General features: G+C 51.2%; 55 protein-coding genes (1 of these 55 running past the window's edge). 25 read left to right on the plus strand and 30 right to left on the minus strand.

Translation table 11 applies throughout. From position 1 onward, the window contains the following. Positions 1-150 precede the first annotated feature (150 nt). Both IT781_RS04380 and IT781_RS04385 read right to left on the minus strand, forming a co-directional pair. Positions 151-594, minus strand: coding sequence for an NfeD family protein (locus IT781_RS04380; protein WP_194968925.1), 444 nt, complete (start codon positions 592-594; stop codon positions 151-153). A gap of 10 nt (positions 595-604) precedes the next feature. Beyond that, positions 605-1,525 (minus strand): SPFH domain-containing protein, encoded by a 921-nt coding sequence (locus IT781_RS04385; RefSeq protein WP_194968926.1) that lies wholly within the window; start codon positions 1,523-1,525, stop codon positions 605-607. 249 nt (positions 1,526-1,774) lie between these two features. On the opposite strand from IT781_RS04385, the gene IT781_RS04390 reads away from it, so the two are divergent. Then, the gene (locus tag IT781_RS04390; RefSeq protein WP_228778923.1) at positions 1,775-2,047 is read left to right on the plus strand and encodes a hypothetical protein; all 273 of its coding nucleotides are present in this window, start codon (positions 1,775-1,777) and stop codon (positions 2,045-2,047) included. Between the two features lie 103 nt (positions 2,048-2,150). Here IT781_RS04390 and IT781_RS04395 read toward each other — a convergent pair whose 3' ends face one another. Together IT781_RS04395 and IT781_RS04400 are read right to left on the minus strand one after the other, a co-directional pair. Next, entirely contained in the window at positions 2,151-2,576 is a 426-nt protein-coding gene (locus IT781_RS04395) for a heme-binding protein (protein ID WP_228778924.1), read from the minus strand. A 191-nt stretch (positions 2,577-2,767) separates the two neighbouring features. Continuing rightward, positions 2,768-3,370, minus strand: coding sequence for an arylesterase (locus IT781_RS04400; protein ID WP_194968927.1), 603 nt, complete (start codon positions 3,368-3,370; stop codon positions 2,768-2,770). Position 3,371: 1 nt separating this feature from the next. Here IT781_RS04400 and IT781_RS04405 point away from each other — a divergent pair, with 1 nt between their 5' ends. The 3 genes from IT781_RS04405 (at position 3,372) to IT781_RS04415 (ending at position 7,061) form a co-directional block, all read left to right on the plus strand. Then, positions 3,372-4,061 (plus strand): ABC transporter ATP-binding protein, encoded by a 690-nt coding sequence (locus IT781_RS04405; protein ID WP_194968928.1) that lies wholly within the window; start codon positions 3,372-3,374, stop codon positions 4,059-4,061. Continuing rightward, complete coding sequence (locus IT781_RS04410) at positions 4,058-6,541, plus strand: ABC transporter permease (protein ID WP_194968929.1); 2,484 nt, start codon at positions 4,058-4,060, stop codon at positions 6,539-6,541. The genes IT781_RS04405 and IT781_RS04410 overlap by 4 nt, the downstream gene beginning before the upstream one ends. 97 nt (positions 6,542-6,638) lie before the next feature. Then, positions 6,639-7,061: a glycine zipper family protein gene (locus IT781_RS04415; protein WP_194968930.1), complete on the plus strand. Its 423-nt coding sequence runs from the start codon at positions 6,639-6,641 to the stop codon at positions 7,059-7,061. 17 nt (positions 7,062-7,078) lie between these two features. Here the strand turns inward: IT781_RS04415 and IT781_RS04420 are convergent, their stop codons facing one another. The 4 genes from IT781_RS04420 to IT781_RS04435 all read right to left on the minus strand — a co-directional run bounded on the left by IT781_RS04420 (position 7,079) and on the right by IT781_RS04435 (position 13,767). Next, positions 7,079-7,828 carry a tRNA1(Val) (adenine(37)-N6)-methyltransferase gene (locus tag IT781_RS04420; protein ID WP_194968931.1) on the minus strand — a complete coding sequence of 250 codons (750 nt, stop codon included), beginning with the start codon at positions 7,826-7,828 and terminating at the stop codon, positions 7,079-7,081. Between the two features lie 137 nt (positions 7,829-7,965). Next, on the minus strand, positions 7,966-11,973 hold the full coding sequence (locus IT781_RS04425; protein ID WP_194968932.1) for a hypothetical protein: 4,008 nt from the start codon (positions 11,971-11,973) through the stop codon (positions 7,966-7,968). Positions 11,974-12,177: 204 nt separating this feature from the next. Beyond that, on the minus strand, positions 12,178-13,530 hold the full coding sequence (gene mpl / locus IT781_RS04430) for a UDP-N-acetylmuramate:L-alanyl-gamma-D-glutamyl-meso-diaminopimelate ligase (protein ID WP_194968933.1): 1,353 nt from the start codon (positions 13,528-13,530) through the stop codon (positions 12,178-12,180). A 15-nt stretch (positions 13,531-13,545) separates the two neighbouring features. Further along, entirely contained in the window at positions 13,546-13,767 is a 222-nt protein-coding gene (locus IT781_RS04435; RefSeq protein ID WP_194968934.1) for a hypothetical protein, read from the minus strand. Positions 13,768-13,839: 72 nt separating this feature from the next. On the opposite strand from IT781_RS04435, the gene apaG reads away from it, so the two are divergent. Both apaG and IT781_RS04445 read left to right on the plus strand, forming a co-directional pair. Continuing rightward, a complete protein-coding gene (gene apaG, locus IT781_RS04440; RefSeq protein ID WP_194968935.1) occupies positions 13,840-14,217 on the plus strand; it encodes a Co2+/Mg2+ efflux protein ApaG in 378 nt (125 codons plus the stop codon). Positions 14,218-14,221: 4 nt separating this feature from the next. Then, positions 14,222-15,049 (plus strand): symmetrical bis(5'-nucleosyl)-tetraphosphatase, encoded by an 828-nt coding sequence (locus tag IT781_RS04445; protein WP_194968936.1) that lies wholly within the window; start codon positions 14,222-14,224, stop codon positions 15,047-15,049. 146 nt (positions 15,050-15,195) lie between these two features. Here IT781_RS04445 and IT781_RS04450 read toward each other — a convergent pair whose 3' ends face one another. Both IT781_RS04450 and IT781_RS04455 read right to left on the minus strand, forming a co-directional pair. Next, positions 15,196-16,920: a multicopper oxidase family protein gene (locus IT781_RS04450; RefSeq protein ID WP_194968937.1), complete on the minus strand. Its 1,725-nt coding sequence runs from the start codon at positions 16,918-16,920 to the stop codon at positions 15,196-15,198. 82 nt (positions 16,921-17,002) lie between these two features. Next, entirely contained in the window at positions 17,003-17,497 is a 495-nt protein-coding gene (locus IT781_RS04455; protein WP_194968938.1) for a dihydrofolate reductase, read from the minus strand. 62 nt (positions 17,498-17,559) lie between these two features. Between IT781_RS04455 and IT781_RS04460 the strand changes: the two genes are divergently transcribed. Next, positions 17,560-18,576, plus strand: coding sequence for an asparaginase (locus tag IT781_RS04460; RefSeq protein ID WP_194968939.1), 1,017 nt, complete (start codon positions 17,560-17,562; stop codon positions 18,574-18,576). A gap of 65 nt (positions 18,577-18,641) precedes the next feature. Here the strand turns inward: IT781_RS04460 and thyA are convergent, their stop codons facing one another. From thyA to dnaA, 9 genes are all read right to left on the minus strand, one after another. Beyond that, entirely contained in the window at positions 18,642-19,475 is an 834-nt protein-coding gene (gene thyA / locus IT781_RS04465; RefSeq protein ID WP_228778925.1) for a thymidylate synthase, read from the minus strand. Continuing rightward, complete coding sequence (lgt, locus tag IT781_RS04470; protein WP_194968940.1) at positions 19,459-20,253, minus strand: prolipoprotein diacylglyceryl transferase; 795 nt, start codon at positions 20,251-20,253, stop codon at positions 19,459-19,461. Before lgt ends, thyA begins: the two co-directional genes overlap by 17 nt. Positions 20,254-20,631: 378 nt before the next feature. Further along, the gene (locus IT781_RS04480; protein WP_194968941.1) at positions 20,632-21,687 is read right to left on the minus strand and encodes a YhcG family protein; all 1,056 of its coding nucleotides are present in this window, start codon (positions 21,685-21,687) and stop codon (positions 20,632-20,634) included. A gap of 112 nt (positions 21,688-21,799) precedes the next feature. After that, positions 21,800-24,247, minus strand: coding sequence for a P-loop NTPase fold protein (locus IT781_RS04485; protein ID WP_194968942.1), 2,448 nt, complete (start codon positions 24,245-24,247; stop codon positions 21,800-21,802). A gap of 234 nt (positions 24,248-24,481) precedes the next feature. Continuing rightward, complete coding sequence (locus tag IT781_RS04490; RefSeq protein ID WP_194968943.1) at positions 24,482-24,706, minus strand: addiction module protein; 225 nt, start codon at positions 24,704-24,706, stop codon at positions 24,482-24,484. 189 nt (positions 24,707-24,895) lie between these two features. Beyond that, a complete protein-coding gene (gene gyrB, locus IT781_RS04495) occupies positions 24,896-27,310 on the minus strand; it encodes a DNA topoisomerase (ATP-hydrolyzing) subunit B (RefSeq protein WP_194968944.1) in 2,415 nt (804 codons plus the stop codon). A 46-nt stretch (positions 27,311-27,356) separates the two neighbouring features. Then, positions 27,357-28,433 (minus strand): DNA replication/repair protein RecF, encoded by a 1,077-nt coding sequence (gene recF, locus IT781_RS04500; protein WP_194968945.1) that lies wholly within the window; start codon positions 28,431-28,433, stop codon positions 27,357-27,359. A gap of 8 nt (positions 28,434-28,441) precedes the next feature. After that, positions 28,442-29,542 carry a DNA polymerase III subunit beta gene (gene dnaN, locus IT781_RS04505; RefSeq protein WP_194968946.1) on the minus strand — a complete coding sequence of 367 codons (1,101 nt, stop codon included), beginning with the start codon at positions 29,540-29,542 and terminating at the stop codon, positions 28,442-28,444. Between the two features lie 182 nt (positions 29,543-29,724). Next, entirely contained in the window at positions 29,725-31,041 is a 1,317-nt protein-coding gene (gene dnaA, locus IT781_RS04510; RefSeq protein ID WP_194968947.1) for a chromosomal replication initiator protein DnaA, read from the minus strand. A 169-nt stretch (positions 31,042-31,210) separates the two neighbouring features. Between dnaA and rpmH the strand changes: the two genes are divergently transcribed. The 5 genes from rpmH to mnmE are packed head-to-tail and all read left to right on the plus strand — an operon-like array spanning position 31,211 to position 34,989. Further along, the gene (rpmH, locus tag IT781_RS04515; protein ID WP_194968948.1) at positions 31,211-31,345 is read left to right on the plus strand and encodes a 50S ribosomal protein L34; all 135 of its coding nucleotides are present in this window, start codon (positions 31,211-31,213) and stop codon (positions 31,343-31,345) included. Continuing rightward, on the plus strand, positions 31,345-31,725 hold the full coding sequence (gene rnpA, locus IT781_RS04520; protein WP_194969016.1) for a ribonuclease P protein component: 381 nt from the start codon (positions 31,345-31,347) through the stop codon (positions 31,723-31,725). The genes rpmH and rnpA overlap by 1 nt, the downstream gene beginning before the upstream one ends. Next, positions 31,707-31,943 (plus strand): membrane protein insertion efficiency factor YidD, encoded by a 237-nt coding sequence (yidD, locus tag IT781_RS04525; RefSeq protein WP_194968949.1) that lies wholly within the window; start codon positions 31,707-31,709, stop codon positions 31,941-31,943. The genes rnpA and yidD overlap by 19 nt, the downstream gene beginning before the upstream one ends. After that, positions 31,936-33,630 carry a membrane protein insertase YidC gene (yidC, locus tag IT781_RS04530; RefSeq protein ID WP_194968950.1) on the plus strand — a complete coding sequence of 565 codons (1,695 nt, stop codon included), beginning with the start codon at positions 31,936-31,938 and terminating at the stop codon, positions 33,628-33,630. Before yidD ends, yidC begins: the two co-directional genes overlap by 8 nt. Positions 33,631-33,639: 9 nt before the next feature. Beyond that, the gene (gene mnmE / locus IT781_RS04535) at positions 33,640-34,989 is read left to right on the plus strand and encodes a tRNA uridine-5-carboxymethylaminomethyl(34) synthesis GTPase MnmE (RefSeq protein WP_194968951.1); all 1,350 of its coding nucleotides are present in this window, start codon (positions 33,640-33,642) and stop codon (positions 34,987-34,989) included. Between the two features lie 94 nt (positions 34,990-35,083). Here mnmE and IT781_RS04540 read toward each other — a convergent pair whose 3' ends face one another. The 5 genes from IT781_RS04540 to IT781_RS04560 all read right to left on the minus strand — a co-directional run bounded on the left by IT781_RS04540 (position 35,084) and on the right by IT781_RS04560 (position 38,871). Then, positions 35,084-35,470: a hypothetical protein gene (locus IT781_RS04540; protein ID WP_194968952.1), complete on the minus strand. Its 387-nt coding sequence runs from the start codon at positions 35,468-35,470 to the stop codon at positions 35,084-35,086. A gap of 397 nt (positions 35,471-35,867) precedes the next feature. Then, complete coding sequence (locus IT781_RS04545) at positions 35,868-36,059, minus strand: CPXCG motif-containing cysteine-rich protein (protein WP_194968953.1); 192 nt, start codon at positions 36,057-36,059, stop codon at positions 35,868-35,870. Positions 36,060-36,061: 2 nt separating this feature from the next. Then, complete coding sequence (locus IT781_RS04550) at positions 36,062-36,892, minus strand: SDR family oxidoreductase (RefSeq protein ID WP_194968954.1); 831 nt, start codon at positions 36,890-36,892, stop codon at positions 36,062-36,064. Between the two features lie 7 nt (positions 36,893-36,899). Continuing rightward, complete coding sequence (locus tag IT781_RS04555) at positions 36,900-37,547, minus strand: DUF4124 domain-containing protein (RefSeq protein WP_228778926.1); 648 nt, start codon at positions 37,545-37,547, stop codon at positions 36,900-36,902. Continuing rightward, positions 37,531-38,871, minus strand: a complete 1,341-nt coding sequence (locus IT781_RS04560) for a POT family MFS transporter (protein WP_194968955.1) — start codon at positions 38,869-38,871, stop codon at positions 37,531-37,533. Before IT781_RS04560 ends, IT781_RS04555 begins: the two co-directional genes overlap by 17 nt. 397 nt (positions 38,872-39,268) lie before the next feature. Here IT781_RS04560 and IT781_RS04565 point away from each other — a divergent pair, with 397 nt between their 5' ends. Genes IT781_RS04565 through IT781_RS04590 form a run of 6 tightly spaced genes read left to right on the plus strand, consistent with a single transcriptional unit; the run spans position 39,269 to position 46,190 of the window. After that, positions 39,269-40,261 (plus strand): MoxR family ATPase, encoded by a 993-nt coding sequence (locus tag IT781_RS04565; RefSeq protein WP_194968956.1) that lies wholly within the window; start codon positions 39,269-39,271, stop codon positions 40,259-40,261. Beyond that, complete coding sequence (locus IT781_RS04570) at positions 40,261-41,187, plus strand: DUF58 domain-containing protein (RefSeq protein WP_194968957.1); 927 nt, start codon at positions 40,261-40,263, stop codon at positions 41,185-41,187. The genes IT781_RS04565 and IT781_RS04570 overlap by 1 nt, the downstream gene beginning before the upstream one ends. Further along, entirely contained in the window at positions 41,188-41,658 is a 471-nt protein-coding gene (locus IT781_RS04575) for a DUF4381 domain-containing protein (protein ID WP_194968958.1), read from the plus strand. Continuing rightward, positions 41,655-42,635: a VWA domain-containing protein gene (locus IT781_RS04580; RefSeq protein ID WP_194968959.1), complete on the plus strand. Its 981-nt coding sequence runs from the start codon at positions 41,655-41,657 to the stop codon at positions 42,633-42,635. The genes IT781_RS04575 and IT781_RS04580 overlap by 4 nt, the downstream gene beginning before the upstream one ends. Then, positions 42,632-44,437 (plus strand): VWA domain-containing protein, encoded by a 1,806-nt coding sequence (locus IT781_RS04585; RefSeq protein WP_194968960.1) that lies wholly within the window; start codon positions 42,632-42,634, stop codon positions 44,435-44,437. Before IT781_RS04580 ends, IT781_RS04585 begins: the two co-directional genes overlap by 4 nt. A gap of 55 nt (positions 44,438-44,492) precedes the next feature. Next, positions 44,493-46,190, plus strand: coding sequence for a BatD family protein (locus IT781_RS04590; protein ID WP_194968961.1), 1,698 nt, complete (start codon positions 44,493-44,495; stop codon positions 46,188-46,190). Here the strand turns inward: IT781_RS04590 and nudE are convergent, their stop codons facing one another. Beyond that, a complete protein-coding gene (nudE, locus tag IT781_RS04595) occupies positions 46,191-46,739 on the minus strand; it encodes an ADP compounds hydrolase NudE (protein WP_194968962.1) in 549 nt (182 codons plus the stop codon). 45 nt (positions 46,740-46,784) lie between these two features. Here nudE and yrfG point away from each other — a divergent pair, with 45 nt between their 5' ends. Continuing rightward, entirely contained in the window at positions 46,785-47,441 is a 657-nt protein-coding gene (gene yrfG, locus IT781_RS04600) for a GMP/IMP nucleotidase (RefSeq protein WP_194968963.1), read from the plus strand. On the opposite strand, the gene rhlB is transcribed toward yrfG, so the two are convergent. Further along, a complete protein-coding gene (gene rhlB, locus IT781_RS04605) occupies positions 47,404-48,687 on the minus strand; it encodes an ATP-dependent RNA helicase RhlB (protein ID WP_194968964.1) in 1,284 nt (427 codons plus the stop codon). The two genes, yrfG and rhlB, sit on opposite strands and share 38 nt — an antisense overlap. A gap of 100 nt (positions 48,688-48,787) precedes the next feature. Between rhlB and trxA the strand changes: the two genes are divergently transcribed. Next, entirely contained in the window at positions 48,788-49,114 is a 327-nt protein-coding gene (gene trxA / locus IT781_RS04610) for a thioredoxin TrxA (protein ID WP_194968965.1), read from the plus strand. 176 nt (positions 49,115-49,290) lie between these two features. Further along, on the plus strand, positions 49,291-50,547 hold the full coding sequence (gene rho / locus IT781_RS04615; RefSeq protein ID WP_194968966.1) for a transcription termination factor Rho: 1,257 nt from the start codon (positions 49,291-49,293) through the stop codon (positions 50,545-50,547). Between the two features lie 63 nt (positions 50,548-50,610). Here rho and IT781_RS04620 read toward each other — a convergent pair whose 3' ends face one another. Genes IT781_RS04620 through IT781_RS04630 form a run of 3 tightly spaced genes read right to left on the minus strand, consistent with a single transcriptional unit; the run spans position 50,611 to position 54,041 of the window. Continuing rightward, on the minus strand, positions 50,611-50,883 hold the full coding sequence (locus tag IT781_RS04620; protein ID WP_194968967.1) for an oxidative damage protection protein: 273 nt from the start codon (positions 50,881-50,883) through the stop codon (positions 50,611-50,613). Then, positions 50,876-51,931 (minus strand): A/G-specific adenine glycosylase, encoded by a 1,056-nt coding sequence (mutY, locus tag IT781_RS04625; RefSeq protein WP_194968968.1) that lies wholly within the window; start codon positions 51,929-51,931, stop codon positions 50,876-50,878. The genes IT781_RS04620 and mutY overlap by 8 nt, the downstream gene beginning before the upstream one ends. Before the next feature lies 1 nt (position 51,932). After that, on the minus strand, positions 51,933-54,041 hold the full coding sequence (locus IT781_RS04630) for an AsmA family protein (RefSeq protein WP_194968969.1): 2,109 nt from the start codon (positions 54,039-54,041) through the stop codon (positions 51,933-51,935). 138 nt (positions 54,042-54,179) lie between these two features. On the opposite strand from IT781_RS04630, the gene IT781_RS04635 reads away from it, so the two are divergent. After that, positions 54,180-54,470 carry a hypothetical protein gene (locus IT781_RS04635; RefSeq protein ID WP_194968970.1) on the plus strand — a complete coding sequence of 97 codons (291 nt, stop codon included), beginning with the start codon at positions 54,180-54,182 and terminating at the stop codon, positions 54,468-54,470. Between the two features lie 62 nt (positions 54,471-54,532). On the opposite strand, the gene IT781_RS04640 is transcribed toward IT781_RS04635, so the two are convergent. Further along, positions 54,533-55,135, minus strand: coding sequence for a peroxiredoxin (locus IT781_RS04640; RefSeq protein WP_194968971.1), 603 nt, complete (start codon positions 55,133-55,135; stop codon positions 54,533-54,535). A gap of 271 nt (positions 55,136-55,406) precedes the next feature. On the opposite strand from IT781_RS04640, the gene IT781_RS04645 reads away from it, so the two are divergent. The 3 genes from IT781_RS04645 to thiS form a co-directional block, all read left to right on the plus strand. Continuing rightward, positions 55,407-55,919, plus strand: coding sequence for a hypothetical protein (locus tag IT781_RS04645; RefSeq protein ID WP_194968972.1), 513 nt, complete (start codon positions 55,407-55,409; stop codon positions 55,917-55,919). A gap of 456 nt (positions 55,920-56,375) precedes the next feature. Next, positions 56,376-57,446, plus strand: a complete 1,071-nt coding sequence (gene aroG / locus IT781_RS04650; RefSeq protein ID WP_194968973.1) for a 3-deoxy-7-phosphoheptulonate synthase AroG — start codon at positions 56,376-56,378, stop codon at positions 57,444-57,446. A gap of 14 nt (positions 57,447-57,460) precedes the next feature. After that, a protein-coding gene (gene thiS, locus IT781_RS04655; RefSeq protein WP_194968974.1) for a sulfur carrier protein ThiS crosses the window boundary here: on the plus strand, positions 57,461-57,671 show its start. Its footprint extends 767 nt past the window's final position; the window shows 211 of its 978 coding nt (coding positions 1-211); it begins with the start codon at positions 57,461-57,463; its stop codon lies off the right edge, out of view.

Genomic DNA, 57,671 nt, shown 5'->3' on the forward strand with positions numbered 1-57,671 from the left:
GCTTTGTCGAAGGGTGAGCGGAACAAGTCGTTAAGCCATTCATGGTTCGACAAGCTCACCACGAACGGCTTAACTTAGCGACGTTGGGCTTTAAATTAAAGGCGACTACCCAAAATAGACGTAAGCAAAGTTGCCCTTATAACTCAACGGCTATTCGACTTTTTCAACATCGAAGACAATACCGCGAATAGCCGTGATTCTTACCTTGGTATTGATATCGCAGTCTTCGCCATGTACCTTCCAGATCGAATCATCGACTTTTATCTTGCCCTGCCCATTCACGATCGGCTCATACAGGCTGAATACCCTGCCGATATACTGGGCGCCTCGCCTGTTCAACAAGGGCTGATCCGATACGATAGGATGCTTTTTTGCATAATACTGACCGGCAACGATGGCCAATACCGACAATACCGAGAATACACCCAGCTGAATGTCCAGGCTGATGGACGGCATCAACAACAGCAGACAGCCCGTTATGAACCCGGCAGCCGCCATCCACAGAAAGAAAAAGCCGGGCGCCAGCACTTCGATGATTAGCAGTATCAGCGCCGCCACCCACCAATACCAAAAAACAATTTCCAGTTCCGCCATGCTGCAACCTCTAAGCCGGAGGATTGGCTTTCGCCATCGCTTCTTTCGCCAGTTCCGAAATGCCGCCGATAGCGCCGATCACATTCGATGACTCCAGCGGCATAAAAATCAGCTTGCTGTTGCCAGCCGCGGCGATATGTTGCAAAGATTCGATGTATTTTTGCGCGACGAAATAATTAACGGCCTGGATATCGCCCTGGCTGATCGCTTCCGACACCATCAAGGTCGCTTTGGCTTCTGCTTGAGCCAGACGCTCCCGGGCCTCGGCTTCGCGGAATGCAGCTTCCTTGCGGCCCTCGGCTTCCAGAATAGCGGCCTGCTTCTCGCCTTCGGCGCGCAGAATTTCAGACTGCCGCGCGCCTTCCGCCTCGAGAATGGATGCGCGTTTCAAGCGCTCGGCTTTCATCTGCCGGCCCATCGCCTCAACCAGATCCTTGGGTGGCGCGATATCCTTGATTTCAATGCGCGTGACCTTGATGCCCCAAGGCGTCGTGGCATCGTCGACCACGGTCAATAATCGCGCATTGATATCATCGCGGCGCGACAACAATTCATCCAGGTCCATTGATCCCATCACCGTACGGATATTGGTCATAACCAGATTCAAGATGGCCCAGTCCAGCTTACTAACTTCATAAGCGGCTTTCGCAGCATCCATGACCTGATAAAAAACCACGCCGTCGACCGTGACCATGGCGTTATCCTTGGTGATGACTTCCTGCGAAGGCACGTCCATGACCTGTTCCATCATAATCATTTTGTTACCGATGCGGTCTATGACCGGCATGATAATATTCAACCCCGGCGTCAGTGTATTGGTGTATCTGCCGAAGCGCTCGACCGTATATTCCATGCCCTGAGGCACGGATTTAACGCTCATGAACACCAGCACCACGGCAAAAACCAGTAACGCTAAGAAAAACCCACTCATACACCCCCCTTATTTTTTATTTGCGAAAAAACTTGCCCGGCGCTCTGTTTGACATCTCTGTGCCATTTCATGAACACTTGCCGGCAAAGCCGGATACCGGGTTTTGAAATGCGGCCGTTCTGAATGAAGCCACAGTAAATTTTCGGAATCAAATCGATGAAACCTTTAAAATAACCGGCTGTGGTGAAATAACCGCTTGATTAATAATAATGCAACTTCATCCAAATGTAAGTTAACGGGTAAACAGCAATGATGATATACGCCGCTTTTAATATCGGAATCCTGACGATACTCTTTTTCGTTATCGGCATGATTAAGCCGCAATGGCCTTTATTTTTTCTGAAGAAACCGGATCGTTTCTGGATTCTCGCAATCTCGACCGTTTTGTTCATGATAACCATGACGCTTTACGGGGAAGGCAACCGGCGGGCAAAACTGGAACAAGCCCCCAAACATTCCCTGTCTCAAGACGCCGCACCAGTTCCGGTGCCTGAATCGGCGCCAGCCAAACCGGCCGAATAAAACTAAAATAAATTGGCCAATCTTTAAGAAGAACACAGGGTCTGGCTCTGTGTTCTTCTTAGACAGACACATTCTTTATATGGCGCCGCAGTGCCTGAACAGCCTAAATGCCGGCGATAAATCCCGCCGCCTCTATCCCGGCAATTGCGCAACGCTCGTCCTGATCGGACACATCGCCGCTGATGCCGACCGCGCCTATCAAGTTATTGCTCTCATCGCGGATCAGAACGCCGCCCGGAACCGGCATGATTCTGCCGTCGGTCATGCCGACCAAGGCACTCATAAAATCCGGCCGCTGTTCCGCCACGGCTTCCAGGCTGCGTGATGAAATACCCATGTTGACCGCGCCCCAGGCTTTGGCTGTGGCAATCTGCTGCCTGATCACGGTGGCGCCGTCTTCTCTCTGCATGGCTTTTAAATGACCGGCCTCATCCAGAACGACTACGGTCAGCGGCGCCAGCTTTAATTGCCGGGCTTTACGGGTGGCTCCTTGTATGATTTGGTTGGCTTTTTCCAGTGTCAGTTTCATAGGCAAATCTCTCATTGAATACCTGTTGTTGTTATAGAAAAACACCTTGATGCCGGCTACGCTATCGGTAAACCGGATTAGCTGTAATATAACGCGATTATTCCGTCTCGGCCAATGATTGGAGTCAGTACCAAGGCAAGGTTGGTCATTATCAATATTATCAAAGACTTCAATTTGCGCGTTATCCTGGGCTACTTTAACAACGGCTGCAAATGCTCCCAGACTTTATCCGCAATCATCGGTTGCGCCTTGGCATTGGGATGCAGGCCGTCCGGCTGCATCAATTCCTTCACCAGCGCGACATCCTCGAGAATAAAAGGCATATACGGCACGCCCAGTTCCTTCGACAATTGCGGATAAACATCATAAAACATTTCGGTATAGCGCTTGCCGTAATTCGGCGGGATTCGCATGCTCAATAACAGGACTTTTGCGCCGGCTTTCCGGGCGCGCTGCGTGATTTCAGCCAGATTGTCTTTCATCAGCTTGGGCGGCAGGCCCCGCAAGCCGTCATTGGCGCCCAGCTCCACGAGCACAACATCGGGTTTATGCGCAGCCAGAATCTTGTCTATACGCGCCAGACCGCCGGCCGTCGTATCGCCGCTGATGCTGGCATTGACGACCTTGTAAGGGCTGTTCGCCTGAGCCAGCCTGTCCTGCAGCAAAGCCACCCAGCCTTGTTTGACTTCAATTCCGTAGCCGGCGCTGATACTATCTCCGAGTACGACAATCGATTCGGCCAAGGCCGTCATGGGCATTAGCGAAACTATCAAGGCAAATAAAAACCTAATCATTATGCATCCTCAAGCTGATAAAACATCCACGCATCTTATAGTAACGAAACAGCTCGGTAAATCGGTCCAGACTTCCGACGGCCCGTTACAGATCCTGTCCTCGATCGATTTAGCCATCAGCGCCGGCGAAAGCATCGCCATTATCGGCGAATCCGGCTCGGGCAAATCCACCTTGATCAGCCTGCTGGCCGGCCTGGACACGCCCAGCGAAGGCTCTATTACGCTGAACGGCAAAATCATCACGGTCATGAACGAAGACGGCAGGGCGGCCCTGCGCAACGAACTGATCGGCTTCGTCTTCCAGTCCTTTCAATTGCTGCCCGGCCTGACGGCGCTCGAAAACGTCATGCTGCCGCTGGAGCTCAGCGGCGACAAGCACGCCAAAACCTCGGCCACGGCCCTGCTCGACAGGGTCGGCCTGTCGCACCGGCTGTCGCACACCCCCAAGCAATTGTCAGGCGGCGAACAGCAGCGCGTGGCCCTGGCCCGGGCGTTCGTCACGGAGCCGGCCATTCTGTTCGCCGACGAACCGACCGGCAATCTGGACAGCAAAACCGGCGAGCACATCATTGATTTGCTGTTCGAGCTGAATCAGGAAAACCGGACCACGCTGATCCTGGTCACGCATGACACGGCGCTGGCAGCACGCTGCCAGCGCACCATCAGGCTGGAAGCAGGACGTATCCTATGAACCGTTTTACTTTGGCGTTGCGATTATTGTGGCGGGACAGCCGATCCGGCGAGCTGACCATACTGGTATTGGCCTTGATCATTGCGGTCACGAGTTCGACAGCCATCTCGCTGTTCGCCGACCGCCTGCAGCGCACGATGACCGTCCAGGCGGCCGATTTTCTGGCGGCCGATCTGATCATCTCAAGCACGGCCCCGATTCCCGAGCCCTGGCTCGCCAAAGCCAACCAGCTCAAGCTGACCCAGGCTCAGACAGTCGAATTTTCCAGCGTACTGATAGAAAACGACGAATTGCTGTTGGCCGGCGTCAAGTCCGTCAGCGCCTTATATCCATTGCGAGGCCATCTGAAAACCACGACTTCGGATTACTCGGCCGAAACGAGCGTCGATAAAGGCCCGGCCCCCGGCACGGCCTGGGTCGACAAACGCGTTCTGTCTGCGCTGAAGCTCAAGCTGGGCGATCCCTTGACCGTCGGCGAAAAAAAACTGACCGTCAGCCGCATCATTACCTATGAACCCGATAAGCGCGGCGATTTTTACAGCTTCTCTCCGCGCGTCATGATCAACCAGCAGGACCTCGAAGCCTCCGGCGTTATACAGCCCGGCAGTCATGTGCATTATTTCTTTCAGTTCAGCGGCGACAGCAAGTCCCTGGCCGCCTTCAACCGCTGGGTCAAACCGCAGCTGAATCCATCGCAACGGCTGATGGACATTCATGAAGACCGGCCGGAGCTGGGCTCGGCACTGGAGCGCGCCGAGCGTTATCTGGGCCTGTCGAGCATCGTCGTGATTCTGATCGCGGGCGTCGCCATCGCCATGGCGACGCGCCGCTATACGGAACGGCACTTCAATACCACGGCCATACTGCGCTGCCTGGGCTGCAGGCAGCGCGAAATTCTCTGGCTGTACAGTTGCCAGTTCATCGTGCTGGGCATGCTGGCCAGCGCCACAGGTTGCCTGTTGGGCTGGTTTGCCCAGGAAGCGCTGTTCCATCTGTTAAGAAACCTGCTGCCCGCGCAGGTCGCCAGTCCCGGACTGCTGGCAATTTTCTTCGGCTTCATCACCGGCATGGTGATCTTGCTGGGCTTCGCACTGCCGCCCATCCTGCGCCTGAAACAAGTCTCAGCGCTCCGCGTTTTGCGCCGCGATCTTGAGCCTTTGCCGAGCAGCGCGTGGCTGATCTACGGTCTGGCCGTCGGCCTGATGTCGGTGCTGATCTGGCGTTATACCGACGATATCAAAATGACGGCGACGATTATCGGTGTCGGCTTGCTGGCGCTGCTGCTTCTGGGCCTGCTGGTTTATGGCTTGCTGATATTGTCGCGCCGATTGCTGCCGCACATGAGTCTGATCTGGCGCTTCGGCCTGCAGGGCTTGTTCAGGAACAGCCGGGGCAGCGTCAGCCAGATACTGGCTTTCAGCATGACGCTGGTAGCCATGGTGCTCAGCTTCACCGTGCGCACCGATTTGCTCGACAACTGGCACAAGCAGCTGCCCGAGCATGCCCCCAATCACTTCGCGCTGAACATTTTTCCGGATCAGCAGCAGGCATTTCAGCAAACGCTCGAGCAGCAGCAAATCGCCGGCAGCCGGTTTTATCCTGTCGTCAGGGGGCGTCTGGTCGAAATCAACCAGACGCCGGTACAGCAAATCGTCAGCAAGGACACGCAGGGCGAAGGCGCCACGCACAGGGAATTAAGCCTGACCTGGTCAAAAGACTTGCCCGAGGACAATAAAATCACGGCCGGCCGCTGGTGGCAGTCGGACCGGGCCGGACTGGTCTCCGTCGAGCAAAAACTGGCCAAGAGCCTGAAAATCAAAGTGGGCGACAAGTTGACCTTTACCGTCGGCAGCGAGCAGTTTGAAGCGACCGTATCCAGCCTGCGCGATCTGCAGTGGGACACGATGAAGCCCAACTTTTACATGATTTTCTCGCCCGGCACGCTGGAGAATTATCCGAGCACCTTCATCACCAGTTTTTATCTGCCCGAAAGCCGGAAAAACTTTTTAAACGATCTGATAAAAAAATTTCCCAGCACCACCCTGCTGGAAGTCGATCTGATCCTGCAGCAGTTCAAAACCATCCTGACCCAATTGACGGCGGCGATCAATTACCTGCTGTATTTTGCCTTGCTGGCCGGTTTCACTGTATTGTTCGCAGCGGTTTATTCGACGCTGGACGATCGGATTTACGACGGCGCCTTAATGCGCACGCTGGGCGCAAACCGTACGTTTCTCAGGAAAACCCATCTGATCGAGTTTACCTTGCTGGGATTGATATCTGGCTTGCTGGCTGTGTTGATTTCGGAAATTATCCTCTATACTTTATATACGCAGGTCATGCATATGGAATATACGCCCAATATCTACTTGTGGGCTGTCCTGCCGCTGATAGGCGCACTGTTCGTGGGCTTGGCCGGGTACTGGGGGGTGCGGGATGTGGTTAATAAATCGCCGCTGCTGGTTTTAAGAGAACTCTAATAATTATTGTTTAAATTACGCCGCCGCCATTCATGCGCTATTCAGAAAATATTATCTAAACTTCAAGCGAACAATCACTCAATACTAAGGTACTACAATGAAGAAATTAACAACCGTCGGCATCGTTTTCATGGCCAGTACGCTCATCACAGCTTGCGCCAATCAGGGGGGCGTAATGAACAGCTTTGGCGGTGGATGGACACCGACTGTCGATGCATACAATGATCCTAACGCTTACCGTCTCAATCAGGACATGGCTGAATGCGGACAAATCGCGGACCAAAGCTCCGGCGGCATGCTGAAAGAGGGCGCTAAAGGCGCCGCGGTAGGCGGTCTGCTCGGCGGCGCCAGCGGCGCGGCTTTAGGTGCGCTCACAGGCGATGCCGGCAAAGGCGCGGCCATAGGCGCGGCGGCAATGGCCCTCGGAGGCGGCGCCTACCAAGGCTATCAGGCAAGAGATTCCTACAAAAGAGCTTACTCCAGCTGTCTGAGACAACGCGGCCACCGCGTAATCAACTGATCCGATTACACCTCTGATCAATCGGATGCACAGGGATGTGTGTCGATTGCTTTTCCCTCTTTTAAAAACCGCAGCAAAAAAGTCGACAAGTAGCGTTCGCTGGCCTGCGTGTAAACGCCCGCAGATTCATAAACGATCAACCTCTCCTTTACCAGCGCAGCAGCCGTACGGCTGAAAATCAGCGCCGCAACCCTGGCCTTGCTGTGTGCAAAGCCAGAGTAATCGTTCTGCCTGATCAGATGGAAACCTGCCGCCGATGCGGCAGCGGCAAACTTCGGCACGGCATGAGCGGGCAGCAACAGATACAGCAGCCCCTGCGGCGACACCAAGCGATCGGCGACTTCGATCAAGTCGGCATAGCCAAGCTGATCAGTATGCCTGGCGGTATGCCTGAGCGAATCTTCGGCCCCGAGGTGGTTTTCGAAAAACGGCGGATTGCTGATGACCAGATCGTAAGGCCGCCCGGCCTTGAAGGCAAAGCTCTGGATGTCCTGATGCACCGCCTCCAGGCGATCCGCCCATGGGCTCGCTCCGAAATTGAAGCGGCATTCCCGATAAGCCTCTTCAGTCAGTTCCACAGCCGTCACGTGCCCGGCGCCCAGCTGTGCCGCCATCAGTGCCAGCAATCCCGTGCCCGCGCCGATATCGAGCGCCCGCTCGCCGCCGTTAACGGGCGTCATGGCGCCAAACAGGATACTATCGGTGCAGACTTTCATGGCCGACTGTTTCTGTTGCACCGAAAACTGCTGGAAATTGAAAACCGACATGATTAATTACTCATCGTCTTGAATAACTCATATTAAGAATGTCGCCGGAAAAATTGTAGGGTACGCATCGCGTACCATTTTCAAATTTTTCTGATGAACCAGCTCACAAAATGGTACGCAGTGCGTACCCTACAAAGCTACTTCTTCTGCTCAGCCGCTGCTTCTTCCTGCTTGACCGGCTTTTTTCTCCAGAAACCGCCGCTTGAGTAGCATTTCCAGCCCCATTTAAGCCAATTCAGCAGCGCAAAGGCCAGCCATAACGACCAGGCCAGCATGAGCAGCCGGTACACGAATAACGGCACCGAAATCAGCGTTGCGGTCGGCAGGGTCGATGGGCTTCTGTCCTGATACCAGTTCAGGTTGAACGCCGAAGACTGATTGCCGGTAATCTGCATCTCGGGCGATCCGAGCAGGCCCTGTTGGACGGCATCGAACAACAGGCTCAGCGATATCAACGTCAACAGGCCGATGGTCACCTGCATTATATTGAAATAGTTGGCCTGCGCAATCGGCCTGTCTGAGCGCCAGCCCAGGATCATTAACCAAGCGACCACAATCACGGCCGACTCGATCGGTATCTGGCTGAGCCCGATCAACAACAAAAACCAGTGCCAGCTCTTTAACGGCGTCAAACGGATTTTTCCCAGGCCCAGCGATACGATCACGATGACGGCCAGAACGCCCCAAAATAAAACGGCAGGCCCGAATTCGGGGCCCATCGTAAACAGTACCCAGCGGTCCTGGCCCAAGCCCATACTCAGGCTGGTGTTGACGCTGCCCTGCCCCAGATCCACCTCAGGCGTAGTTATGACGGGTGCCATTTCAAGCGCCTGCTGCCAGTTCAGCAGGATATCCTGCCTGCCGGGATGAATCGGCACGGTCAGCGTACGCCCCTTTTGCCGCAACGGCTGAATCACGCCGTCTACCATCACCGACTGCAGCACGGCGTTTTCGGGCAGGGTCAGCGTATGCTGCGCGCCTTGCGAACTGCGCAGGCTGATTTTCAGTTCGGCTTCCTGCAGGCGCTTGCTGGGCTTAATCATGAGCCGGCTGTCATCGATAGTCAGCGTTTGGCCTTCCACCGGCTGCGGCCGCGTGATTTTCAGCGTTACTTTCTCGCCAGGCCAGGGCCGCCATTCAGGCAGCCAGCGCCCTTCATGATTCTGATGGATCATGGCAATGCCCGACGCTTCGATATGCCAGATGGGGCTGACATCGGCTGCCCAGATTTCCCGCCAGCGGTCTGTCGGCGCCGCTGTCAATTCGATCTGCCCGGTTTTTTTCAGGACCGATTGCCATTCCATAAAAGTCTGCTGCGGCGGCATATTGACTTCGACTTTGCTGTCCTTTACGCGCACGCCCGCCGTCGTGACCGATTCGTCCGGCAGCAGCGGCACAGCGATGACCACGGCCGAATCGGCCGGTGAAATCCTGCTGATCTGCGTGATGACGCGCCAGTCCAGGCCCAGCTGCAAGGTGCGCTTGATGCTGACAAACGGCGGCAGGACGCCAGGCTCCAGGGCCGGCTTGCCGGCTTCCTGCGCCTGGCTGACGCGGCTGAATTGCAGCTGGCCGTCGACGCGGCCGTCTTCCTGCGTGCCGCTGACCTGCCAGCCAGCCGCTTCAATGGCGACGTGATGCGGCTTCAGCGGCAGCGGCAGCGTGAACCGGTTCAGCAGTGGCGCAGCGCTCAGCTCCACCTGGTGCTCGCCTTCGCTCAGGTTGATCCATAAACTGTTGCCGCTGCGGTAAAGTCCCTGGGCGGCTTTGCCGTCGACCGAGACCTGACTTGGAAACCATTGTTCGTATTCGGCAGGCAACGGCACAGCCACGGCTTGCCGGGCATGAATTTTTAACGTCAGCGTCAACGCCTTGTCCGTGATCGCCAGGTGCATCTGCGGAATCTGCGCGCAATCCGGCAGACAGTCGGGCGCTTCCAGTAGTCTGTTGCGCAATTCATCGAGCATGGCCTGATCGGGGAAATCGGCATGGGCCGGCTGTGGCGACAGCATCGGCAGCACTAGGAACCCCAGCAGTACCGGCATTGCGGCTTTCAGGTTGAATTTGAATTTTTCGGCGACGCCGAACATCAGCAAGGCCAGCACAGCGATCAGCCCTACGCGCAGAAAATTGAGCAGCATGGTCATGACCGGCGGCTGATACCACAAATGCAGTTCCTGCCCGCTGTCCACGGCGCCGTTCCAGGACAGCTGGATCTTGGTCCATTGCCATTGCGGCAGCCCCGGGCCGGTCTGGATTTTGGCGTTGGGATCGATGCGCTCGAAGTTGACGGCTTCGTCCTTTTCAACCGCGGCGCCGGATGCAGCCTGTTCCGGCATCGATTTCCTCATGGCCTGTTCCTCCATGTTCATGGTTTCCGGCGCCATCGCGGCCGTAGCCGGATACTCCGTCGGCAGGATGGTTTGCCAGGGCTGCTCCAGCTGCGGGTAAAGCCCCATGCGTATCTGGTCGACCATGAACGGGATTGCGGCCAGGACCAAAAACAGGCAGGTAACAGCGCGATACCAGTTCATGAAGCTCAAAAACCTGCCCGGCGGCAACACTTTAATCAGCGCCGTCGCAGCCAGGATATTGAGCCAGACAAAATGGGGCGCGTCGGGCTCATGCCAGATAATCACCAAGGTCAGCAGAGCGAACAATCCCCAGGCCGGATTCCACAGATGCCTGATCGCCAGCGCCGCGATCAGCACCAGAAACAAGTCCAGCAGCGTCCAGCGCGCAATCCAACTGTCCGGCACGTTGTCGACGCCGGAGGCCGCCAAAAGACGCCAGCCCGGCGGCAGGTTCAGCTCGGCATTGACGTTATGAAAATTCTGCTCCCAGCCGACCGCGCTGAGAGTGCCGATGCCGTCCGCTAGCCGGCTGTCGGCATCCAGCGTTATGCGGCCCTGCCTGACTTCCACGCCTTGCTTATCGGCATCGCGGGTGATGAGCTGGCTTTGGCCGTCCAGCATGACCTTGCCCAGCTGCGTCCTGGGCAAGGCATTAAGCCGCCAGCCCCGGGTCATGCGACCCGTGATCAGGTCATTGACCGTATAACCGGTTCCGTCAAAATCCAGCCACAATTTCCGCGTCAGGTTGAGCTGGTTCGGCTCGGGTTCCGGATCGCCCCGGCGTATCAGCTTGAAATGCATGGCCTGCCCCTGGCTGATGCGGTAGGCAGGCAGACTTTTCCAGTCCTCGGGCAGATTGGTCTGGCTTGGGTCGAGCGCGCTTAAGTCTTCAATTTCAACCACGCGCAGTTGCGGAACCGCATTGAACACCCAGACTTCCTCAGCCGGCCAGTCTTTGCGTACTGCAAACGGTATCGCGTCCAGTTCGCCCGCGCTTCTGGCCAGCAGCTCGATCTGCCAGCGGCCGGGACGCACCTGGACCAGCAGTTGCCCGTCCGGCTCCAGCCGGGCCGGCAGCGGACTTTGCAGTTGCAGCGGAATAAAGCCTTCCGGCAGAGGCAACGCCAGTTTGATTTCGCGTTGCGCGCCAGAGACTTCCAGATCCATGCGCGTTAAAACCTGTAGCGGCACATCATCGATGATTTTACGGAACACCTGCAGATCAAGGCTGTCCCGCTGGTCTTCGAGCTTTTTCCGGCCGCTGTCGCTGTCTTTCAGCCACAGCTGTCCGTCTTTAATGATGGGCGTCTGTATGGCGTTGCCGTTGATATGCAGGCTGATCAGTCCGGTATCCTCAGGAATGGTCAGATTGTCCGGCAGCTTGTCCCAGAGAAACTGACCTTTGATCTCGTAAACGCCGGCTTCGAGCAGAACCTTCGGCCTGCCGTCTTTGTCCATGACCAGCGCCGGTTTGTCGTTAGCCGTTACGTTAAGCGGCCAATAGTTATGGTCGCCCGGCAGGCTGAGCCAGCTTTCCTGATAGACTTTCCAGCTGATCGTGAACGCGCCTTTTTCAGGTGTGATATCGAGGCTTAGCTGAGTCGGCCAGCTGCAGCGTTTTTGCTCATAGCTGTTGTATAGGAAAGGACAGATGCGCTCCTGATCATGCTGCAGCACCCAGTTGACCCAGGGCTTGAGCGGCTCCGGCACCTGCTCCAGCGTCAAGGGTTTGGCCGGTACGGCCGGGGAAAGAAATAGCGTAATTAGTAACAGCCAGATGATACGACTCATGATGCGCTCCCGGGTCAATCCATGTTGTTTTTATTTACTGCGAAGCCTCCAAAAGCTTCGCGGCATTTATAGTTAAGGATTCGGCTAAAAATAACATCCCGTTTTTATGGTCCCGTGGGAGCGATGCCCACATCGCGACTAAAGACCGCCGCAAGTCGCGATGTGGGCATCGCTCCCACAGGCGCCGTTATTGATTGCCGAATCCTAACTCAATTCATGCTGCAGGCGCTGATAGATGCCGCCGAAGCTACCATTGCTCATCAGCACGAAATGGCCGCCATGGCGCGCTTCCAATTTAAGTTTAGCGATAATTTCATCCAGCGACTGGCAGATTTCGATATTGCCGGCGTATTTTTTCAGCGCGCTCAAATCCCAGCCTAGGCCCGGCGGCTGGTAGATCAAAGCCTGATCGGCGCCCCCCAAAGATTGCGCCAGCGTTTGCGTGTGCACGCCCATGCGCATGGTATTGGACCTGGGCTCCACGATGGCAATGATGCGCTCGCCCCCGACCTGTTTGCGCAGGCCATCCAGCGTCGTCGCTATCGCGGTAGGGTGATGGGCAAAGTCATCATAGATCGTGACATCGTTGATGCGGGCGATGACTTCCATGCGCCGCTTGACGTTCTGGAATTTCGCCAGCGCCGTTATGGCATCGGCGGGCAGGATGCCGACATGCTGGGCCGCCGCGATCGCGGACAGGGCGTTGTAGACATTGTGCCGGCCGGTCAGGGTCCAATCGACCGTGCCCTGCTCCTGGCCGTTCAGCAATACCTTGAACTGGCTGCCGTCGGCCTGGATCAACCGGGCATTCCACGGCGCATCGGCGTCGATCGAGGTATGGGTGACCGGCGTCCAGCAGCCCATGGCCAGGACATCGTTGATGTTGGCTTCGCTCTCGGGGCTGATGATCAGGCCCTCGCCCGGCACCGTGCGCACCAGATGGTGAAACTGGCGCTTGATGGCGTCGAGATCGGGGAAGATATCGGCGTGGTCGTATTCCAGATTGTTCAGTATGGCCGTGCGCGGGCGGTAGTGGACGAACTTGGAGCGCTTGTCGAAAAAGGCGCTGTCATATTCATCGGCCTCAATGACAAAAAACGAAGATTCGCCGAGCCTGGCCGAAACACCGAAATTCAGCGGAATGCCGCCGATCAGGAAACCGGGCTTGAAGCCCTGGTGCTCGAGTATCCAGCTCAGCATGCTGGTGGTCGTGGTCTTGCCGTGCGTGCCGGCTACGCCCAGCACCCATCTGTCCTGCAATACATGCTCCGACAGCCACTGCGGGCCCGATACGTATTTAAGCCCCCGGTTCAGTGCCGCTTCGACTTCCGGATTGCCGCGCGACAGGGCATTGCCGATGATAACCAGATCGGGCTTGCCATCGAGGTTTTCGGCGCGATAGCCTTCCATCAGTTGTATGCCCTGCTGTTCGAGCTGGGTGCTCATGGGCGGATACACGTTCTGGTCCGAACCGCTGACCTGATAGCCCAGCTGCCTTGCGATCAACGCGAGGCCGCCCATGAATGTGCCGCAAATGCCTAAGATGTGAATATGCAATGTCTTATCCTATAGCTAGTAATTATTGCTTCTGCTCCGGTTTACCGGCATCCCGATGGACAGGCTATCCTCTTGCAGAAGCTTGAAAATGATTTCGTGGGTAGTTTTCTGGCCGGCCATGACGTTTTGCTTATCGGCCGCAGACATCGCCGCCGCGGACAGTTCTTTGCTATCTTGCGCGTAAGCCATGCCGGACAATGCGAACGATAGAATAAAAAAGCCGGCTTTGCGTTTCATGCGGAACAGGTGCTTGCGTTTGGCGGTAAGTTACGATCAAATAACCCCATTATCAATTTATATCATCTAATAATGAGCGAAAAAAACAAAATATTAGTTGAAGCCAAGCCGCGTTTCGTGGAAGCGCAATCTTCTCCTGATGAGAACCGCTATGTTTTCGCCTACACGATCACCATTACCAATGCCGGCGAAGTCCCTGCCAGGCTGCTGACGCGCCACTGGCTGATTACCGATGCCAACGGCAAGGTCCAGGAAGTCAGGGGCGACGGCGTGGTCGGCGAACAGCCTTACATCAGGCCCGGCGAAACCTACAGCTACACCAGCGGCGCCATGATAGCGACGCCGGTCGGCACGATGCAGGGCAATTACACGATGCATTCCGATGACGGCAATGATTTCAATGCCTATATTCCTCGATTCACACTATCAATCCCCAGGACCCTGCATTAATAAAATGTCTATCTATGCCATCGGCGATATCCAGGGCTGCCATGATGAGCTATTGCGGCTGCTGGATACAATCAATTTCAACGAGAACACGGACCAGCTCTGGTTCGCCGGCGATCTGGTCAACCGCGGACCTAAGTCGCTGGAAACGCTGCGGTTTGTCAAAGCCCTGGGTGATGCCGCCGTGACCGTGCTTGGCAATCATGATCTGCATTTGCTGGCCGCGGCCTGCTTGCCGGAACAGGCCGGCAAGCACGACACGCTGGCGCCGGTTTTGAAGGCGCCGGACCGCGATGAATTGCTCGATTGGCTCAGGCACCGCCCGCTGTTTCATTACAACGACGATTTCTGCCTGCTGCATGCCGGCCTGCCGCCGCAATGGGACTTCAACAAGACCCGGAAAATGGCCTTATTTGCCGAGAGAGCGCTGAGAGGCCCCGATTATCAGCGGCTGCTGACGCACATGTACGGCAACAAGCCCGACATCTGGTCGCCCACGCTGACCGGCATGGCCAAACTGCGGTTTATCCTCAATTGCTTCACGCGCATGCGTTATTGCGATGCTTACGGGCGGCTCGATCTCATCAATAGCGGGCCTTTGGGCTCCCAGCCTGAAAAACTGATGCCCTGGTTCCAGGTGCCCAAACGCAAAAACGCCAACCTGCGCATCATCTTCGGCCACTGGTCCACGTTGGGCTACTATGAAGGCAATAACTGCTATGCCATCGATACCGGCTGTCTTTGGGGCGGCCAGCTGACCGCCTTGAAGCTGGACGGGCAGGTGCAGCGTTTCAGCATTGACTGCCCCGGCGCCAGGAAGCCTGGCAAGGTTTAGGATAGGGCGAGAAATCACTTCCCGAATTTTGACGAGCGACAAGGTGTGGGGGCGAATACCCGCAAGGGGCACAAGTGAATGCGCCCCTACATCGCGATTTAAAACCACCCCGCCAGCGCGACGTAGGATCGCTCCCGCCTCGGCTTTCAGTGCACGTAAAAGTTCCGCATCATGCCCAGATCCTCATGTTCCAGATTGTGGCAGTGATAAAGATACAAGCCTTTGAAATCCTGAAACGGCTTGATGATTTCGACTTCTTCCCCGGGCATGACCAGCACCGTATCTTTCAAGCCGGAGTCGACAAACCCGTGTCTGACGGTCTCGTAGTCTTCCCTGTCGACATGCCCCTCTTTGCGCGACAGAACCTGGAATTGCTGGCCGTGCAGATGGATCGGATGCGCCATCGCCATCATCATACCTCCTATCATGCCGCCGCCCATCTCATCCCTCATGCCCATGCCTCCACCTCTGCCGCCCATGCCGCCATGGTCCATACCTTCCATGTCATGACCGCTAGTCTGCGAAGCCATCTCATGCTCTTCATGAGGATGAAAGATCTTGATCTTCTTGATCGAACCCACTTTGACCTTCTCAATCTCCATGACTTCATCCAGTGAAAAAGGCCTGCCGTTCACCAGCGGCCTCATATGCCTCTCGGTAATCGCAATCGGCAGCGGGTTATCGGCGTTATCGACATCTTTTTCGGTCAGCCGCTGACGGCGCACTAATTGCACCGGCAGTTTGGGGGAATCGCCGACTTTTTCGGTGACATGGAATATCGCAATCGGAAATTTCTCACCTTGCCCTAAGCCGCCCGACATCATGCCCATGCCGCCCATCATGCCCCTGCCGCCTTGACCGCCTCCGCGCATACGTTGCATGCGCTCAAACATGGGCGGCATAGTCCCGCTGAAAGGCAGGCTGTACATGGCGAGTTTCGAGCCGACCGGACGGCCGCTGAAATCCAGCCATAAATCGATCCGGTCGCCCGGGGCGAGCATGACATAGGGTTTGGTTTCCGGCTTTTCCAGCAGACTGACATCGGTCCCGATCGCCGTCAGCGGCGTACCGTCATCCCAGCCCAGCTTATAGATGCGCGATGCCGAACCATTCAGCGCCCGGAACCTGTAAGCGCGCGACTTGACGGCAAACTCGGCATTGGGTTTGCCGTTGACCAGAATCGTATCGCCCAGAAAACCCATCATGCGGTCGTGCATGCCGCGCACGTACTGCAGCTGGCTGTTCCTATTGAATTGCTTGTCCTGGATGACCAGCGGCAGGTCATATTCGCCGGTCGGCAGGCTCAGCTTTTTTTCTTCCTCATCGGTCACTTTCAGCAAACCGGCGAGTCCGAAATAAACCTGCGAGCCTGTCAAATTATGCGCATGCGAATGATAAAAACTGGTGCCGGCGTTGTTCAGGACTTCATATTCATAGACAAAGCGTTCGCCAGGCTCGATCGAATACATCGGATGGCCGTCGCTTTTCTGCGGCACATGCAGGCCATGCCAGTGCATGATCGAATGCTCGAACAGATTATTGTCGAAGTAAATTCTGACTTTCTGGCCTTTGGCAAAACTGAGAGTCGGTCCCAAATAGTTGTCTTCGAACGACTGCACCGTGTTTTCAGGGCCTTTCAATAATTTTGCGAAGTATTTCTGTACCTTGGTTTTAGAGCCGTTGTTCAGAATAGGCACGAACACTTCGCGCGCCGAGAATTCGATTTCCACATCGGGCTTAAAGCCCGGCGTCGGGCTGCTTCTTGCCGACTTGGGATTGGCCAGCAGCAGTTCGGGAAACATCGCGGCCGCTGCACCGAAAGCGGAATACTGTAAAAACTGACGTCTGCCGTAATTGATTGAGTGAGTCATTTTTACCCTTCCTTATGCCTGATAGTATTTGGTTAACAGACCAGCCTATGCCCTTTAATCCCGCCTCGCTATCAGCATTAATTCAAGTTATTGATTTTTCGTATTTTATAAAACTGTAGCTGAATCCGGCATCGGGATCGTTGTCAATATCCTCGCGCGACACCTCAGTCCAATGCCGGGTATCGATTTCCGGGAAAAAAGCATCGCCTGAAAATTCTTTATTGATCAAAGTCACATAAAGCGCATCGGCCCTCGATAGCATCGCTTTATAAAGCTCCGAACCGCCGATTACAAAAATCTCCTGGAACTTTTGACCGCAACTTTCTATCGCTGTTTCAATATCGTTGAAAATCAGGCAGCCTTCCTGCTTATAGGCCGGGTCCCTGCTGATGATCACGTTCGTGCGGCCGGGCAAAGGTCTGCCTATCGATTCATAAGTTTTCCTGCCCATCAAAATAGGCGAACCCATAGTGATTTGCCTGAAGCGTTTAAGATCGGCCGATAAGTGCCACGGCAGTTGATTATTGATGCCGATGACGCGGTTGCTCGCCATCGCGACGATAAGTGATATTTTCATTTGAATGCGCAAATCGCTTTGATATTCTTTAAGGTATTATTAATAAAACACTGCATCATACTATGAAAAATATTCTGGTTGTATTCACAGGTGGAACCATCGGCTCCACGGCGGTCGGAGGCACCATCAACACCTCCGATGCGGCGCCGTACAAATTGATCCAGTTGTTTCAGAAGCACCACGCCAGCCGGGAACAGATCAGTTTCCACAGCGTCCAGCCCATGCAGATCCTGAGCGAGAACCTCGCGCCGGTGGTCTGGGAAAAGCTGATCGCCGTCATTGAGGCTGAAGATATTGACCGCTACGACGGCGTCATCATCACGCACGGCACCGATACGCTGGCTTTCACCGCCTCGGCGCTCGGCTTGTATTTCAATGCGCTGGACATTCCGATTCTGCTCGTTTCCAGCGACAGCCCGCTGGATGATCCCCACGCCAACGGCCTGCCCAATTTCATCTGCGCCGTTGAGTATATTCTGCAAGGACGCGGAGCCGGCGTTTTTGTCCCTTACACCAACCGCAACCAGACCACGCAACTGCACCGGGGCACGCGCCTGGCGTCGTCGCTGCAACTGGGCGGCGATTTCATGAGCGTGCAGGGCAAGAGCCATTGCCGGTTCGTCACTGGCGCTTTTACCCGAAACGGCTTCATGGATACGGAAAAACTGCGCCAGCCTGTGGCGCTGAAAGCCGATTTCTCCAAGCGCGTGCTGCTGATCAGGCCGTATCCGGGGCTGGATTACCGCTATATCAATCTCGATGCGGTCGATGTGGTGCTGCACGACTTATACCATTCCGGCACGGCCTGTTCCTCGACGCAATGGGGTGATCAGTTTTCGCTGCTGGCCTTCATCAGACAATGCCGAGAGCGCGGCATCAAAGTCTATCTGGCCCCGGCGGTCAAATCCGACAACGCTTACGAAAGCACGCGCGAATTACTGCAGGAAGGCGCGGAAATGATCTGGAACATGTCGCTGGAGACGGCCTATGTGAAACTGCTGCTGGCCTACGGCAATTTCAGCGACGAGCGGCAGATCATGGACTTTATCGATCGGGATGTGGCCTGCGAGCATGTGTAGGCCGGGTCGAAGCTTTGCTTTAAACCCGGCATAAGCCACTGGAAATGCTGGGCTATCAACCCAGCTCACACGGAAATCGGCGCTCTAATGGCTTCGTGCGCCTGATAATCGGCAATCTCGAAATCTTCATACTGATAATCAAATATCGATGCCGGCCTGCGCTTTATTTTCAACGTCGGCAGCGCATAAGGCTGACGCGTCAATTGCAGCTTAGCCTGCTCCTGATGATTCAGGTAAAGGTGCACATCACCACCGGTCCAGATAAAATCACCGGCTGCCAAATCGCTCTGCTGAGCCAGCATATGCGTCAATAACGCATAACTGGCAATATTGAACGGCACTCCCAGGAACGTGTCGCAGCTGCGCTGGTAGAGCTGACAAGACAGCTTGCCGTCGGCCACATAGAACTGAAAAAACGCATGGCAGGGCGCCAGAGCCATCTTGCCCTGCGCAACATTCTGCTGCGGGCTGATGCGCTCATCGGGCAGTTCGGCCACATTCCAGGCCGAAACGATGATGCGCCGGCTGTTCGGCGTCTCTTTCAGTTGATCTACAACCTGCTGGATCTGGTCTATATGCCCGCCATCAGGAGTCGGCCACGAGCGCCATTGCCGCCCGTACACAGGCCCCAATTCGCCCTGCTCGTCGGCCCATTCATCCCAGATGCTGACTTTATGCTGATGCAGATAAGCCAGATTCGTATCGCCTCTCAGAAACCACAGCAATTCATGGATAATCGATTTCAGATGGACTTTTTTAGTCGTGACCAACGGAAAGCCGTGATCCAGAGCAAAACGCATCTGATGGCCGAAAATCGACAATGTGCCGCTGCCCGTTCTGTCGCCTTTCAGGCTCCCTTCCTTCAGAATTTTATTGAGCAGATCAAGATACTGTTGCATGGACTTTTCTATGGGCAAAATAAAACATCAAGACGCCGATGATGATCATGGGCGTAGACAGGATCTGCCCCATCGTGACCCAGTCCAGGGCCAGATAGCCGATATGCGCATCAGGCATTCTGAAAAACTCGACAAAAAACCGGAAGCAGCCGTACAGCATGACGGCCAGTCCCGTCGCGGCCATGGTCGGCCGGGGCTTGCTGGTGTAAATCCACAGAATCGCGAATAACACGACGCCTTCCAGAAAGGCTTCGTACAATTGCGAAGGGTGACGCGGCAGCGGCCCGCCGTTCGGGAACACCATGCCCCAGGGCACATCAGTGGTCCGGCCCCACAGTTCCGAGTTGATAAAGTTGCCGATACGGCCGGCGCCCAGGCCGATAGGGGCAAGCGGCGCGATGATGTCGGTCAGTTGCAACATTGTGCAGTGTTGTTTCCTGCCGAACAGCCACATCGCGATAAATACGCCCAGCATGCCGCCGTGGAACGACATGCCGCCCTGCCAAATCTTTAACAGAATCAGTGGGTTATTGAGAAATTCGCCGAAGTTGTAGAACAGAATATAGCCGATTCTGCCGCCCAGAATCACGCCCAGGGCGCCGTAGGTCACCAGGTCTTCTATCGCCTCGGGCCTGATCGGCGACCACGGCTTTTCGGCTCTTTTTTTGCCCAGCACCCAGACCGCGGCAAAGCCTAGCAGATACATCAGGCCGTACCAGTGAACTTTCAAAGGGCCGATGCTGATGGCGATCGGATCGATATTCGGATAAGTTAGCATGATTTATTAAATGTCGTAGTCAGTGATTAAAGGATATTGATTTTTAAGCATTTTTCTATTTTATTTGCCATAGATAATTTGAAAAATGACGCAAATAATGACAAATTTCAGAAATCGTGACAAAAAAATAATGGTCGATGTTGCGATTGACCTGTCGCGGACCTTCCTGACGAACTATCCGGAATTTCCGGATAGTTCGTCCCGGCTCCAGTTCACCTTCCTCGTAAATATTTTGCAAGTGCTCATTAATGGTTCGCACATCCTTCTAAAACAGTTCAGCCATCAGCGCCTGTGTTAGCCATAGCGTGTCTTCCACGAACCGACATTCAACTCGGGTTTTACCGTCTTCAATTTCGTACAACAGAAATTCGCCAGAAATCATTGGTTACTATCCAATTGGTCGCCGCCCAATCGTTGCCGAGAGCTACGGATAACATCATGCAGCTTTTGTTGCAGCACCGCTTTGGGCGGCAGTTCGGTCAGGTATTCGGCGACATGGATGCCGGCCTGATCCAATTCCAGCAATTCGATTTGTTCCTGTTTTTTACCGCTACACAGGATAATACCTAACGGCGAGGCCTCGCCGGGTTCCTGCTCGTATTTTGCCAACCAGCGCAGGTAGAGCTCCATCTGGCCTTTGTCAGCAGCTTTGAATTCGCCCAATTTCAGGTCAATAGCCACCAACCGTTTCAAGCGGCGGTTGTAAAACAACAGGTCGATGTAAAAATCGTCATTGTCGATCTGCAAGCGCTTCTGGCGAGCTACAAAGGTAAAACCCGCGCCCAACTCCAGCAGGAAGTTTTCCAATTCGCGCAGGATGGCGTCTTCCAAGTCTTTTTCCAGGTAACGGTCATTGAGTTGCAAAAAATCCAGCACATAGGGATCTTTAAATAACAGACAAGGCTCTAAGGCGTCCGATTTCGCCAGTTGTTCCAGTTCGGCAGCAATGGTCTGTTCGGGGTTCTTTGATAAGGCGGTGCGCTCGAACAGCATGGAATCGATACGCTGTTGCAGCAGACGTGTACTCCAACCTGCGGTGCGGCACATTTGCACATAGAAATCGCGTTTGAGCGGATCGTCAATCGCGATAAGTTGCCGAAAGTGGCTCCAGCTCAATTTTGCACACAGTGTCTGCAAAATATCGGCATCAGGAAACACTTCGGCAAAGCGGATCATGTAAGCCAGATTGCGTTCGCTCCATCCTCGCCCGTATTCAAGGCTTAATTTGGACGATAACCCCGGCAAAATCTGTTGGCCGTATTCTGCGCGTCCACCTTTTAGGATATCGGAACGGATGCGTTGACCTATGTGCCAATACAGCAAGCTTAATGCCGAGTTGACGGTAACAGCGAGCCTGGAACGGCTTTCATCTATGAGTTGGCGAATATCTTGCAACAGCGCCTGAGATTCGATAACGGGCAATAGAGGTTTCATTGTGTTGGCTCCGTGTCGAAGTACATCAATAAGGGCTGAATAAATTGATCGTTGGTAAAACACAGCTTATTAAATCAACGACACTGGTCCTATGCCCTATTGATTCTTAAAGTCATTTTCCGTAGTTTTTCTCAGCGGAAGAGATTGCTGCATTTAAATTCTCTTCAAGTGCATGGCGCATTTCTTTGAGGGGATTACCTAGCCAAATTGATTCTAATCCCCTCTTGCTAGCTTCACTCAAAATCGGCTCGTATTGAGACTCCATGAACTCATAAAAGGCTCTAGTTCTATTGACCCTCAATTTTATTTTTTCTACAACATTTCGCTCTTCAGTTATAGCTTGAGAAATATCTTTTAGCTTATCCCAAACTGTCTTATCCGATATAAACGTATCCATCATTATATTTTCAACAAACGTAAAATCCCCAAGCAAGTTACGAACAATATGCCCGCCAAGTCTACTTGGATAATAACTACTCGCAAGAGAGGCTTTTCCATGTGATGAGGTATGAATAAATCTTAACTCACACAAATCTGACAATACATCTAATGTATCAGTCTCCGAATAACCAATAGAATTTAAACGATCTCTAATAGTTGGTGCGTCAAGAAAGTTGGAACCGTTTTCACTGTTCAATTTAACTAGAGCCGATAAAACAAAAAGTCTCAATAGCTCGCCATTTGACCTTCCAAGTCTGGAATCTAATGGATTTCCGATAACCGAATATTTTTCGCTATAGACGGATTGATTCCCAAGCAAAATTGAACGAAATGCCTCTTGTCTTGGCAAAGTGTAACGTCCATCTCTTTGATACGTATTTAATGCTTTAGCTGGATCAGTATACCCCCTTGCAAGGAACTCTCTTGTCATTCTCAATGCTAATCGAACATCATGATTAGAAAGAACATCAATTCTTGAACCAACTTCAGTTCCTAAAACCGAACTTCGAACAATCTCAATAAATACCGATAAATCGCTAACCTTAAAATTGGCTCCGTTTAATGCCTTGAATTCACCTGATATGTTTGATAAAAGTTTTCCCGCCATAAAAAATCTTCTTGATAAAACTGCTGGTATTTCAGGCGGTTCAATATGAAGTGGATCGAAGTCAAACGCATTAAAAGTAGGCGAATTGCGATGATTTACATACGTAGATTCACGCATTGCCATTATTAGATTAAGATTCAGTCGGCTAGCTAACGCAATTGCGTCAGAGAATATATTCGACTGAACGCTTTCATCTTCAAACTGGTCAACATTATCTATTACTAAAAATATGGGGCTTTTTCTTGTTCCGTATGCAAGTAACTTATCAACATATGGCTCTATATTTGTGTAATCAGCCATTATAAGTTCGGATATTTTCTTATCAAATTCGTCTTGATTTTTGGCGACAAGAAACATAGGCCCAGTCTTTAGGGACTCTATCTCATCTCTATATGCTGACCGTATCGACCTATTGTATTCTTTGAAAAAATCATCTTTTTTTAGATACTCAAATAAACATTTATACAAAAAGCTTATCGGACTTTCATTTTTAGAGAAGTCTCGAAAATCAATATCTATCCAGTGAGGATATGCTTTATCATTTGATTTCTCAAAAAACTTCCCAGCTGTTACCTTCCTTGTGTATTGTAAAAAAGTAGTTTTTCCTGTACCTACTGTGCCTAAGATTAAAATTGCTAAAGGACGAGAAGAAGACAATGCTGAATTAAGAGAGTCACTCAATGCAGCAGAATCTTTCTTTCTCATTGGTCTTTTTGGCTGAGTAGCAAATAGAGATTCACTTTTTTTCAGATGCATTTGAATTCTATTGTCAAACTTAGTCCTATCTGGATTTTTTACATAACATTTTTCCAACAATTCAGTATCTGCTTCCACAATAGAATCAGAGAATGCAGTAAGAACCGCATTCTCAATCAGTGGATAAATCGGATTAGGAAGTTTTGTAGAATTTCCCTTAAAAAAACAATTTAATCTACGTTCCTCAATTTGATCTATGTTTCTTCCGAGTAATTCAATAGCCAGATTGCCATCGATCACTCCATCTCTGGATAGTAAAGACTTAAAATGCCCAATTTCCTCACCTAATGCTCTCTCTAGAGAATCAAAGACAATAACATTTGATTCGGCAAACGATACTTGATCAGTCCTTACTGCTGGAAATATAAGCCAAATGGCCCCGTTGGTGACTACCGCAAACGGAATAGACATCTTACGACAGTAATCCCTCGCTTGAAGGATTGCTTGCCCTATATCATCTTTCATTATTTGCCCAGATAGTTTTAACTTCTTGCTTTGCGGAATAGAGCTAAAGCTTGCCCCAACTCTTTTTGCTTCAATTAGAAAAGATGTGTTGGCTGTTCTAATAATATAGTCAGCGTATGTTGTTGCACCATCTTCTGAAACGCGCTCTTCATAGGAAATATCATCATCAGTCCATCCAAGCACATCTTCCAATATTCGATCTATCAATTTTTTTCTAGTTTCTGCCTCATTTGCGTTGTGAAGATGCAATCGAGCATGTCTAGCGATCAAACCTTTTTCAATATCGTTCATATTTAACTATTCATTAATTTCCGGCCAAATTAAAAAATTATTACCCACGTGGAGCGAGATAAATATCCCACTCGACGAGAAAACATGAAGTCCTGTGGCCGGAACATCGGTTACAGTAGACGCCAAAAAATGAGGCACGAATACCAGTCGTCATAACCTAACCAAATTCTATATTTTCGTAATAATCGATTGCCCTGTTGAATTCATCCTCCGCATCAGGATGAAACATGAAGTTCATTGCTCAAATCGCTGCCATATTTTCTCGAATACCTTTTCTCCGGGTACGGCATCTACCGAGCCGGACCGCAATTCCGTTAACCGTTGCGTTGCCGTAACCACCCATTTTTTATCGATTTTCGATTCCGGTTGGTTAAGACTACAAAGTAGTGAATCCACGACTAATACGCGTTCTTCTACCGGAAGTGAAACCGCTTCGTCGATTAGCTCTTGTGTATTCATTTCATCACCTATAGTTAGCGGTCTTAAATGCTAGATTTAATTCTAATTCAATTTACTTAGTAATTACTCAACATATGTTAAGTTCAAACAATAGAACACGGATAAAAATCCGTCTACATCCGTCTTATCTATCCCATCCATGTTCTATGCCTATAACTACTGAGCAGTTATTTTAGAAAAATAATATAACTAAACATCCAGATTAGTCACATCCAAAGCATTCTTCACAATGAAATCTCTGCGCGGCTCGACCACATCGCCCATCAACGTCGTGAAAATCTCATCGGCGGCAATCACATCCTCGATCCTGACCTGCAGCAGCCTGCGGTTATTGGCATCGAGCGTGGTTTCCCAGAGCTGTTCCGGGTTCATTTCGCCCAAGCCTTTGTAGCGTTGAATATGCTGGCCTTTTTTGACTTCCCGCATCATCCATTCGAACGCTTCCTTGAAGCTGCCGACATGCTGCTGCCGTTCGCCCATCTGAATAAAGGAATTCTCGCCGAACATGCCGGCCGTGTCCTGCGCATATTGCGCGATCTGCTTGTAGTCTTTGCCGACAAAAAACGCCGCCTGCACGATAAAGGTTTTCGTGATGCCGTGCTGGCGCTTGTTGACGATGACTGAGAAATCATTGCCGTTCTTGTAGTCGAGCTCGATCGAGAACAGCGCTTCGCCGGCATTTTGATTCAGCCGGCGTTCCATGTCCGCAAACCAGGTCGCCAGCTTTTGCTGGTCTTGTTTGATCTCATCATCCAGCACGCCCATAACGGACAGTTGTTCCAGGAAACTGTCGTCGTAGCGCCTGAACAGGCGATTGATCGTGCTGACCACGCCGGTAAACTCGCGAGCCAGTTTTTCCAGGCCCTGTCCTTGAATCGGCGGCGCCGAGGCATCGGTAAACAGTTGCGCCTTGTCGAGCGCCAGTTGAATCAGGTATTCGTTCAATTGCGCATCGTCCTTGACATAATGCTCCTGCTTGCCTTTTTTGACTTTGTACAGCGGCGGCTGGGCGATATAGATATAGCCTTTCTCGACGATTTCAGGCAGTTGCCGATAGAAGAACGTCAGCAGCAGGGTGCGAATGTGCGAACCGTCGACGTCGGCATCGGTCATGATGATGATGCGGTGGTAGCGCAGCTTGTCCAGATTGTATTCGTCCTTGCCAATGCCGCAGCCTAGCGCCGTGATCAGCGTGCCGACTTCCTCGGACGAAATCATTTTGTCGAAACGCGCTTTCTCGACATTCAAGATCTTGCCTTTCAGCGGCAGAATGGCCTGAGTCCTGCGGTCCCTGCCCTGCTTGGCCGAGCCGCCGGCCGAGTCCCCTTCCACAATGAACAGTTCGGATAAGGCTGGGTCTTTTTCCTGGCAGTCGGCCAGTTTGCCCGGCAAGCCGGCGATGTCCAGCGTGGTTTTGCGCCGCGTCATTTCGCGCGCCTTGCGGGCGGCTTCCCTGGCCCGGGCCGCATCGACGATTTTGCCGGCGATGGCTTTGGCGATTTGCGGCCGCTCCAGCAGGAATTCCTGCAATTTCTCGTTCATGGTCGATTCAACCAGCGGTTTGACTTCCGACGAAACCAGCTTGTCCTTGGTTTGCGATGAAAACTTCGGGTCCGGCACCTTGACGGACAGCACGGCCGTCAAGCCTTCCCGCGCGTCGTCGCCGGTCGTGGCAACTTTCTCTTTTTTCGCCAGACCGCTGGATTCGATGTATTGATTGATCGTGCGAGTCAGGGCGCTTCTGAAGCCGGCCAAATGCGTGCCGCCATCGCGTTGCGGGATATTGTTGGTATAGCAGAACACGTTTTCCTGATAGGAATCATTCCACTGCATCGCCACTTCGACGGTGACGCCGTCTTTTTCCGCGACGAAATGAAACACTTCGGGAAACAGCGGCGTTTTGTTCTTGTTCAGATGCTCGACAAAGGCGCTGATGCCGCCTTCAAACTCGAAAACATCGCTTTTATCGGTACGTTCGTCTTCCAGGCTGATGCGCACGCCTGAATTCAGGAATGATAGCTCCCGGAGTCTTTTCGCCAGAATATCGTAGTGAAACTCCACGTCGCTGAACGTCTGGCCGCTGGGTTTGAAATTGATCAAAGTGCCCGTGCCTTCGGCAGGCCCTACGGCTTCCAGAGGCGCCACCGGCTCGCCCATGATGTATTTTTGTTTATGCAGCAGGCCGTTCTTGCGGATTTCCAGATTCAGCTCTTCCGACAAGGCGTTCACGACCGAGACGCCGACGCCGTGCAGACCGCCCGACACTTTATAGGCATTGTCATCGAACTTGCCGCCGGCATGCAGCACGGTCATGATCACTTCTGCCGCCGACCTGCCCTCTTCCTCGTGGATATCGACCGGAATGCCGCGGCCGTCATCAGCTACCGAAACCGAACCGTTATTATGAATAATTACACGGACTTCCTTGCAGTAACCGGCTAACGCTTCGTCGATGGAGTTGTCGACGACCTCGAAAACCATATGATGCAGGCCGGAGCCGTCATCGGTATCGCCAATATACATGCCCGGCCGTTTTCTGACTGCATCCAGCCCTTTTAAAACTTGAATGTTGGAACTGTCGTATTGATTGTTAGGGTTACTCATGTAGTTGTCCGCTTTCTAGTGTTGCCGTAATGTTCCACGTGAAACATTACAAGGGTTTTATATATCCATGTTCCACGTGGAACATTTTATATTCTTTCAACCGGCTCAATTCGCCAAGGTCAGCCTGTTCGGTGGCTGTGATAAAAACCTGGCATTGCAATTCAGCCAGATAAGCCAGCAGTTTAGCCCGGTTAGCCCCATCCAGCTCGGCCGCAAAATCATCGATTAAAATGCAGCCGATATTGCCGCGCTCATTGGCCAGCAACTGAACCTGTGCAAGCTTTAAGCTCAGTACCAATAATTTCAACTGCCCACGTGAAACAAAATCTCTCGCCAGCCTGTCATTAACCATCAGCTGAAAATCGGCGCGATGGGGCCCGCTGTGGGTGAAGCCATAACGCAGATCTTTATCCCTATCCTCGGTTAAAACCTGCTGAAACGGCTTGGCGCAATCCCAGCCCGATAAAAGCGTGATGTCTATATGACCAATGTCGAGAAATCGGTTGAGAATTTCAATAAAGACAGGCTTGAACTTCTGTAGGTACTGCTGGCGGCAGTCATTGACTATTGTACCGTAATAAACCACTTCTTTATCCCAAACATTGATTTGTTCGAGATGCTTCGTTTTTAGCAAGTGATTACGTTGAGACAACGCTTTTTTGAATTTGCGCCAGGCTGGTAAAAAATTATTCTGATCATTGAAAACGCCCCAGTCGATAAATTCGCGTCTGACTTGCGGGCCGGCATCGAGCAGTTCATAACTCTTCGGGTGGATCAATTGCAGAGGCAGCGCGTAGGCTAAATCTGATTTCTTTGGCAAAGATTGATGATTGACCCGAATTTCAAAATCTTTTCCGTCCAGCCGAATGCCCAGGTGTCGATGACTGCCATCCGGCTGTAAGGCTTGGGCGGAAACGATTAAATCCTGCTGATTCAAACTGATGACGGGTTTGATCGATACGGAACGAAAAGACCTGGCCCGGCCCAGAATGAAGATAGCTTCTATCAGTGAGCTTTTGCCGCTGGCGTTTTCTCCAACAATAAAGTTGATTGCTGGAGAAGGCCTGATAGATTCCCGTCGGATATTTCTGACATGGTAAATATCCAGTTTCAGCAAGCTCATTCGTAATATTACAGTCTCATCGGCATGACGATGAATTTGTACGACGTATCGTTGGGCTCATCGATGAAGCAGGTGCTGGCATTGCTGGCGATGGTCAGTACCGCCAATTCGGAGTCCAGATTTGAAACGGCGTCCAGTAAATATTGGGCATTGAAAGCGATCGACAAAGGTTCGCCCGTGTATTCAATAAAAAGCTCTTCCTCGGCTTCATCATGCTCGGGATTGTGTGTGCTGATTCTTAAACTGTCCGGCACAATGTCAAGCGTGACGCCTTTGAATTTTTCATTCGACAGAATCGCAACGCGGGTCAAGGCTTCTTTTAATGACTGCTTCTGGATATGGATCTGGTTAAAAAACGACTGCTGGAAAACCTTGCTGAAATCGGGGTACTTTGAATCGACCAATTTGGCTGAAAATACCAGATTCTTGATAAAGATGCGGATATTGTTGCCGGAAAATTCGACTCTCAACTCGGCATCAGGATCATCGAGCAACCGGACTAGTTCCAGAACGCCTTTTCTGGGCAGAATAATCCGCGCTTCATAGCCGGTTGCCTGATCCAGTTGATCTTCATAAATGGACAAACGATGGCCGTCGGAAGCGACCAGCTTCAATTTGCTGTTAGAAATATGCAGCAGCAGGCCGTTCAGGTAATAACGGACATCCTGATTAGCCATGCAGAAGGTCGTTTTCTCCAGCGCTCTTTTAAATTTGCCGGCATTAATAAAAAACTGGTGCTCAAACTCTGATTCAGCAAATTCTGGATAGTTGTCGGCCGGCAGACAGCTCAAGGAAAAGCGGCTGCGGTTAGACAGAATTTTGACTTTATCGTCTTCCTGCTCAAACTTGATCTCAGCACCGCTCGGCAATAACCGGCAGATATCCAGGAACTTTCTGGCCGGAACCGTGATGGCGCCGGATGTTGCCGTGCCGATCTCGATTTTGGCCACAATCTGAATTTCAAGATCGGTACCGGTCAAGATCAGCCGATTATCTTCAATGACCAGCAAGACGTTCGAAAGAATCGGCATGGTTTGCCTTTTCTCGATGACGCTGACTATCTGCTGCAGGGGCGTTAAAAGTGCTTCTCTATTTATAATAAAGTTCATATAAAGAATTTTCTTGTTGTTACTAGCCGGTATAACACTGTTGAAAACTCGTATTTTACCTTAAAAATCAATGAGCTAGATTGTTAAAAACAATGTGGTTAAAGTTGTAACTGCATGTGTTCTGGCTGTAGCTAAATCGGGCCTGTTAATAACGGCTTTTTTTATCCACAACTTTTTCACGCTTAATGCGATAAAGTTCTCAACAGGTTCGAATAGTCTTCAGCAACCTTGCTGTCGGCTTCCTTGAGTTCGCTGATGCGCTTGCAGGCATTCATGACGGTTGTATGGTCGCGGCCGCCGAACGCCTCGCCGATCTCGGGAAAACTGTGCGAGGTCAATTCCCGAGCCAGGCACATGGCCATTTGCCGCGGCCGGGTAATGGATTGCCGCCTGTTTTTGGACGACAGATCGGCTACGCGGATTTTGAAGTATTCGGCGACGGTCTTTTGGATATTGTCTATGTTGACCAGCTTGTCCTGCAGAGAGATCAGGTCATGCAGCGCCTCTTTGGTGAATTCGGTCGTAATCTCGCGGCCCGTGAATTGAGCATTGGCGATCACACGCCTTAACGCGCCTTCCAGGTCACGTACATTGGACGGAATTCTTTTCGCGATAAAAAATGCGACTTCCTGGGGCAGATCCACATTCGCCAGATGGGCTTTCTTCATGAGGATAGCGGCGCGCGTTTCCATGTCCGGCGGTTCGATCGAAACAGGCAGTCCCCAGCCGAACCGCGATTTCAAGCGGTCTTCGAGTCCGATAATCTCTTTCGGATATTTATCGCAGGTCAGCACGACCTGATGTTTCTTTTCCAGCAAGGTATTGAAGGTGTGGAAAAACTCTTCCTGCGAGCGTTCCTTGCCGGCGAAGAATTGAATATCGTCGATCAGCAGCACGTCAACGCCGCGGTAATATTCTTTAAAGGTATTGATGGAATTCTGCTGCAGCGCCTTGACCATGTCCTGCACGAATTTTTCCGAATGCAGATAAACAATCGTGGCCGACGGATTTTTTTGCAAAACGGCATTGCCGATCGCATGCATCATATGGGTCTTGCCCAACCCCGAACTGCCGTAAATCAGCAACGGGTTATAAGCCTTGCCGATGTTTTCGGAGACCTGGATCGATGCGGCCTTGGCCAACTGATTGGATTTGCCTTCGACAAAATTATCAAACGTAAACGCTTTATTAAGAAAGTTGGGGCTGGCTTTTTTAGTCTCGGCCGGTTTGGCAATCGTGGCGGCGGCAGGTGCGGCCGATTTTTTGGAACCGATTTCAAGAATCAGGTTTAAGGCCCCGTTGGAAAACTCATGGATGGTTTCTTCAATTTTGGCAAAATGATGCTGCTTGACCCAATCCAGCACGAACCGGTTAGGCGCCAGCAGTTTGATGTGTCCGTCGCTTTCTATGGCCTGAAGCGGTCGTATCCATGTACTGAAATCGGAGCTGGAGATTTCATTTTCAAGTTTAGAAAGGCAGTTATTCCAAATTGAGCTCATTGAAGTATATAAAGTATTGATTTTTAAATGTAAGGAATTTTTGCTTGGTCGCCACTATACAGCAATAAAACAATGCACTACAGAATTGACAGGCTAGAACCTTTATTTTATCATCCACCGTCTTTTTTATCCGTTTTTGTTAACATTTATCTGATCAGGTCTTAAGCCAATGAAAAGAACATACCAACCCAGTAAAATCAAACGCGCCAGAACGCACGGTTTCCGCGCAAGAATGGCTACACGCAATGGCCGTAAGGTTTTGAACGCACGCAGAGCAAAAGGTCGCGCCAGATTAACGGTGTAATTGACCGGTGCGTGACTGAGAAAGTTTTCAGTTTTCCCCCACAGTTACGGTTAAAGAAACCGGCTGAATTTAAAAAGGTTTTTGCTAAGCCTGTTAAATCAAGCGACCAATATTTCACGCTGTTGGCCATCAGGAATGATCTCGATCATCCGAGGCTAGGCTTGGCAATTGCCAAAAAAAATATAAAAAAGGCAGTACAACGGAATTTGATTAAACGTATTGTCCGGGAAAGCTATCGGTTAAAGCAACAAAACCTAGGGAATATAGATATTGTTGTTTTGGCTCGCAGAGAAGCTGCAGATGCTCCGCCGGACTTGTTAAGAAAGTCCTTGGAAAGGCATTGGCTTAAGTTGGTAACCCGATGCGATTCATACTCATAACACTCATAAAGTTTTACAAGTACTTTATTAGCCCCTTGCTTGGCAATAATTGTCGCTTCTATCCCAGCTGTTCCGCCTATGCCCTGGAAGCGCTTCAGCTCCATGGCGCCATAACCGGCACCTATCTCACGCTCAGAAGATTATCAAAATGCCACCCTTTTCATGAAGGTGGCATTGATCCCGTTCCAGAAAAAATTGGTAATAATAAAAATGGATAATATTAGATTTATATTGATCGTTGTTTTTGCAATGCTCATCTTTATGCTTTGGCAAGCCTGGCAAGTGGATTATGGTCCAAAACCCCCCGTCGCAGTAACAGATACGACAAACACTAAGGAAGATCTGCCTTCCGCAGCCGGCACCCCTGCCCCGGCAGAAACTACGCAGCAGGAAGTCTCGGCCGTACCGGCCGCAACTCTGCCTTCAGGCAAAATCATCAAAGTAAAAACCGACTTGCTGGCCTTGGAAATTGACACTCAAGGCGGCACATTGCGCAATCTGGATCTGCTGGCTTATCCGGTAGAAAAAGAAAATACAGTGGTCATCCGCCTGCGCGACATGCTTGGCTTGTCGGCTTCCGAAAAAAACCTTGCGCCGACACGCTTATTTGACAGCAATCCGGACAAATTATTTGTGGCGCAAAGCGGTTTGATCGCCGATAGCGGTTCAGCAACCGCGGCTACGCACCATACCATTTTCAATAGTGAGAAAGACAGCTACGTGCTGGAGCCTGGGCAGGACACACTGACAGTACCATTGACCTGGACCGACAACAATGGTCTGGTTGTGAGCAAATTATTCACGTTTAAACGCGGCAGTTACCAGATCGGTCTGGAACAGAAAGTACAGAATAACTCTGCACAACCCTGGACTGGCAGACAGTATAGCCAGTTGATGCGCAAGCCTTATCAGGATGAAAAGAGTAACACCTTTATCAGAACCTATTCAGGCGGCGTACTTTATACCGAGGAAGAAAAATATCAGAAAGTGGATTTTGATGATATGGCCGAGGAAAATCTGAACGTCAAGGCTAAAGGCGGCTGGACGGCCATGATTCAACACTATTTCGCTGCCGCTTGGATTCCTCCTGTCGACCAGGAAAACCATTTCTATACTAAAGACTTAAAAGATCAGCACTATGTCATTGGCGCCTATTCAGCCCCTGTCACGGTGGCCAGCAATGCCAATGCCCAGTTTGCTACGCAATTATTTGCCGGTCCTAAAATTCAGCCGATGATGGAAAACATCGCCAGCGGCCTGGAACTGACTGTTGATTATGGCTGGTTGACCATTATCGGCAAACCTATTTATTGGTTGCTGAATCAAATATACAACGTGGCCGGCAACTGGGGATGGGCGATTATCGGCGTGACCTTGTGTATTAAGCTGCTATTCTTCCCACTGTCGCAGGCCAGCTACCGGTCAATGGCGAAAATGCGCAAAATCCAGCCGCGTCTTAAAGAAATGCAGGAGCGTTTCGCCGATGACAGGCCACGTTTCAATAAAGAAATGATGGATATGTACAAACGCGAGAAGGTCAACCCTTTAGGCGGCTGTCTGCCGATTCTGATCCAGATCCCGGTTTTCATTTCCTTGTACTGGGTACTGGTTGAAACGGTTGAAATCCGTCAGGCGCCTTTCATGTTGTGGATACAGGATTTATCGGCCATGGACCCTTTCTATGTGCTGCCTGTGCTTATGGGCATTACCATGAAAATCCAGCAAGGTTTGAATCCGCCGCCGATCGACCCTATTCAGGCCAAGATCATGAAAATGTTCCCTATCGTGTTCACCATTTTCTTCCTGTTCTTCCCGGCAGGTCTGGTTCTGTACTGGGTAGTCAATAATACCTTGTCTATCCTTCAACAATGGTATATTACTAAGCAGATCAATGAAGCAAAGTAACGTGTATTAGTGGACATCGAAAATTTTGATACCATTGCAGCGATTGCAACACCGCCAGGGAATGGCGGTGTCGGTATTATCCGCATCTCAGGCTCTGACGTTCCGGCCATAGCCAAACAACTTCTCACCAAACCGCTGCAGCCCAGGTTTGCGCTCTTTTCTTCTTTTCTCGGTGAAGACGGTTCGGCGATCGATTCCGGCATCGCACTCTATTTTCCTGCTCCCCACTCCTATACCGGTGAAGACGTGCTTGAACTTCAGGGGCACGGCGGCTCTGTGGTGCTGGATATGCTCTTGCGGCGCGTCTTATCGCTGGGCGTTCGATTAGCCAACCCCGGCGAATTTACCGAGCGCGCCTTCCTGAATAACAAACTCGATCTGGCGCAGGCTGAAGCTGTCGCCGATTTGATTGAGAGCAGCACCGAACAATCCGTGCGCTCCGCGCAGAAATCCATGCAGGGTGTTTTTTCGGAACAGATCAATGCGTTGGTTGACGAGCTGACAGAACTGCGAACCTATGTCGAGGCCGCTATCGACTTTGTCGATGAAGAAATCGATTTTCTAAGCGATGGCGTCGTGGAAAACCGCATCGTTCATTTATTGGAGCGCATCGAACAGATTCAGGCCACCGCGCAGCAAGGCCGCCTGTTACGCGACGGCATGACAGTCGTGCTGGCTGGCAAACCCAATGCCGGCAAATCCAGCCTGCTCAATGCCCTGGCCGGGCACGATGCGGCCATTGTCACCGATATTGCCGGCACTACGCGCGATGTCTTGAGAGAGCGCATACAACTCGATGGCATGCCCTTGCATGTAATCGATACGGCCGGTCTGAGAGAAAGCGAAAACGTTGTAGAAAAGGAAGGCATCCGCCGGGCCCAGGAGGAAATCAAGCAGGCCGACAGAATCTTGTTATTGCTGGACAGTCGCGAAAGCGAGGATGAACAGCAATTGCTGTCTTATTTGCCGGACAATGTCAGCATCACCAAAATTTACAACAAAATAGATTTAATCGGCCGGGAGCCTGAAATATGGCAGACAGCGGCAAGCTGTGAAATTCACCTATCCGTTAAAACCGGCGCCGGCATGGAATTGCTCAGGCAACACCTGAAGCAATGCATGGGCTACCATGAACAAACCGACAATGTATTTATTGCCCGAAGACGCCATATCGAAGCTTTGAGAAAAGGCCATGAATTTGTTCTGAGTGCTTTGCACCAACTCCAGGACAGCCAGGCCGGCGAACTGGTCGCGGAAGATTTAAGACAGGCCCAGAACAGTCTGGCGGAAATTACCGGCAAATTTACGTCGGATGATTTATTAGGAAAGATATTTTCCAGTTTCTGTATCGGAAAATAACCAGAAATTATTGAGAAATTAAAAGGAAGAGCTTCGGGGAAAAGGAGCAGCTATACCAGAACGCCAAGAGCTTTTCTGGTATAGCTTGGTGTTATTAAATCAATCCTTTCAGATCGTTGAAAGCTTTTTCAGCACTTTGCAATTCTTGCTCTGCTTCTTGTAAAGAGTTGCTTTTAGCATGGTTGCGAGCATTTTTCAGTATGTTGTTCGCTTTTGAACGTGCTCTGTCTACTTTATCATTAGCATTGATTTCTTTGCTTATATCTAATGCTGCTTTAATCAAGTCAGCAACAGCAGCGCCTTTTTCTCCGTTTTTGATAGCATCTTGTGCTGCTTTAATTTTATCCACAGTCATATTAATCGCTTCAGCAGGCGCGTACGCGATTCTGCCTTTTTCTGCTTCAGCCATTGCTGAAGTTGAAACAGCTCCCATTGATGCAGCGATCAATAAAGACAGTAAGACTTTTCTTAAGATTTTCATATTGCACTAATTCCACAAGTTGTAGTTATTTCAAGTTATATTGGCAGTATAACTATCGATTTTCATGGTTAAGAGTTATCTACCGGCGGTAATTCTAACACATTTTGAAGATTTTCAATCGTTAAGGCGATTGAAAAAGATTAGATTATGTAGGGAAATTTAGGGAGTTGCTCAATCATAGGGATAATTAAACCTGATCTGATAGGATATTAGCGGGGTTTAGCTATCATTTCTTGAAAACCGACAAAGCTTCTTTCAACAACTGTTTTGAGGCTTGTATATGATTTTTACCAGCTCTAACGCGCCCATTTCAGACCCAAGAGGAGACTACCAACAGTAGGCGCTCTAGGCGAAGTCACCCCCATAAGCTTGCATAAGTCCTGATGGTATAAATTTGCTACTCATCATCCCTTTTAATACCGAGGCAGATTTCTCCGTTTTCGTCGACAGACATTAAAAATAAAATAGGCGCGCAACAAACCGGACAATCTTCATAATATTCCTGTGCGCCGGAAGACGCATCCACAAGCATATCAATGGTTTCGCCGCAATAAGGGCAGATCACATCGACTTCTTTCAAGCCGTTCATGTTCACGCCTTTCGCAGCAGTCCGTCCATCCAGGACATAGGCAGTATACGTTTGAGAAAACCGAATAAATAAGTCGGGAAAGTCACGTAATAGCGCAGTTTAGGCCGCTTGGCTTCCAGCGCATGAATGACTTTTTCGGCGACAGCTTCGGCGGGCAAAGTAAATGGCGCGGCAGGGCCCTCTTTCTGCAGGCGCTCTTCCATGTTTTTATAGATTTCTTTATGGACACTATGCGCTGAATCGATATTTTTCTTATACAGCTCGAGCGCGTTTTTTCTGAAATTGCTTACAATCGGGCCGGGCTCTATCAGTGAAACATGAATATTGCTGCCGTGAAGCTCGAGCCGCAATGTGTCGGCTAGGCCTTCCAGCGCGAATTTGCTGGCATTGTAAGCGCCGCGGTAGGTCATCGCGACGAATCCCAACACCGAGCTGTTATAAATAATGCGGCCATGGCCTTGCTGTCGCATGATTGGAATCAGCAGATTAGTCAGCTCATGGGTGCCGAAGAAATTGGTTTCAAACTGGAAACGCAGCACATCGCGGCTTAGATCCTCAACAGCGCCGGGTTGGCCGAAAGCGCCATTATTGAATAGGGCGTCGATCCTTCCGTCCGTCAATGCCACAATTTGCCGGACCGCCTGACGGATACTGTCACTGTCAGCCAGATCCAGCTGCACGGCGGTAAATCCTTCCTGGCTTAATCTGGCGACATCTTCGGGCTTTCTTGCCGAAGCGATGACGTTGTGGCCGCGCTTTCTTAATTCGACGGCCGTGACATAACCGATGCCGCTGGAGCAGCCCGTGATCAATATGGTTTTCGATGGATTCATAGAACGATTATTGGGTTAATTCCTGCTCGTTATAATAAAAGCTTTTGCCGCTGCTGCAGTTGATCAAGAAGACCAATGCATCCTGGGCGCTTCTTGCATTGAGTTCAGACGCTTCGACGCGGCTGCACGCCCCGGTCGCCAGAGCCCGTTCTGCCGCCTGCCTTCTGAAGCGCTCTATATCCGGCAAACGGTTCTGGTGATTCTTAACCACAACAGGTAATTGGTCAAACTGATACGGTGGAATTGCATAAGCTGAAAACTTCCCTGGATTATTCTTGATGAGAAACTGATTTTTGGCGCTTTCATCGGCAGCCGCCTGCTTTAACTGTGCCTGCCTTTGTTTTAGTCTCTCTTGTTCAAGCTTGTCTTGATCAATTTTTTTCTGCTGTTCCAGCTGTTGTTTTTGTTGCTCATCCAGATCGGTGGAGCCGCCGGTTTTAACATTCAGTTCGATATTCCGTTGCCCTGCTACACATGGCGTTGATTGATAAGCTGTTTTGCCATCAGTTCCCGTGCATTTGTAAACGCCGGCGGACGCATGGGCGGAAAAAAGAATTCCCATAAAAATCACTGCAAATCGCATCGCACTCCCCAGTATATTATGTATAAAAGTAAGATTGAAAAGATTATAGGTGATATCAGGAACTTTGCTCATCCTGCCAATAGGATTGCTCAGTGTAGTAACGGCTCGAAAACACAAACAGCACAGCGTTAACCAACATTAAGCCGGTAAAAAACCAGAAATAATCCGCGCCGGCTAGTTTGCTGGAGCCGTCGGCATTCTGGATCAGAAAATTGACGGCGCTGGTCAGCAGATTGCCGGCAGCTACCGACAGAAAATAAAGCGCCATGACAAATGACTTCATGGTTTGGGGCGCCTGTGTATAAGAAAATTCCAGGCAGGTCACGGAAACCATGACTTCGGCCGATGTCAGCAATAAATAAGCCAGCAACTGCCAGGTGATAGACGGAGACAAGCCGTTATCGATGTCGATTTGTATGAAGCCGGCAAGGGCGAAAGCCAACGCAGTCAGGAACAAGCCGATCGCCATTTTTCTTAATGCCGTCAATTCAACGAACCGGCTTAAAAACGGGTAGACGCCATACGAAAACAGCGGTGTCAACAACATGATCAATAAAGGATTGGCGGCCTGGATTTGTGATGGCAACAATTTAACTCCGAAAATCATTCGATCCATTTTTTGCGCCTGCAGTATCCACGATGAGCCGGTTTGATCGAATAAGGCCCAGAATATGGCAATAAAAGCATAAACGGACGCCAGTTTTTTCAAAGCCGTCAGACCGGCAGCGCTGAACATGTCTCTGACAAATGCCATGCCGGCCGGCGGCACATGCACATAGCGGTAGCGGCCCGCCCAGAACGTAAGCGTAGCCAGCAGCATTAAAAGACCGGGAACGGCAAAGGCCACCGAAGAGCCGTAATGATGCAGCAGCCACGGAATAATCAACATCGAAGTGAAAGCGCCCAAATTGATGGAGAAATAAAACCAACTGAAGACCTTGCCGACCAAATGCCGGTTATTTACGCCAAACTGGTCGCCGACATTTGCGGAAACACAAGGTTTTATGCCGCCTGAGCCGATCGCAATCAACCCCTGCCCGATCAATAAACCGAGACGCGTATCGTCAATCGCCAAAGAAAAATGGCCCAGACAATAAATCAGAGATAGATAAATGATCGTACGGTATTTGCCCAGCAGGCCGTCGGCCAATAAAGCGCCGAACAACGGCATTAAATACACAGCCGAGGTAAACAAATGAAAATAACCCTGGGCTTCATTTTCAGACATGACATCAGGCCGGCCCGAAGCGTCTACCAGATACTGTGTCATAAAAATCACCAGGATGGCCCGCATTCCATAATAACTGAAGCGTTCAGCCGCTTCATTGCCGACGATATAAGGAATGCCGGTAGGCAGCGAATCAGATGGGTTTGGTTTGGTTTTATAGATTTCCATGATCATGCTCCTTTGCGTTTTCCGCCGATAATCATAACAAAATAAAAAATTTAAAACCTATTGTTACTGTTAAGTGGAAAAATCCTGTTGATAAGTCTTAATTTTTATTTAATATCAATTTCTTATAACAAGTAATATTTTGCGCCTAACGTTATCCACAAGTTGTGCGCAGATTGTGGATAACTTGCTTACTGAAATTGTTTGCACAGTAATCCACAGGTAACTCATAGTTATACCCAGAAGTTACTCTATGTTGTCAGGCAAAATATCCGTATAAAATAAGGAACTTTTTCACAAGCAGATTGTTTATAAGAAGATAACCTTCGGTTTCGGTTATTGATTTTTGGGTGAGGCTTAATGCCCTCCAAGCTATGGATCTAAAACATACAATTGGACTATGTCAGAACAAAACAGCAATAGAAATACCACGCAATCGTCGTTAATAAGGCTGAAAACCTATATTAATCAAGAAATTATCGGTCAGGATGTGCTTGTTGAAAGAATGCTGATCGGCTTGCTGGCCGATGGTCATATTCTGGTTGAGGGTGCGCCGGGCCTGGCTAAAACGAGAGCGATCAATATATTGAGCAAGGGCATTCAAGGCGACTTTCATCGCGTGCAGTTCACGCCGGACCTGTTGCCGGCCGACTTGACCGGTACTGAGATTTACCGCCCTCAACTAGGCAGCTTCGAATTTCAAAAAGGGCCTTTATTCCATAACCTGATTCTGGCCGATGAAATCAACCGCTCGCCGGCCAAAGTGCAGGCCGCTCTGCTGGAAGCCATGGCCGAGCGCCAGATAACGGTTGGTCAGGCAACCTATCCGTTGCCGCAGCTGTTTATGGTCATGGCGACGCAGAACCCTATCGAGCAGGAAGGCACTTATCCGTTGCCCGAAGCGCAACTGGACCGTTTTTTACTGCATGTGAAAATCGATTATCCGAAACCGGAACATGAAAAAAGCATCCTGCAACTGGCCCGAAACGAAGCCCGGCAGGGGGCGGCAAAAGACAGCGCCAAATTTGAGCCTATTGATCAAAAGACCTTGTTCGATGCCCGCAATGAAGTGCTGGATATCTACATGGCCGGCAGCCTTGAAGACTATCTGCTGCAAATCGTGCTGGCGACGCGCAATCCCGGCGCCTATGGCAGAGATCTGGCCGGCTGGCTGCAATACGGCGCGAGCCCCCGAGCCAGCATCGCGCTGGACCGTTGCGCCAGGGCCAAGGCCTGGCTGGCGCAACGCGATTTTGTCAGCCCCGAAGACATTCAGGATATGGCGTTCGATGTCCTGCGCCACCGCCTGATACTGTCTTACGAAGCCGAGGCTGAAGGCATCACAACCGATCATTTCATCAAAGAGCTTATTGCCAGAGTTGCCGTACCTTGATGTTGTTCAGTAAACGGGCAGGCGATGCCCGACAGTCATCCGACGAGCTGGTTTCCGTATCGCTCAAAACCCTGATCGATCTTGCCAAGCCTGCGGCCGGCTTGAGCCTGCAACATGCCTCGATACGCTCGGAGCAGAGCGGCGGCTATGTCTCGCGCTTTAAAGGCCGAGGCATGGAATTTGACGAAGCGAGGCTTTACCAGCCCGGCGACGATATCCGCAGCATCGACTGGCGCGTAACGGCCCGTACCGGCAAGCCCCATACCAAGCTGTTTCGCGAGGAGCGTGAGCGGCCGATATTCATTTCCGTCGATAACCGGGCCGCCATGCATTTCGCGACACGCGGCGTCTTCAAATCGGTAATGGCGGCCAAGCTGGCCGGCTTGCTGGCCTGGACGGCGCAGCATCACGGCGACCGGATCGGCGGCCAGACATTTTCCGATACGGCCTGCCGCGAATTGAAGCCGCAAAACGGCAAGCATGCGGTATTGCGGTTTCTGAACGCCTTGGTGCAGCCGGCAGACCAGTCGGCTGATGCCATAACGCTGGAGCACGTACTGGCCCGCTTGACGCAGCATGCCCGCCCAGGCAGCCGCGTCTATATCATCAGCGACTTTCGCGGCATGAATGACAAATCTGAAACGCATCTATTGAAGCTATCACAGCATTGCGACGTAGTCCTGGTCATGGTCTTCGATCCTTTGGAAAGCGCACTGCCTGCAAAGGGACGCTACCGGTTCACCGATGACAGCCGCGATGTGATCGTAGACGCCGATTCCGGTGCGGCAGTGCAGTATCAGCAGCGCTTCGCTTTGCGTCAGCAGCGCCTGAACCAGTTGGCCCAAAGCAGAGGCTTGGCTTTCATGCAATGCAGTACCGGTGATGATCCCGTGCAACGTTTAAGATATTTGTTGGGACATCGATAAATGGAACCCACGCAACTTCCGCTAAGAGATATACACATGCCGGAAGCCATTGGCTGGTGGCCGCCGGCTATGGGCTGGTGGCTCATTGCCATACTGGCGCCTTTGCTGATTGTTCTGCTGATCTGGCTATACAAGCGCCTGACCTGCAAGACTGCCGTCAAAACCGCGAAAAAAATACTGGCGCAAATCAAGCAGGACAAGACGCTTGATAATCATGGAAAACTGGTCGCGCTTTCCGTGCTGGTCCGGCGCGTGGCGATCAGCGTAGCGCCCAGAGAACAAGCGGCCGGTTTAACGGGGCAGGCCTGGCTGGCTTATCTGGACAGCTCGGTCAAAGGTTCGCCTTTCAGCGAAGGAGTAGGCCGGCATCTGAGTGATGCGCCTTATCGCAAGCTACAGCTGGCCGATGCGGACATTCCACAATTAATCAGTCTTTGCGAAGACTGGCTTAAAGCTCAAGCAAAAAAATGATTCATTTCGAATGGCCCTGGCTGCTCAGTCTTTTACCATTGCCTTTACTGATACGCTGGCTGTTGCCGGCCCATAAACCGGTCGAGCAGGCCGCACTGAAAGTTCCTTTTCTGGACGATTTTTCCGAAGGCGAAACGCGCATGATTTCTCAGACCGGGCGTTGGCCGTTCCTCGCGGCAGTTGTCGCCTGGATTTTACTGATCGCGGCCTGCACACGGCCGCAATGGCTGGGTGAGCCGATCGAGCAGGCCGTCAGCGGCCGGGATCTGATGCTGGCCGTGGATTTATCGGGCAGTATGGAAGTGCAGGATTTCGTTATCAACAGGCAAGCCGTGGACCGGCTGACGGCGACCAAATGGGTGGCCGGCGATTTCATCAACCGGCGCGTCGGCGACCGTATTGGCTTGATCCTGTTCGGTACGCAGGCTTATCTGCAGACGCCTTTGACTTTCGACAGGAAAACGGTCATGACCTTGCTGGATGAGTCGGCGATCGGGCTGGCCGGCGATAACACCGCGATCGGCGATGCGATCGGGCTGGCCGTCAAGCGCCTCAAGAACCAGGAGGTCAACAGCCGGGTACTGATCCTGATGACGGACGGCGCGAACACCGCCGGCGAAGTATCGCCGTTGAAAGCGGCCGAGCTGGCTGCCGAAAACCAGTTAAAAATCTACACGATCGGTATCGGCGCCGATGAAATGCTCGTGCGCAGCTTCTTTGGCGCTCAGAAAGTCAACCCGTCCCAGGATCTCGATGAAAAAACCCTGACGGCCATCGCCGAGAAAACCGGCGGCGTTTATTTCCGGGCCAGAAACACCGACGAGCTCAACAAGATCTATCAATTATTGGATCAGCTGGAGCCGGTGGAAAAAGACAAACAATACTTCAGGCCCAGGAGCGAACTGTATTATTGGCCGCTGGCCGGCGCGCTGCTGCTGGCGGCCGCGATTGCACTGTCCCGCGTGAGGTTGTCATGAATCTAGCCGAATTTCACTTCATTAGGCCTTACTGGCTGCTGGCTTTGATACCTTTTAGCGTACTGCTGGTTTTGATGCTCAGGAGCAAACTCAGGCAAGGCAACTGGTCAGCAGTGTGCGATACCGCTTTATTGCCCTATCTGCTGCAGGAAAAGGCGGTCGGGCAAAGCCGCTGGCCTTTGGCGGCAGGCGCCGTCGGCGCTTTGCTGGCGATCATCGCGCTGGCAGGCCCGACCTGGGAGCGTCAGCCGGCGCCGGTTTTTCGCAATGATTCCGCATTGGTCATCGCCTTGGATCTTTCCCTGTCCATGGACGCGGCCGATATCAAGCCGAGCCGCCTGACGCGCGCGCGCTATAAGATTGCCGATATCCTAAAGCAGAGAAAAGACGGCCAGACCGCGCTGCTGGTTTATGCCGGCGATGCGTTTACAGTCACGCCGCTGACCGATGATACCGACACCATAGCCAGCCAGCTCGAGGCGTTAAACACCAACATCATGCCCAGCCAAGGAAGCAATACGGCCATGGTTCTGGAAAAAGCGCTGGAACTGTTCAAACAGGCGGGTTTGCAGAAAGGCCAGTTATTGCTCGTGACCGACGGCGTCGCTGTCGATGAAACCCTGCCGGCGGTGAAATCGCTGAGCAGTTATCAGCTGTCGATATTGGGTGTCGGTACGGCCGAGGGAGCGCCGATCGCGCTGCCGGACGGCGGCTTTTTAAAAGACGAGCAGGGCGATATCGTGGTTACTAAACTGAATGCCGATGAATTGGCAAAACTGGCGCAGGCAGGACACGGCATCTTCCAATCGATAACTGCCGATGACAGCGACGTTGATACCTTGCTGGCGGCGCTGGACAAGCCCGTGCGGCAACAGGGCGCCGAGAAAAAGGAGGGTTCGCTGGATCAATGGCAGGATAGGGGCCCCTGGCTATTATTGCTGGTTCTGCCGCTGGCGGCGCTGACGTTCAGAAAAGGCCTGCTGTGCTGGGCCTTGTTGCTGCTAGTGCCGCTGCCGAAAAACAGTTATGCCCTGGATTGGCAGGATCTATGGCGCACAAAAGACCAGCAGGCGCAGCAGGCGTTTCAACAAGGCGATTATGAAAAGGCAGCGCAACTGTTTGAAAGCCCGGACTGGAAGGCGGCTGTGCACTACAAATCCGGAAAATATAATGAAGCGCTGGCAAGCCTGAGCAATACCGGCACGGCCGACAGTTTTTACAATCAAGGCAATGCCCTAGCGAAGACAGGCCAGTTGGCTGAGGCTGTAAAAGCTTACGAACAGGCATTGAACATAAATCCCAACGATAAAGACGCTCAATATAACAAGGAAATCGTCGAGAAAGCCCTGAAAGAACAGAAGCAGGATCAACAACAGCAACAAGACGATAAACAGCAGCAGTCCAAGGATGACTCGCAGCAGAAAAAGGACAGCGACCAATCGGATCAAGCCGGCGACCAGCAGAAACAGGGCAATGAATCCGATCAGCAGCCGTCGGACAAACAGCAGCAGTCGAAAGATCAGCAACAACAGAACAAGCCCGAGCAAAAACAGCAGGACGCCGAAAAAAGCCAGCAGCCCGGCCAGCAGCAGAAGGACGATGCGCAGCAGCAAGCCGCTCAACAGTCAGAGCAATTGCCGGCTGAAGCCAAGGATGAAAGGGCTCAGGCCAATGAACAATGGCTCAATCGAATTCCTGATGATCCGGCAGGCCTTTTGAAGCGCAAATTTTTGTACCAATACAGCGAGCGGGAGCGGCAACCAGGCAGCAGACCCCGGTCGGGTTCAGGCGCTGTCTGGTAAACAGCGTGACTGAGGCAATTCTTGTACCGTTACACCATTCAAATTCGTGATGAACATGAGATTACTGAAATTATTAACAGCTAGTCCTTACCGAACAGCTCTGATTTATCTGTTATTGCTACTGAATGCGCCGTGGTTGTCGGCGGCGGAAATCAATGCCTCGGTAGACCGCAGTTCGGTCAATCTCAACGAGTCCTTTCAGATCACGTTTACGGCCACCGATTCGCCGGACGATGACCCCGATTTCACGCCGCTCGAACAGGATTTCGAGATATTGGGCCAGAGCCAGAGCACTCACTCGTCATGGGTTAACGGCAAATCCAGCAAAAACGTACAGTGGGTGTTGCAGGTCATGGCCAAACACGCCGGCAACCTGACCGTGCCGGCCGTGCAGTTCGGCGATGATGTGAGTCAGCCAACAACCGTGCAGGTAACCGAAGGCGCATCCACTAAAGATGTGCCTGCCAACAGCGATTTGTTTCTGGAAGTTGAGGCGTCTCCTGAATCCCCTTATGTGCAATCCCAGGTCCTTTATACCATGCGTTTGTATCGCAGGGTCGAAATTTCGCAGGCCAGCCTCAATGAGCCGGAACTGGCCGATGCCGTTATTGAAAAACTCGGCGACGACAGCAATTACAGCACGCAGGTCAATGGCGAGGATTATTGGGTGACCGAACGCAAATATGCGATTTTTCCGCAGAAAAGCGGCCGCATGACCATCAAACCTTTGGAGTTGACGGCGCAGGTCGTGACAGCGACCCGCCCCAGCTTCGGCGGTTTCTTTAACTCGCGAATGACCAAAACCCAGCGCGTGGCCTCCCAATCGGTAACGCTGGATGTCAAACCGGCTGCATCGTCTTTTACAGCACAGCACTGGCTGCCGGCCGAACAGCTGCAGCTGAACCAGGAGTGGTCGGGCGATTTCGAGCGCATGAAAGTCGGAGAGCCGCTGACGCGCACCTTGAAGCTCCTGGCAAAAGGCGCCATGGTCAGCCAATTGCCCGAGCTGAGCAGCACCAAAACGCAGGATCAGTTAAAAAGCTATCCAGATCAGCCGGTGCTTAAGGAACAGAAAAAAAGCGACGGCGTGCTTGCCTTCCGGGAAGAAAAAATAGCCCTGATTCCGTCAAAAGAGGGCAGTTATACACTGCCGGCCATCGAAGTGCCCTGGTTCAATACCAAGACTCAGCAGATGGAAGTCGCCAGAATTCCGGAAACGACGATTCATGCGGTTGCAGCGGCAGCCGCTCCGGTCCCGGCCAAGGCGCCGGTTGAAGCGGCACCAAAGCCTGAATCGATTGTGCCGGCGCCGGTCGGCCAGGCCCAGCAAAGCAATATATGGCTGGGGGTTTCAGGATTTCTGGCTGTGGGTTGGCTGGCGACGCTGGTTTATTTTCTTGCCCGGCGGCCTGCAGAAAAGCCCGTGCCGCAAGCGACCGCTACTGAAGTGAACTTGAATGACAGCATTAAAAAATTAAAGCAGGCCTGCAGCGATAACGATGCCGTGGCTGCCAAGGATGCTCTGTTGGATTGGGGGCGGCAAAAATTCGACGCCACGAATCTCGGTGCCGTCGCATCCTGTTGCGATGCGCGGTTAAGGGATGAAATCCTGCTGTTGAATCAGACGCTGTATGGCAAAGATGCGGGCCAGTGGCAGGGGAAAAGACTGTTTCAGGCGTTCAGCGAGAATAAAGCCCGGGAGAGAATTTCGCAAGCGGCGGATTCCGGCCTGGAACCGCTGTATCGCCTGTGATTATTGGGCTTTGAAATATTCCAGCGCCATGAACAAGGCGGCAATCGAGCGGGCCTCCGTGCATTCGCCCGTGGCTAACAGGGCATTGATATCGCTCAATTTCCAGGGAATGACTTCCAGTTCTTCGGGTTCGTCGCCGGGCAGTTTTTCGGCGTACAGGTCCTGGGCGATGATGATTTCGGTCATATGTTCCAGGTAAGACGGGGCGACGGAAAAAGAGCTTAAATGGTGCAGGCTTCTGGCGCCGAAGCCGACTTCCTCTTTAAGTTCCCGGTTGGCGGCCTCAAGAAACGATTCGCCGGCATCGGTTTTGCCTTTCGGCAAGCCCAGTTCATAGCGGTCGACCCCGGCCAGGTATTCCCGGATTAATAAGACAGTGTCGGCATCAAGCATGGGCACGATAAGCACGGCGCCGCCGGATTTGCCCCGGGCCAGGCGTTCGTAATTGCGCTGAACGCCGTTGCTGAATTGAAGATCAAGGGATTCAATGCGGAATAAACGGCTTTTCGCGATTGTAGTCTTATTGAGGATGGTGGGTTTTTTAGCCATTTTGCAATTTAACTGAAATATTTTTTGTAAATATAACGCACTCTCATGATCGATTGGAACAAAATTGACACGGTATTGCTGGACATGGACGGTACGCTGCTGGATTTGAATTTCGATAATCATTTCTGGCAGGAATTCGTGCCGCTGAAATTTGCCGAGAAGCAGGGTATAGCGATTGCGGAAGCCAAGCAACTGCTGGCGCCGCGCTTCAAAAGCATGGAAGGCAAACTGGAGTGGTACTGCCTCGATTACTGGAGCGAGGCACTGGAACTCAATATCGCCGGATTGAAAGCCGAAATAGCGGGACTGATCGCGGTACTGCCGCATGTCGTCGAATTTCTGGAAAAAGTCCATCAGTCTCGGCACAAGGTGTTGCTGGTCACGAACGCGCACAAGGACAGCCTGGGCCTTAAAATGGAGAAAACCTGCCTGCACCGGTTTTTCGATGACATTATCAGTTCCCATACGCTGGGTTTTCCTAAGGAACATGCCGAATTCTGGCACCGGCTGCAGCGGCAGCAGCCGTTTGAAAAACACAACACGCTGCTGATCGATGACAGCCTGGCGGTTTTGAACGCCGCCAGGCAGTTCGGGATAGAACACCTGATTTCGGTCAGCAGGCCCGATACGCAGCGGCCCAAAAAGGAGATAACCGATTTTCCCGCTATAGAGGATTTTCGGGAGCTGATGGCCGGGCTTTAGGACGGCGCGGACGCGGCCGTTTTGGGGCGGGGCGCTTTTCCTGTGCCGGCGGCTTGCTTTTCCGCTCGGGTTTAACGACTTCGGCGGCTAGCAGATCGGCAGTAATCGGCTTGATCGGCACTTTCTGGCCGATATAAGCTTCGATATCGGGCATGGAATAGGCGTATTCCTCGCAGATAAAGCTGACCGCTTCGCCGCTGGCGCCAAAGCGCGCGGTCCGGCCGATCCGGTGCACATAATCCTCGACATCCTGCGGCAGGTCGTAATTGAAAACATGCGAGACGTCGGGAATATGCAGGCCGCGGGCGGCGACATCGGTCGCAATCAGCAGCGTGATCCGGTTTTCCTGAAAGTCATTGAGCAGGCGCTGGCGTTTTTCCTGCGGCACATCGCCGCTCAGGGCCGCGGTCTTGTAGCCGTTGGCATTGAGGTAATCATCCAGTTGCTCGGCGCAACGTTTGGTATTGACGAAAATAATGCTGCGCTGCGGCTGGTATTTGTTCAAAATCCCCAGCAACAGCGGGATTTTTTGCTCATTGGACGGACAAAATGCGCTTTGCTGTATGGCCTTGGACGTGACTTCTTCGGTCTCTATGCGTATCAGGACCGGATTGTTCATGTGTTCGTAAGCCAGTTCGGTCACTTTATACGATAAAGTCGCCGAGAACAGCATGTTCAGACGCTTCTCGGGCGGCGGCATGCGCCGCAGCAGATAGCGTATGTCCTTGATAAAGCCCAGATCGAACATGCGGTCGGCCTCGTCCATGACGGAAACCTGCACATTGTCCAGCGTAAAGGCATTCTGTCTGTAAAAATCGATGATGCGGCCGGGCGTGCCGATAATGATATCGACATTCGACTTCAGGCTGTCGAGCTGTTTCTGATAATCGGTGCCGCCATAGATGAGCCCGATTTTCAGGTTGAGGTGCTTGCTCAGCAGCCGCGCATCTTTATGAATCTGAATGGCCAGTTCGCGTGTCGGCGCCAGAATGATGGCTCTGGGATTTTTTATCTTTTCACTGGGATCATTGATCAGGCGCTGAAAAGTAGCTAGCAGAAATGTGGCGGTTTTGCCGGTTCCGGTTTGCGCCTGACCTGCCACATCTTTATCTCGCAAGAGTAGAGGCAGAGCTTTATCCTGTATCGGCGTGCAGTGATCAAAGCCGGCCTCTTTCAGACCTTGCAGGATAGAGTCGGACAATTCCAGGTTGCTGAAGCGGGTATTTGTTAAATGTGTCTTATTCATAGACCTATAGCATAACGTAAAAAGCCTGTCAGCTGAAATTGATTGACAAATTAACGCCATCCCTCCTATAGTCTTAGCTTTTAAATTTTGGAGAAATAGTGTGAGCGACTTAGTCCTTCATGTAAATGATGGTGATTTTAACGAAACTGTTATTAAAGCGGACGGTCCCGTGCTAGTTGATTATTGGGCTGAATGGTGCGGACCCTGCAAAATGATTGCACCGGTTCTGGATGAAATTGCCAAAGATTACCAAGGTAAATTAAAAGTTGTTAAACTGAACATCGACGAGAACCAGAAAACGCCGGCAGACTATGGCGTACGTGGCATTCCGACATTGATGCTGTTTAAGAACGGCGAAGTGGAAGCTACTAAAGTCGGTGCATTGACAAAATCACAACTTGCTGCCTTCATTGATAGCAATATATAAATGAACCTTGACCCGGACCCGTCACAAAAAACCTTGAACGGGTCCGGGTATTTTAGTTATACTTATCGGGTGCCGCGTCAGGCGCTCTCAAATATCGCCCGATAAACTACATCCCTAACATCTAATCCTATCTTGCTTAGTTACGGTCCATACCGTATACCCTTGAGTCATCTTTTATGAATCTAACCGAGTTAAAACTAAAACAAATCAGTGAAGTTATTGAAATAGCCGAGTCATTGGGCATCGAAAACGTTGCCAGAACCCGTAAACAGGACTTGATCTTTGCTATTCTGAAAAAACAGGCAAAAGGCGGCGAAGATATCTACGGCGATGGTGTTCTGGAAATTCTGCAGGATGGTTTTGGTTTTCTACGCACTCCGGGATGTTCTTATTTAGCGGGCCCCGACGATATTTATGTCTCGCCCAGTCAAATCAGACGATTTGCTTTAAAGACCGGCGATACCATCAGCGGCAAGATCAGGCCACCTAAAGATAACGAGCGTTATTTTGCGATGCTCAAAGTCGAACAGATCAATTTTGAATCCCCCGAAAACACCAAAAACAAAATTCACTTCTCCAACCTGACTCCTCTATTTGCCAATCAGCGTTTTGTTCTGGAAAAAGGCAACGGCACCAGTGAAGATTTAACCGGGCGCATCATTGATCTCATAGCACCTATCGGCAAAGGCCAACGCGGTTTGATCGTATCGCCGCCAAAAGCCGGTAAGACCATGATCCTGCAAAGCTTGGCGCAATCCATCGCAGAAAAGAATCCCGAGTGTTATTTAATCGTATTGTTGATCGACGAACGCCCTGAAGAGGTTACGGAAATGGAGCGCTGCGTGCGCGGTGAAGTCATTTCGAGCACCTTCGATGAACCGGCAACCCGTCACGTACAGGTCGCGGAGATGGTGATCGAGAAGGCGCGTCGTCTGGTTGAGCATAAATACGATGTAGTCATCTTGTTAGACTCGATTACGCGCTTGGCCAGAGCCTATAACACGGTGGTTCCGTCTTCAGGCAAGATATTGACCGGCGGTGTCGATGCGAACGCATTGGAAAAGCCAAAACGCTTTTTCGGCGCGGCGCGCAATATCGAGGAAGGCGGCAGCTTGACGATTATCGCTACGGCGCTGGTCGATACCGGATCCCGAATGGACGAGGTGATCTATGAGGAGTTCAAAGGCACCGGCAACATGGAACTGCACCTGGATCGCAAGATTGCGGAAAAACGCATTTATCCGGCCATCAATATCAACCGTTCCGGCACGCGCCGGGAAGAATATCTGGTCGACCCTGATTCATTGCAGAAAACCTGGATACTGCGCAAAATCCTGCAACCGATGGATGAAACGGCCGCTTCCGAATTCCTGATCGGCAAGCTGAAGGATTTCAAGACCAACGCTGAGTTTTTTGAATCGATGAAGCGCTGATTCGGCGAGAGCAGATAGATCAAATGTGCAACATCATTTATGTTACACATTTGACAGGCTTAATCAGGACTTGGGCGGCACGTAGCCTTCAGGCATGTCGGTGTTGCCCTCAAACAGAAACTTCCTTCTTTCCTCTTCTAAAAAGGTTCTGGCTTTCGGATCGAAGCTGGCCAGCTTGTATTCATTGATCAGCATGGTCTGTTTGCTTAACCATTGCTGCCAGGCCTGTTTCGATATTTTTTCAAATATTTCCTGACCTTTAGGCCCTGGAAAGGGCGGTGCATCTAAACCTTCGGCTTCTATTCCCAATTTAACGCACTTAACCATTCTAGTCATCGTTGTCCTCGATAGTGGATTGTTGCAATAGCAGCTTGATCGGCGCCGCTATCCCTAAATTGTAAGTTTGTCCGGCTTTATACCAGACAGTTTGACTGGCTTCCATCACAATATTAGTAGGGTTATCGGTTTCAATAATTAGCGTCGTAAAATCCAGATGGTAATGGGAAAAGGTGTGGCGCCGCGCGGCCATTGGTTTCTGGTTAATGATGGGCATGTTTCTCTCTGAACACCAGTCGACAGCCGTCTCGATACTGTCGAATTCAGGCAGGCTCCACAAGCCGCCCCAGATGCCGGCCGGCGGCCTTTTTTCCAGCAGTATCCGGTTAAGGCTATCGCGCAGCAATAAAAATACCCGGTGTTTGACCGGCAGGGATTTAGCGGGCTTTGGCGCCGGGAAGGCGGCGATATTATCGGTGAGTCGGGCCAGGCAATTATCCTTGAGCGGACAGGCATGGCAGGCAGGCCTGCTGCGCGTACAAAGGGTGGCCCCCAGATCCATCATGGCCTGGGTGTAATCGGCGACCCGGTCCTGGGGCGTATAATGGGCGCTGAGCAGCCACAGTTCCTTACTGACGCTGCTGTTGCCTGGCCAGCCGGGTACGGCTTTGAATCGTGCCAGTACCCTTTTTACGTTACCGTCCAGGATAGGATGGCTTTTCTTGAAAGCGATGCTCAGTATGGCGCCGGCTGTCGATAGCCCTATGCCCGGCAATGCGACAAGCTCATCCAGCGTGTCGGGAAAACGGCCTTTCTCGACAACCAGCTGCGCCGTTTTATGCAGATTGCGGGCGCGGGCGTAGTAGCCCAATCCCGACCAGAGATGCAGCACGTCATCGACAGGCGCCTGCGCCAGACTTTCTATATCGGGGAATCTTTCGGTAAAGGCGTTGAAATAGCCGATAACGGTCGCAACCTGGGTCTGTTGCAGCATCGTTTCGGAAAGCCAGACGCGATAAGGCGTAATGTCTTTCTGCCAGGGCAGGTCTTTGCGTCCGTGCCGGTCAAACCAGTCGAGGATGTTTTGTTGGAAAACGGATGGGGTCATATCAGAAAATGCGTTTTAACAGATCGCTGGCGCCGGGGCCTAATTTCTTGTCGAGTTTGTCCAGCAGCTTCTGCTTTTTCTCTTCGATTTTGGCCTTATTTTCTTCCGTCAATAAGGAGGAGGGGTCAACGGTGTAAGAGGGCTTGCTGAACGTGCCGCCAAAATTGATGGCGACTGTCATTTTTTCGGCTTGCTGGCCATTGGCATCGGGCGATTTCAGCAGCGTAGCCTTGATTTTATAATCCAGCGCCTCAGTATTGAGATTGACGTTGCCCTTGCCATTGACGCGCAGTTTCGATGAATGGGCGACAAGATCATTGTTGCTGAGCATGCCGTTGTTGATGGTTGCTGTGCCGGTCATTTCCGAAAACAGCGTCTGGTCATTCTTGTTGTCAGCCGGCAAAGGTGCGCCTTTGATCAAGGCTTTACTGTTGTCGATTATCTTCTGCAAATTAAAACCCAAGATGACGCTGTCTTTGAACAGAAAGCTCAATTGACCATGAAGCGAGGATTTAATTTCATCCTTGTTATTGCCTTGCGCCTGCAGTTGGGCCGATGCATTGACGACGCCGCTCATTTTGGCTTCGCCTTTGTAGGCTTTTAACAGGGGCTCGACTTGAACGTGGCTGATTTTTTCATTGACTGCCAGCACGGGGAGCTTATTGCGGACATCCAGGTTCAGATTGCCGGAATAATTGCCTTGATAAAACTGATTGACGCTCTGCTCTGTAGCTACAATGCCGTTTTTGGCGCTGAGTTTCAGATGGATGTCCTGCATGTTCAGATTGTTGATTTTCATTTCATGCAATGCCAATTCGCCGTTGGCGTTCAGTTTCCGCAAGGTTTCGACAGGCAATAACGAAGCGGCCGCCGCCGTGGTGACTGCGGGGCTGGCTATGGGTTTTGATTTTTTATCGGCTTCTTTTTCTGGCGCCAGATAGCGGTCGACGTCGAGCGTATCGGCAGTCAGATTGAAAGCGATCGCCGGTTGACTGAAGTTATTGACTGAGGCCGAGCCGTTTATAGTCGTATCGTCCAGTTTAATGAGCAGATTTTGAAGGTTGGCCGAGTCATCGGTGGCCTGCAGGTTGAAATTCATGGCCAGGCGGGTCAGGGCATTGGCATCGCGCATGATTGGCGGTGTTATCGCCAGTTGTTTCATGACCAGCATCGGATTAAATGGTTCGACAGCGACAGGTCCTTGGAAGGAAGGCTGGTCTTTGATCCGGCTGCCGGTGATATCGGCGGCGACTTTTAAATCGCCCGATTCAAGCCGTAATGTCGAAATTTTAAGGTCCTGCTTAGCCATGTTTAGCGACACATTGGCTGCCCTCAAAGCCGCCGTCAGGGATTTGCCAGGAACTTTTTCGCCAGCTGTTGTGCTTTGCAGGTTGACGCCAGTTAATCGGAAGTTATCGAGTTTTTCGTTAACGGTTAAATCAGTGGTCAGCTTGATCGATTCAGACAGTTTAGCCTGGGCATTTACCACAGTCAGAGCCAGATCTACAGCAAAAGATTCATCAAAAACAATCTTGTCCGTATTGAGATTGATGTCTTTTATTTCCAGGTGTTTTCCGCTTTTCTGGTTGTCCCAATCAATGAAGGCATTTTCTAGGGTAATGCCGCCGATGGACAATAAAGTCTGCGCTTCTTCCGCTGGTTGGGTTTCTTGTGTGCCGCTGCCAGGGGTGGCAGGTTCAGGTTTTGCACCGATCAGATCATGCCAGTTGTTGACGCCCTGTTTGTTCTTGGCCAGGTTGACGGTCAGCCCTTTTAAAACGATGCGGTCGACTTCGATTTCTTTTGATAACAGCGGCAGCAGTTTGACGTTGATATCGCTTTCCTGAATTTCGGCAAAGGGTTTGGCCTGAAAGCCTTCGGCATTACTCAGTGTCATTTTGCCCGTTGAGATGCCCAGCCACGGGAAAATCGACAGGTTTAAATCGCCTTCCAGCGTCAGTTCCCGGCCGATCTTGTTTTTGACGGCTGCTTGTATTTCGGGTTTGAAATCATTGGGATCGATAAAAATGAATAAGGCGCTGATGATGACAATGATCAGTAAAATCAGAGCCGCAAGTATCGAAAGGATGATTTTAAGCGATTTTCCCACGATTCTCTCCTACTAAAAAAAGATATAATGATGATCTATTACAGAATATGATTGTCAGATTGGGTGCGGCAATGGGCTAAATTTTAGCCGCATCAGGTATGGTCATATTAGTCATAATAACTAAATTGAGGTTGGAAGATGTTACTATTAGCTAAATTATCCGGAATCGCGATACTTATTTGGTTTTTTTTAACGGCAAGAGAGCATGGCGAGCAGCCTGTCAAATGGGCCGTCATAGGGGTGATGGGGTATTGGATTACCTGGTGGGCCGTCAAATTATCCGTCGTTAACCTGCTGTCAGGGCTGGTTGCCAAAAGCGCGACAGGTACGTTCCTGCTGACGCAGATACCGGCCATCGTAGGCATTTTCGCTGCGTTTCTGATCAGAAAGAAACTATTGGCTGATGCGGCAGCGGCACAAAAAAATTAACAGGCACAAAAAAGGCGCATTGTATCAATACAATGCGCCGTTATAAGACGAATTAACCGTTCTTACAGTTTTTCAGCATTTTTATCCAGATATTCCGCAACGCCGGTTGGGCTTGCATTCATGCCCGTGTCGCCTTTGTTCCAGCCTGCCGGACAAACTTCACCGTGCTCTTCATGGAATTGCAAGGCATCAACCATACGCAGCAGTTCGTCCATGTTACGGCCTAAAGGCAGATCGTTGACAACCTGATGGCGAACGACACCATTGCGATCGATCAGGAAAGTGCCACGGTAGGCAACAGCGCCGTTGGCTTCCACATCATAGTCTTTGACGATGGCATGAGACAGGTCGGCTGCCATTGTGTAACGGACAGGGCCGATACCGCCTTTGTTGACCGGCGTATTGCGCCATGCGTTGTGAGTAAAATGAGAATCAATAGAGACGGCGATCACTTCTACATTGCGGCTTTTAAACTCATCGATGCGATGGTCTAAAGCGATCAGTTCACTTGGACAAACAAATGTAAAATCCAATGGGTAGAAAACCAAGACAGCATATTTGCCTTTAGTGGCCTCTGAAAAGCTGAATGCATCAACGATTTGACCGTCACCTAACACAGCGGGAACTGTAAAATCGGGTGCTTGTTTACCTACTAGTACGCTCATCGATTATCTCCAAAAAACAATGAAAAACATAAGGTTATTAACTCGTCTTGAACCACTGAAAAAGTGGGATGAAATCATTCTACACTAAGTTACTCGGGAATTGTCTATATTGTTATGATTTTTACTTGCTTTTATTTGAACTTTAGCGATAATTTGTAATCATCAGCTTACAAAAATATAAGAAAAGCTTGATATTTCAAAGAGACAAAAAATTGGCGGCCTAACTTGGCTGTTAAATTTAATTAATAATTCGTTTGACGAGTTTAAATCCATGGCAAAACATAAACATATTACTGAGCCAGATGTGTTTGGTTTTCAGGTACGTATCGTAAGACGCGGCAAAGAGAGCAGCCGTTATTTTTCACATAAACTATGGGGGAATAAAGGTAAATCTCTAAAGGCCGCCATCACCTGGCGAGACCAAATGCTGGTGGTATTAAAGGGCAGCAAGACCCGCTTTCTTAAGCCGCCTAAAAATAAAACCACAACCGGTGTCACCGGCGTATCCAGAACCATCAAGTACGATCATAGAAAAGACAAAAGCTATTTGTGCTATACCGTCTTTTGGGTTAGCAACGGCAAGTCCAGAAACAAGACGTTTCAGGTCGGCAATATAGAAAAAGTAACGGCCGATGATGAGTTGCATGCCTTTCGGACAGCGCGGCTGTTTAGAAGCTGCTACGAATATGCCATCGATAACGATCTGACTTTTTATGACAGCAAATTCAATGGCTGGAAAAAAACACGTCTGTATGATGACGAGAATCTGAATGCAGTTCTGTAAGTTATCTTGAGCGATTGGTTTGCGGTTAACGCGAGCGGCTGATTTTCAACCCGCTCGCGTGCCTTGAAGCTTTTGCAAATAAGCAATGTTAAGCCTGAGGCTTTCTGTTTGAAAGAAAATCTTGAGAGAAAATCTCGACCCTGTTTTTTAATTGGATAAGGCAAGTTGCAGCAACGGTGCACTGTTTCTGTCGGAACTCCGTCTACCATCTTTCTAATTCCCATTCATTAACAGCATCAAGCGCTGATTCATTTTTGTCCATATTGTCTGATGTTATCTGAGCTGCTGACCGGCACTCGCTTGAAGAATATTATCTGTAACCGTGCTTTTCTTTGCAGCGGCGCTGATCCAGCGTATCTTTTATGTGATAGCAAAAACTAACAAAAAGATGATAAAAACAGTTAAAATGAAAAGTTCAAAATTTGATCCAGTTATAAAGCCCTGGTTACCGCTCCCATGCAAACGAAATACAATACTGACGACTTGAGAATTTGTGCCACTAAAGAAGTCATTGCGCCTGTTCAAGTGCATGATGAAATGCCTATTACCGAAGCAGCGGCACAAACTACTCTGCGAGCAAGGGAAGATATTCACAAGATACTGGCCGGTCAGGATGACAGATTGCTGGTGGTGGTGGGTCCTTGCTCGATCCATGACACAGATGCCGCCAAGGAATATGCACGACGGTTGAAAGCGGTCAAGGATGAATTAAAAGACGATCTGGTGATCGTCATGCGGGTTTATTTTGAAAAACCCCGCACGACCGTAGGCTGGAAAGGCCTGATCAACGATCCGGATCTTGATTCCAGCTTTAACATCAATAAAGGTTTGCGGGTTGCCAGGCAATTATTGCTCGATTTGAATAGCGCAGGCATCCCGGCGGCGACCGAGTACCTGGATTTGATTACGCCGCAATATGTCTCGGACCTGATTGCCTGGGGCGCCATCGGCGCACGAACCACTGAAAGCCAGGTGCACCGCGAGCTGGCTTCGGGCCTGTCCTGCCCGGTCGGGTTCAAGAACGCGACGGACGGCACGGTCAAGATCGCCATCGATGCGATAGGTGCGGCCATGAGCCCGCATCATTTCCTGTCGCTGACCAAGGCCGGGCATTCGGCTATCTTTTCAACCACCGGCAATGAGGATGTGCATATCATTCTCAGAGGCGGCAATGATGGCCCCAATTACGATGCCGTCAGTGTCGAGAAAGTGGCGGACGCCTTGAAAAAAGCCAATCTCAGACCGAATATCATGATCGATTTCAGCCATGCCAACAGCTTGAGACAATGCCAGCGCCAACTCATCGTGGGCGAGGATGTGGCCGGACAGGTTGCGAACGGCGATCACCGGATCATGGGCGTTATGATCGAAAGCCATCTCAAGTCGGGCCGGCAGGATGTGGTTGAAGGGCAGCCGCTCGCGTATGGGCAAAGCATCACCGACGCTTGCCTGGGCTGGGAAGATACGGTGCAACTGCTGGAAGATCTTGCCTTTGCGGTGCAGAAACGCAGAACTATAGAGAATTAAGCCGGAGTTTATACATGATTGTTTATGTAAATGGCGAAACCCGTGAAATTGCTGAAAACTCGCATGTAGCCGATGTAATCGCCGACATGGGGTTGACGGGTAAACGGATCGCCGTTGAATTGAATAAAGAAATTTTGCCGTTTGATCAACACGGCGCGCAGGTGTTGCAGGCTGACGACCGCCTGGAAATCGTCCATGCCATTGGCGGCGGCCAGGACGATTCAT

The sequence above is a fragment of the Methylobacter sp. BlB1 genome (genome assembly GCF_015476545.1).
GTDB lineage: Bacteria > Pseudomonadota > Gammaproteobacteria > Methylococcales > Methylomonadaceae > Methylobacter.

What these genes read in the sequence shown, in the direction of transcription:
- IT781_RS04450 (WP_194968937.1), bottom strand. Translation starts at nt 16,920, where the DNA reads ATGACTCACTCAATCAATTACGGCAGACGTCAGTTTTTACAGTATTCC.
- dnaA (WP_194968947.1), bottom strand. Translation starts at nt 31,041, where the DNA reads ATGAGCTCAATTTGGAATAACTGCCTTTCTAAACTTGAAAATGAAATC.
- yrfG (WP_194968963.1), top strand. Translation starts at nt 46,785, where the DNA reads ATGATCGATTGGAACAAAATTGACACGGTATTGCTGGACATGGACGGT.
- IT781_RS04545 (WP_194968953.1), bottom strand. Translation starts at nt 36,059, where the DNA reads ATGAACGGCTTGAAAGAAGTCGATGTGATCTGCCCTTATTGCGGCGAA.
- IT781_RS04415 (WP_194968930.1), top strand. Translation starts at nt 6,639, where the DNA reads ATGAAGAAATTAACAACCGTCGGCATCGTTTTCATGGCCAGTACGCTC.
- IT781_RS04645 (WP_194968972.1), top strand. Translation starts at nt 55,407, where the DNA reads ATGGCAAAACATAAACATATTACTGAGCCAGATGTGTTTGGTTTTCAG.
- dnaN (WP_194968946.1), bottom strand. Translation starts at nt 29,542, where the DNA reads ATGAACTTTATTATAAATAGAGAAGCACTTTTAACGCCCCTGCAGCAG.
- apaG (WP_194968935.1), top strand. Translation starts at nt 13,840, where the DNA reads ATGAGCGAAAAAAACAAAATATTAGTTGAAGCCAAGCCGCGTTTCGTG.
- IT781_RS04380 (WP_194968925.1), bottom strand. Translation starts at nt 594, where the DNA reads ATGGCGGAACTGGAAATTGTTTTTTGGTATTGGTGGGTGGCGGCGCTG.
- IT781_RS04550 (WP_194968954.1), bottom strand. Translation starts at nt 36,892, where the DNA reads ATGAATCCATCGAAAACCATATTGATCACGGGCTGCTCCAGCGGCATC.
- thyA (WP_228778925.1), bottom strand. Translation starts at nt 19,475, where the DNA reads ATGCAACAGTATCTTGATCTGCTCAATAAAATTCTGAAGGAAGGGAGC.
- IT781_RS04575 (WP_194968958.1), top strand. Translation starts at nt 41,188, where the DNA reads ATGGAACCCACGCAACTTCCGCTAAGAGATATACACATGCCGGAAGCC.
- IT781_RS04425 (WP_194968932.1), bottom strand. Translation starts at nt 11,973, where the DNA reads ATGAGTCGTATCATCTGGCTGTTACTAATTACGCTATTTCTTTCCCCG.
- rhlB (WP_194968964.1), bottom strand. Translation starts at nt 48,687, where the DNA reads ATGAATAAGACACATTTAACAAATACCCGCTTCAGCAACCTGGAATTG.
- IT781_RS04385 (WP_194968926.1), bottom strand. Translation starts at nt 1,525, where the DNA reads ATGAGTGGGTTTTTCTTAGCGTTACTGGTTTTTGCCGTGGTGCTGGTG.
- IT781_RS04460 (WP_194968939.1), top strand. Translation starts at nt 17,560, where the DNA reads ATGAAAAATATTCTGGTTGTATTCACAGGTGGAACCATCGGCTCCACG.
- aroG (WP_194968973.1), top strand. Translation starts at nt 56,376, where the DNA reads ATGCAAACGAAATACAATACTGACGACTTGAGAATTTGTGCCACTAAA.
- IT781_RS04395 (WP_228778924.1), bottom strand. Translation starts at nt 2,576, where the DNA reads ATGAAACTGACACTGGAAAAAGCCAACCAAATCATACAAGGAGCCACC.
- IT781_RS04405 (WP_194968928.1), top strand. Translation starts at nt 3,372, where the DNA reads ATGCATCCTCAAGCTGATAAAACATCCACGCATCTTATAGTAACGAAA.
- IT781_RS04585 (WP_194968960.1), top strand. Translation starts at nt 42,632, where the DNA reads ATGAATCTAGCCGAATTTCACTTCATTAGGCCTTACTGGCTGCTGGCT.
- recF (WP_194968945.1), bottom strand. Translation starts at nt 28,433, where the DNA reads ATGAGCTTGCTGAAACTGGATATTTACCATGTCAGAAATATCCGACGG.
- yidC (WP_194968950.1), top strand. Translation starts at nt 31,936, where the DNA reads ATGGATAATATTAGATTTATATTGATCGTTGTTTTTGCAATGCTCATC.
- IT781_RS04480 (WP_194968941.1), bottom strand. Translation starts at nt 21,687, where the DNA reads ATGAAACCTCTATTGCCCGTTATCGAATCTCAGGCGCTGTTGCAAGAT.
- IT781_RS04580 (WP_194968959.1), top strand. Translation starts at nt 41,655, where the DNA reads ATGATTCATTTCGAATGGCCCTGGCTGCTCAGTCTTTTACCATTGCCT.
- mutY (WP_194968968.1), bottom strand. Translation starts at nt 51,931, where the DNA reads ATGACCCCATCCGTTTTCCAACAAAACATCCTCGACTGGTTTGACCGG.
- IT781_RS04640 (WP_194968971.1), bottom strand. Translation starts at nt 55,135, where the DNA reads ATGAGCGTACTAGTAGGTAAACAAGCACCCGATTTTACAGTTCCCGCT.
- IT781_RS04635 (WP_194968970.1), top strand. Translation starts at nt 54,180, where the DNA reads ATGTTACTATTAGCTAAATTATCCGGAATCGCGATACTTATTTGGTTT.
- IT781_RS04620 (WP_194968967.1), bottom strand. Translation starts at nt 50,883, where the DNA reads ATGACTAGAATGGTTAAGTGCGTTAAATTGGGAATAGAAGCCGAAGGT.
- IT781_RS04400 (WP_194968927.1), bottom strand. Translation starts at nt 3,370, where the DNA reads ATGATTAGGTTTTTATTTGCCTTGATAGTTTCGCTAATGCCCATGACG.
- gyrB (WP_194968944.1), bottom strand. Translation starts at nt 27,310, where the DNA reads ATGAGTAACCCTAACAATCAATACGACAGTTCCAACATTCAAGTTTTA.
- IT781_RS04560 (WP_194968955.1), bottom strand. Translation starts at nt 38,871, where the DNA reads ATGGAAATCTATAAAACCAAACCAAACCCATCTGATTCGCTGCCTACC.
- IT781_RS04570 (WP_194968957.1), top strand. Translation starts at nt 40,261, where the DNA reads ATGTTGTTCAGTAAACGGGCAGGCGATGCCCGACAGTCATCCGACGAG.
- IT781_RS04540 (WP_194968952.1), bottom strand. Translation starts at nt 35,470, where the DNA reads ATGAAAATCTTAAGAAAAGTCTTACTGTCTTTATTGATCGCTGCATCA.
- IT781_RS04565 (WP_194968956.1), top strand. Translation starts at nt 39,269, where the DNA reads ATGTCAGAACAAAACAGCAATAGAAATACCACGCAATCGTCGTTAATA.
- IT781_RS04420 (WP_194968931.1), bottom strand. Translation starts at nt 7,828, where the DNA reads ATGTCGGTTTTCAATTTCCAGCAGTTTTCGGTGCAACAGAAACAGTCG.
- IT781_RS04555 (WP_228778926.1), bottom strand. Translation starts at nt 37,547, where the DNA reads ATGAGCAAAGTTCCTGATATCACCTATAATCTTTTCAATCTTACTTTT.
- nudE (WP_194968962.1), bottom strand. Translation starts at nt 46,739, where the DNA reads ATGGCTAAAAAACCCACCATCCTCAATAAGACTACAATCGCGAAAAGC.
- lgt (WP_194968940.1), bottom strand. Translation starts at nt 20,253, where the DNA reads ATGCTAACTTATCCGAATATCGATCCGATCGCCATCAGCATCGGCCCT.
- IT781_RS04490 (WP_194968943.1), bottom strand. Translation starts at nt 24,706, where the DNA reads ATGAATACACAAGAGCTAATCGACGAAGCGGTTTCACTTCCGGTAGAA.
- IT781_RS04590 (WP_194968961.1), top strand. Translation starts at nt 44,493, where the DNA reads ATGAGATTACTGAAATTATTAACAGCTAGTCCTTACCGAACAGCTCTG.
- IT781_RS04390 (WP_228778923.1), top strand. Translation starts at nt 1,775, where the DNA reads ATGATGATATACGCCGCTTTTAATATCGGAATCCTGACGATACTCTTT.
- IT781_RS04445 (WP_194968936.1), top strand. Translation starts at nt 14,222, where the DNA reads ATGTCTATCTATGCCATCGGCGATATCCAGGGCTGCCATGATGAGCTA.
- rho (WP_194968966.1), top strand. Translation starts at nt 49,291, where the DNA reads ATGAATCTAACCGAGTTAAAACTAAAACAAATCAGTGAAGTTATTGAA.
- IT781_RS04455 (WP_194968938.1), bottom strand. Translation starts at nt 17,497, where the DNA reads ATGAAAATATCACTTATCGTCGCGATGGCGAGCAACCGCGTCATCGGC.
- IT781_RS04435 (WP_194968934.1), bottom strand. Translation starts at nt 13,767, where the DNA reads ATGAAACGCAAAGCCGGCTTTTTTATTCTATCGTTCGCATTGTCCGGC.
- yidD (WP_194968949.1), top strand. Translation starts at nt 31,707, where the DNA reads ATGCGATTCATACTCATAACACTCATAAAGTTTTACAAGTACTTTATT.
- IT781_RS04485 (WP_194968942.1), bottom strand. Translation starts at nt 24,247, where the DNA reads ATGAACGATATTGAAAAAGGTTTGATCGCTAGACATGCTCGATTGCAT.
- rpmH (WP_194968948.1), top strand. Translation starts at nt 31,211, where the DNA reads ATGAAAAGAACATACCAACCCAGTAAAATCAAACGCGCCAGAACGCAC.
- IT781_RS04410 (WP_194968929.1), top strand. Translation starts at nt 4,058, where the DNA reads ATGAACCGTTTTACTTTGGCGTTGCGATTATTGTGGCGGGACAGCCGA.